Consider the following 57,671-nt stretch of genomic DNA (forward strand, 5'->3'; position numbering starts at 1 on the left):
GGAAGGGAACCGGGACAAAACATAAAGTCAGACGCAGGAGGCTGCGCACGGTAATCGGAAACATGATCATGATGGCAGGCCACGTTACAGAGCATGCCCGTCAGTTAGGTTATACGCCCTCCGGCGTAAACCGCATGGTCAACGCATTAGAAAACGAGCTGGGCGTAAGAGGGTTTGCCCGGAGCCGAAAGGGCGTCAGCCTGACGCCTGACGTAGAGAGGTTGTCGCCGTTGATCCGCCAGCTTGTAAATTGCAGCGAACAAATTTTCCAAACATGCGCTGAGTTAAACGGGCTGATTTATGGCAAGCTGAAGATTGGATCTTATTACAGTGTAGCCTTTCATAAGCTGCCTCCATTGATCGGACAATTCAATACACTCTATCCCGAAATTCAGATTGATCTGGTGGAGCATGGGTTAAGAAACCTGCTTGCCATGTTGAAAGAACATCGTCTTGACTGCTGTTTTGTTGGAGATCCTCTGGATGCGGAGATTGATTTTTTGCCGCTGATGGAAGACAAAATCGTGGCGTGGCTGCCCCCGGATCATCCTATGGCCTGGGAGACTGCCTTTCCAATCAGGGAGCTGCAATGCCAAAAGACAACCGGCCATCCCCGGCTGTTGTCCGTCTGGTGGATTTTATGAAGGAACACTGGGATAAATAATCCGCTTTGTTTTTGGCAAAGGGTTTAATACCGGTTCAATATTGAAAGCCCCATACTTTAATGATATACTAAAGACAGAAAAGGAAGGTGGATTCCCCAATGCCAAAGAAGAAACAGGATTTAAAACCGGACACAGTGCTGAAAAATTACTGGAATAATAAGGAGCAGTTTGCAGATCTCTTTAACGCGGCCCTGTTTGACGGAAGGCCCGTGATCCGCCCGGAGGAGCTTGAGGATGTGGATACGGAAGAATCTTCCATATTGGAACACAGGGAATACGCGGAGAGCATCCGGGCCTCCAGGGACAGTATAAAAATCCGCAAGAAATCAACCGCGCATGGAGTAGAGCTTGTCATGCTGGCCAATGAGGGTCAGGAGCATATCCATTACGCGATGCCGATGCGTGTGATGGGTTATGATTACGGCACATACAAAAAGCAGTACGACAGCAATGCGGGAAAATACAAGACAGAAAAGGGCCTGGAACGTGACGAGTATCTGTCACGGATGAAGAAAACCGATAAATTGATCCCAGTTATCACAGTGGTGGTTTATTATGGGGACAAGCCCTGGGACGGGGCGACCAGCCTTCATGAAATGCTGGAGATAGGGGACGAGTTTTCGGAATATGTCAATGATTACAAAATACGGCTGGTGGAGGCGAGGGAGAATAATCTTAAGCTGCACAATATAAACAATGTGGATCTGTTTAACCTGCTGGAGATCCTCCTGGACAGGAGCATGGACAGGAACGAGGCAAAAGAGAAGGCCATACGATACAGCGAGGAACACAAAACAGATAAAACCGTGATCATGACCATAGCGGGAGCGGCCAAATGTAAGATTGATTACAGCGCATTGGAAAAAGGAGGCGGCGGTATGTGTATATTATTTGATGAAATTGCAAAAGAGCATGAAGCGCGTGGGGAGGCCCGCGGAGAAGCGCGTGGAGAAGCGCGGGGAATTATTGAGACAGGACATGATTTTGGTCTTCCGGAAGATGCCATTTTGGGCCAGTTGCAGAAAAAGCTGAATATTCCGCTGCAAAAGGCGCAGGAGTATTTTCATATGTTCGGGAAGCCGGTATGATAATGCGGTGTAACAGTTCATACTTAATCTGAAGTGTTATAATGCAGTAAAAGCAAACCGGCGCCAAACCGGCGCTGGGTTTCGGACGCGCCTTTTCCTGAAAGCGAGGAGAAAAACGTGAAGCTTACTGATGATAAAACGATCCAACAGGTCATCCGGAGGATTTACCGGGATATGTTCTGTGATTTTCATGAGCAGTATATTGTGGTGTTTTTGTGCGGCGGCGCGAGCAGGAAGGGGGCTTTGTCCCTGCGGGACCGGGTGAGGCCGCTTCTGGAGAATTCGAGGAAATACCATTATCAGATGCCGATCAAGGTGTTTTATCCCGAGGATCTGCTGATCGAGGAGATGAACCGGTCAAGGAATGCGGATCTGCTGACGTATGAGCAGCTTTTGGCGGATAACTCGCATATCATTGCGATCATCTGTGAGAGCGCGGGCTCTCTGGTGGAGCTGGGAGCTTTTACGAATAATGCGGTGACGGTGGACAAGGTGATCGCGGCGGTTGATAAGAGCGTGGAAAAGCATAAGAGCTTTATCATGCTGGGGCCGATCAAATATTTGAAGAAACGGGGTCCGGCCAATGTCCTGTCCTATGGGAAGGATGCAAAGGAGTTTGCCGCGGCCCTGACCAAGATGATACGCGCCAAGTATAAGGCGTCGAAGCATAAGGGCGATCTGGAGATCAATACGATTGTGGGCATGCATTATTATATCCAGCTCCTTCTGTATTTTTTTAAGGATTTGAGCCTGAAGCAGCTTTGGGAGACGGTTGATTTTACGGCCAGGGAGAATGGGATTACGTTTACCAATTTCCGGGTGGTGTGCGACGCGGCGCTGAGGCTTTTGCTGCAGGAGCGCTATGTGATGAAGGCGTTTGTGGACGGGATGGATAAATACCGCCTGTCGAAGAGCGGATTTTTAAGCATAGAAAAAATTTTAAGGAATTGCAGACATGGGTATACCTGTGATATAATAAGGATCGAAATCATGTATTCTAAATATTATAAAGCTTCTGGCGCTTAGAATTGTTAATGTGCGCTACATATTAACTGGGAGCAGTTCCTGCTTCGTTTGAAGAATCATGACCCGTATCCATCGTAGTTTCCTGAGCGAAAAATGGATGTTTCGATCAGGAAACTACGCCGGAAATATACTGAGTAAGCGCGAGGAGCTTTATATGAATACGAACAGCAATCTGATACTGAATACGCTGGGTGTGCCCATTATCTACGATCTGGAAAGCCTGTCGGAACAATTATCCATTACAAAGACCTATTTATATATGCTTTCGAGAAAACAGCATTTGTTTTATGAGACGGCGCAGATACCGAAAAAAGACGGGAGCATGCGTAAACTCCATGCGCCGGTCCGCTCGCTGAAGGTGGTGCAGAAGTGGATTCTGGTGGAAATTCTGGAAAAGGTGAAGGTTTCTCCCTATGCGATGGCGTTTGTCCCGGGGAAGAACGGGTTGAAGGAAAACGCCCTGCTCCACAAGGACAGGGTGTTTATCCTGGAGATGGATATTCATGATTTTTTCGGAAGCATCACCCAGCGGGATGTGTTTCATTTATTTACGAAAATTGGGTACAACTATACGATTTCCGCGATTCTGGCGAATCTGTGTACGTATGAGGGGGTTCTGCCGCAGGGCGCGGTTACGTCGCCGTATATTGCCAATCTGATCTGTTACAATCTGGACATGCGTCTGAGCGCGCTGTGCAATAAGCGGGATATTGTATACACGCGCTATGCGGATGATTTGAGCTTTTCGTCGGACAACCGGACGCGCCTGAACCGGATCGAGAGGCTTTTGAAGGAGATCGTGCGGGATGAGGGATTTGAGATCAACGACAAAAAGACGCGGTATTTTTCAAACGACAGGAAAAAGACCGTAACGGGCATTACGATCAATGACCGTGAGATCCATGCGGACAGGAAGCTGAAGCAGCGGATCCGTTCCAAGATATTTCATGCCGTGTCAGAGGCGGATTATTCGGAGGCGGCGCAGATCCGGGGGCTGATCGCATTTGTCGATTCCATTGAGGACGGGTACAGGGATCAGATGGCCTGTTATATGGAGGGGCTGGCCTTAAAGAAGGAGCTGAGACGGTCCGCCAAGGTTGTGAGGGCGTATAATGAGAATAAGCTTTTCAGGGATCTGGAGGATATGATTCCTCTGTGAGTGAAAGCGGGAGGCAGTTGTCCAGCAGGCAGCTTCGGCGTTTGCTGCGCCGGCTGTGCGGATGCGGGACACAATGAGGGAACAAAGAGAATAAAGCCGTGTATCCGGGACAGCGGCGGCGGATAGAAAGGACTCCGGACCGGGGCGGCAGGTAATGTGCCGTTTCCCGGTTCGGAGTATTTTATGCACAGGCATGTGCGGAGGAATATGCCTTTTCAGGCCGCGCGCGGGCGGTGCGGCGGGCAGAAGTTTCCCCTGCTTATTCCCGCGAGCAACGAGCCAAATGGGCATGCTTGCATGCACATTTGGCGACTGCCGCGTTTCAGTCACGAAACGACGGAAACGTGGTAATGGCGCATCCAGAAATCGATCTGGATGATATAGGCCATCATCTGCGGGGCCGCCATGAGCTGGCCATACCAGGGCTTTCCGTAGTCGGAGGGGCTTTGGAGGAAGCGCTCTGTTTTTTTGCGGTCAAGGAAGGGCAGCACAGGGGAGCTTGAATCATCGAGGATTTCCCTTACGCGCCCGGCGAGCATGGCCTCATAATTTCTGTCATACGTTTTGGGGTAGGGCGATTTTCTCCGGAAGAGGATTTCATCCGGAAGCAGGCCGCGCCCGGCTTCCCGCAGGAGCGCTTTGACCACGCCTCCCCGCGCTTTCATGTCCCAGGGCGTATTGAAGAGATATTCTGCGATGCGGTGATCCGCAAAGGGAACACGGGCCTCCAGGCCGCTGTACATGCTGGTGCGATCCATGCGGTTTAAGAGCGTCTGCATAAACCAGCGCAGATTCAGCCACGAGATTTCACGGCGGCGCGCTTCCTCCGGGTTTTCTCCGGAAAGCCTGGGAACCATGGCCAGCGATGTCTCATAGGTCTGTTTTACATATTCATCCATGTTCAGGTACTCCAGGAAGTCCTCGGATAAGAGAACCTTGCGCGCCTCCAGATCCATGGTCCAGGGGAAAGTATGCGCTTCAAAGCACTCCTTTTTGTGGAACCAGGGATAGCCGCCGAAGATTTCGTCCGCGCATTCCCCGGTCAGGGCGACCTTATGGCGGAACGCTACCTGGGAGCAGAAGTACAGGAGGGAGGAATCCACATCCGCCATGGCGGGCAGATCGTGGGCCTTCACGGATTCGGCCAGAAGCTCTGCCTGCCGCCTGGTCGAGCATTCCAGGAAGGTGTGGTCAGAATGGAGATATTCCACCATCTGCTCTACAAAGGGGCGGTCCTGGGAGGGCTGGAAGGCGCTGGCCTTAAAGTTTTCGGCGTTTCCGGCGAAATCAAAGGAGTAGGTGTGAAGCTGTTTGTTCTTCTTTTTCAGCTCCTCTGCGCAGATGGAGGACACGAGGGAGGAGTCTACGCCGCCTGATAAAAAGGTACACACAGGGACGTCGGAGACCATCTGCCTGCGGACGGCGTCCCGGATGAGAAAACCGGTTTTTTCTACTGTCTGCTCAAAGGTGTCCGTGTGCGGCCGGCTCTCCAGCTTCCAGTACGGTTCGTGCCGCACGCCGGAGGGGGAGACGCAGAGCATGTGTCCTGGCAGAACCTCGCGGACGCCGAGGAAGACGCCGCAGCCGCCGGTTCTGGCAGGGCCGATGCTGAAGATTTCATTTAAGCCCTCGCGGCCTACCTCGGGGCGGATCTGCGGGCAGGCGAGAAGGGCCTTTATTTCAGAGCCGAAGACAAGGGTTCCGGTCTGTTCGCAGAAGGCGTAAAACAGGGGCTTTACGCCCAGACGGTCGCGGTATAAAAGCAGGCGTTTCCCGGCCGTATCCATGATGGCCATGGCGAATATGCCGTTTGTTTTTTTGATGAAATCAGGCCCCCAGGTCAGATAAGCCATGAGGAGGACCTCTGTGTCGCTGGAGGTTTCAAAGGACACGCCCTCTGCCGCGAGCTCCTGTTTGAGCTCCTGCGTGTTATACAGTTCGCCGTTGTAGACGATCCCGGCCGTCTGTTCTCCAGCGCGGCGGATCATGGGCTGATGCCCGGTGACGAGATCAACGATGGACAGCCGCACCTGGGCCAGGCCGAAATGGGGGGACAGGAAGGTTCCCTCGTCGTCCGGGCCGCGCCGCTTCTGGGCGCGGTTCATATTTTCCAAAAGCCTCATAGAGGCGTCTCTTTCTTCCGTAAAATCCTTGTCTGGATTAAAAAATCCTGAGATGGCGCACATATGAATTCCTTTCTGTGTTGAGTTTTGGTTCAGTTATATTCACACTTGATATCCCTTTGGGACAGTTTCGCAGCAGTTCAGATAAGCATAGACTGTTACGAACCGTTCCCTATATTGCCAAATATTTCCGCCTGTGCTAATCCAACGCCCCGCCTGTATTGCCATAAATGGCATGCAGCCAGGTCATTGGATTGCAACCGCACAGGTGGAAATATTTTGTCGGTTAATACCTTTTCCATCCGTTACAGAAGCATAAAACAGGCGGCCAGGAACGCGGCGAAAAGGCCGGTGAGAACCGGGGCAAGGTTTTTGCGGGCCAGCTCCACGGGATTGACGTTGCAGATGGCCGCAACCGGGATCAGCCCCCAGGGGACGATGGTTCCGCCGCCGACAAAGATAGCGCCGATCTGTCCCAATGCCGCCAGGATCGGAACGGAAGCCTGGGTGGCTGCGCCAAAGGTCTGCGCCAGGGCGCCGGTCAGGGGCAGGCCGGAAAAACCCGAGCCGTCCAGGCCGGTCAGGCAGCCGATAAAGAGCTGGAAGGCGGCGGCAATATAGGGATTTAAGGGCGTTTTGGCAGCCAGCCAGAGCGCCCAGTCATTCAGGATCCCATTTCCGAAATCCCTGCCCAGGATCTGGGAGATCCCGCTTCCTCCAAGGAAGAAGAACGCGCCGATGACGATAACCGGGGCAAAGATCCGGATTGCGAAGAGAAAACCGTCCGTTAAATACTGCGTCACCTTTTCCGGCGACTGTTTCCCAAAACCTAAGACGGCTCCGAGACACATGAGCAGCACGGCCGTCCCGGAAACGACACTGGTAGCGTCTGTGCCGTTTAAATCCAGCGCGAGCATACTGATAATGTCCAAGAGAAAGGCGGCGGGGATGCAGACTGCCATGATCCGGGCGGCGCGGCGGCTCTCTGGGGCCTGCGCCGGTTCATCTGCATCATTTGGGCCTGATATGGGATGTTCTTTTATAGAGTCATCCTGCGTTGCAGCCGGATTGGATTCATCAAAGCGATCCTTTCCTGAAATCCGTGCATGTTCGGCAATGCGGACCGGTTCAGACATGGACGAGCGGTTCAGTATAAAGGCGGCCAGCACGGTCACAATGCCCATGGTCAGAAAGACCGGGCCCGCCTGGGACAGGATGTCAGCCGCAGAAATCCCGGCGGCCGCGGCGGAGATGGCGGGCGCTCCCTGGATCACCACATCGTAGCTGAGCGCAAAACCGTGGCCAAAGAGGTTCATGGCCATGGCGGCTGCCAGGGGAGACAGGCCGGCACGGATGGCAAAGGGGATCATGATGGCCCCTACCAGCGCTACGGAAGGGGAGGGCCATAAAAAGAGTGAAAAGAGAAACATGGTAATACCCAGAAGCCACCAGGTCCGGGCCGGCGTTTTCATGATTTTCGACATGGGCTCCATCAGAAGCCGGTCGCTTCCCAGCTCGCCCATGCATTTCGACAGGGCGGTGACAAGGGCAATGGTGGCGATGATTTCCATGAATTCCCTGGCCGCATAGAGCGAGGCGCAGAACACGGTCTGGATTCCGCCCACAAAAGAACGGAGGCCGACGGCGCCGATGAGGAACAGAAACAGGACACAGACGATCGGAGTGTCCCGCCGCAGTACCATCACAGCCAGAACCGTGAGAACACCGATCAGATACAGTATATGGAGTGGCGTGAGAACCACAGCAGCAGATGCTGGCATAGCGTATATCTCCTGAAGAAAGAATTATACGATCAGGATATGTGGAAATGGTGGGGCGGGTGAAACGGATTTGGGGGAGGTTGTGGAAAAAAGGCTTTGGGGGGCGGATGGGATTAGGGGTGAGAGGGAGGGAAGCGCCGGGGAAGGAAAACAGGGTTATGGACGCATGGATCTGTTTTGCGGCCATAGCCCTGTTTTTGGGAAATGCATGTATGTCATTCTTTTATTTTGTCAATGTCTGTGAGATTTACGCCTGCCACATTCAGGATTGCTTTTATAATCATTTTGTGGTTTCCCGTACTAGAGCGTGTTTGAAAATTCATTCCTGGCATCTGCACGCCCCACTTCGCGGTATATTTGTGCCAAATTCACTTAACGTAGCCCACTACGCCGCGTTCATTTGGCACAAATCTCCCACAAAGTGGCACGCACAGCTACCAGAAAGCAATTTTCAAACACGCTCTAAGGAACTGTCTCGAAATAACTTCCCATATTCCTTGTCTTTTTCTCCGATAGCACTGCTCAAAAATCAGTTACATAGCCCGCTATGCGCCTGATTTTTGAGCAGTGCTCCCGAAGAAAAATCCTGCGGACTAATGGGAAGTTATTTCGAGACAGTTCCTAAGTGATTATCAATAATGACAGTATTTATATTTTACCTGAATCCGTGAAGTTCAATTGCATAATTAGGCATAGAAAATCAAGATTTATGCTGTATTCCAGCTTTTCGAGATGCTAAAATTCTATCACCCAATGGGTGAAGAAATTTTGGTACTTCTAAATCCCAAGAGACCTTGTAAAATATGGTTCTAAAGGAAATAGTACCGACTTAAATTTCACGGATTCAGGTTTTATTTTATTTTATCAGCTATGAACAGGGATGCAAAGCTTATACGGGATTCGTTTTGTCAGTTTACTGTTTTTTCATGGGGTGGGGAAATAAGACACGATAACAAGAGGCTCTCATGATCCCCTCTTCCTGCCTTTTACGTAGGCAGTGCCGTATTAGAAAGTTCTATATTTTCTGATTTTGGCTTGGCCGGCATTGGCCTTTTGAAGATTTCCTTATATGGACTGACAAAGGTTGTTCCTATCATCCGTTGCCAGATGGTCGATCACGCTCAGGCATTCGCAGAAATATTCCAGATGCCGGAAGCTCCTCAGTGAGACTGCCTGGTTTATCGTCCCTTTCAGTACCCGGCATGGGGAATGCAACGTGCATTTGCTGGGATATCTCCGGAAAAATACAGAAGAAAGCCAAAACAGGCGGTCGAAGGAGATGTCAGGATGTAACAGTTCAGATAACCCTGAACTGTTACGGCATACGGCCATTCGGAATTGCCTGCGGCGATAGGGCCGTATGCCCGTAACCACTACGTTTTCGTACGGTCAGTGCGGTGAACGCGCTGACCTGTCTGAACTGTTACGTCAGGATTGCTGAGCCGGATGAACCGTGAGCGTAAGGAAGCCATACGCCAGGGGATTCCAACCGGATTTGGAAAATAGAAAAGCGGCTGTATCGATTATGCTTTCCCCACCCCATGAAAAGTAACCGCTTTTCTTCCGTAAGCTGGAATGGGTTCCTGCAGGAGCTGCCAATTATGCGAATCTCTGTTATAATTTCCCTATGGAAGAGTACCCATGACAGGGTGGCAGCCTCCCGAGCCAATGAAACCGGCTTGCCGGAATACAATGTACTCTCGGAATCTCGCTGCGCCTGATTTTGTGAGATGATTTTTTGTCAGATGTGCACAAATTTATGAGGCGTACGTGGAGCGTACGTTGATTAAATTTGGGTGCATCTGGCGGAAAATCATCTCACAAAATCAGGCGCAGCGAGATTCCGAGAGTACATTTTAGTAAAAGAGAGAATGGGAGGGCAGGATTTTTTGATTTTTTATGAGGAAGCTTTAGGTATTAATATAAAAAATCTCTATGACAGCACAGTGGATGATGAAAGGGGATATGAGGCATGGTTTGAGGAAAATTTTGAGAATAGAAGCGGACAATGATAAAAAGACGCATGATTTGGGAAAAGAGAATGCAAAGGAGATTTACAGATGGAGTATTTCTGGCTGAAACAGGATAAGCGGTATGTGGATGTCCCGCATATTCACAGATTCGCCGGAACCTATAGAAGAAGCGATTTTACGGTGGAGCATGCATATAAAATTGCGGATCGCAACGTGGTTTTTGTGAATTCTGAGCATCGGCTGGACTATACGGATGTGATTGACCGGCAGATCTTTTTGGTCAGTGAGGATGTGAAAAGCGTATTTAAAATGTATGATCCGTCCATAACCTTTAAAACCTTTTGCCTGCTGGACAATGTGCATATGGATTTGAAATTGTATTATGCCCCGATCATCCCGCTTATTGACGGAACCGATGAACCGGAGCGGTTTTCCCGGGAGGGACGCCGGGATAGGGAGCCTGTTATCAGGCGCGCGTACCTGAAGAGCCGCCCGATTGTCAGGCTGCGAGAGCTTCCTCCGGACGGGGTTGTGATCCGGCTCGATGTGGCGGAGAGCCTGCTGAGAAGAGGACTGTTCAGGGCGGATATGGCCAGGCTGGTTCTGACGTGTGTTTGAAAAAGCAGGGGGAGGAGAATGCTATATGGTAAAAATTTTTTTAATACTCATGTTTCTGGTGATATTATTTGGAGCGCCCAAATTCGGAGGATCCCAAAGGGGGGTGGTTTTAACAATACCGAATGGTTTATCCCAGACAAAGCGGTACACGGAGTCCGTGGACGAGCTTGTGGAACGGTATTACAGAGAGCGCGATTTTGAAAAAGCCCTTACATACGAGGAACAGGCGATCCTGGAAATGAAGTATGGTTCCATGGATACGGATACATTCTGCCGGCTAAATGCCATGCTGGGAGGCTGTTATGTGAGCCTTGGGGAATGTGAAAAGGGAAAGCCCTATATCGATACCGCGCTGAAGGAATATGAGGAGTCCGGTGAGACAGGAAAGAGTGTTTATATTGTCCGTCATATTGAGGGAATATATGCTCTTAAAACCGGCGAATACAGGACGGCGATCGATTCCTTTGAGGAGGCGCTCCGGCAGGCTGAAGCTGTGGAAGCTCCGGACGGGGGAGTTGAGCTTGAAGTGGATATCGCGGGGATCTTCTGCGATATGGGCAGAGCCTTTCTGGAGCTGGAGGATATGGATTCGGCGCTGGAGATGCTGGGAAAGTCATATGAGATTGCAGGCAGCTTAAGGCTGGAAAGCGAGGTTGCTTATGATTATTATGAGGATGTACTGGAGCCGGTTATAAAGGAATGCTTTGAAACGATATCAGACACATCGGATGAGGAAATGGGATATGACGAATGGTTTTCAGCGCAGTTCGGAGAGCAGGTATGAGGCGGGTAAACGGGAGCGGGCCGCAGCATTCCTGGAGGAAATACAGGTGCTTATCCTGCAGGTGAGTAACCGGTACGGGGGAAAGCGAAGCGGGACGCCAATGGGGCTTTATTGAGCGGTAAAGGAGCGCGCCATGGGATTGGGCTGCGGTCTGTGAGACGAATTGCGGAAAAGTATCATGGGCAGATGGAGGTTGTGGAGAAGGGCGATGTTTTTTTTGTGGAAGTGATGGCGTATTGCTGAGAGCCGCCCGTTTACGCTTGGCCTTGGGTATCCCGCCATACATGTTTGGCCAGGCTGTGTATAGCAGCAGTATTTGCACGTAACAGTTCATTTCGCTTAAAAGAATCAAAGAAACACATAAAAAATTCCAGGAAATTCCCCCATAAACTTGACACAACCACCAAATTATGATAGGATGGAGAATGCACTATTGTGGAGACTTGGGCATTTATGGTATCTCTATGCCCAAAAACAAAACATAGAAAGAAAACAGGGGTGAAACGTCGAATGGAGAAAAGCAGGATGCGTCCGGCAAAAGCCGGTAAAGGTGTAAGAATGACCTTCTCAAGACAAAAAGAAGTTCTGGAAATGCCGAATTTAATTGAGATTCAGAAGAATTCCTACCAGTGGTTCTTAGATGAGGGACTGCGGGAGGTGTTCGCCGATATCTCTCCGATTGCGGATTTTGCGGGGCATTTGAGTCTGGAATTTGTGGATTTTGCACTGTGTAAGGATGACATCAAATATACGATCGAAGAGTGTAAGGAACGCGACGCGACTTACGCTGCTCCTTTAAAGGTAAGGGTAAGGCTTTGCAATAAGGATAAAGACGAGATCAATGAACATGAGATATTTATGGGCGATCTTCCGCTTATGACCGACACCGGCTCTTTCGTAATTAACGGCGCTGAACGTGTAATCGTCAGCCAATTGGTACGTTCCCCTGGCATCTACTATGGAATTGCGCACGATAAGGTTGGTACGGAGTTATACAGTTGTACGGTGATCCCGAACCGGGGCGCGTGGCTGGAATATGAGACGGATTCCAATGATATTTTCTATGTACGCGTGGACCGGACAAGGAAGGTGCCGGTGACGGTGCTGATCCGCGCGCTGGGGTATGGGACCAATGCGGAGATCGTGGATCTGTTCGGCGATGAGCTGAAGCTGGAAAAGAGCTTTGAGAAGGATCCGTCCACATGCTATCAGGACGGGCTTCTGGAGCTGTATAAGAAGATCCGGCCCGGCGAGCCGCTTTCGGTGGACAGCGCGGAGAGTCTTTTAAACAGCATGTTTTTTGACCCCAGAAGATATGATCTGGCAAAGGTTGGCCGTTATAAATTTAACAAGAAGCTTCATTTTAAGAACCGTATCGCGGGCCAGACGCTGGCGGAGGATGTGGTTGACACCTCCACAGGCGAGATCCTGGCAAGTAAGGGCGATGTGGTTGACAAGCAGCTCGCTGAGGATATCCAGAACGCGGGCGTTCCCTTTGTGTGGATCCAGGGGGAGAAGAAGAACCACAAGGTTCTGTCCAATATGATGGTGGATCTGGCCGCTTACGTGGACTTTGATCCGGAGGAAGCCGGGGTGACGGAGTTAGTATTCTACCCGGCTCTTCAGAATATTCTGGCAGAAGTTTCCGGGGGAGAGGAGCTCAAGGATGCGGTTAAGAGGGGCATCCATGATCTCATTCCCAAGCATATTACAAAGGAGGATATCCTGGCCTCCATTAACTATAACATGCATCTGGAGGGCGGCATCGGCACGCCGGATGATATCGACCATCTTGGAAACCGCAGGATCCGCGCGGTCGGGGAGCTTTTGCAGAACCAGTACCGCATCGGCCTTTCGAGGATGGAGCGCGTGGTGCGCGAGAGGATGACGACACAGGACATGGAGGGCATTTCCGCCCAGTCTTTAATCAATATCAAGCCCGTAACAGCGGCTGTGAAGGAGTTCTTCGGAAGCTCCCAGCTCTCCCAGTTTATGGATCAGAACAACCCGCTGGCGGAGCTGACGCATAAGAGGCGTCTGTCAGCCCTGGGCCCGGGCGGTCTGTCGAGGGATCGCGCGGGATTTGAGGTGCGCGACGTACACTATACCCACTATGGGCGCATGTGTCCGATTGAGACGCCTGAGGGACCGAATATCGGGCTGATCAACTCCCTGGCCACCTATGCGAGGGTGAACCAGTACGGCTTTGTGGAAGCGCCGTACCGCGTGGTGGATAAGACGGATCCGGCGAACCCGGTTGTGACGGACGAGGTGGTTTACTTAACGGCCGACGAAGAGGATAATTTCGTGGTGGCGCAGGCGAACGAGCCGTTGGACGAGAACGGCCATTTTGTCCACAACAACGTATCCGGGCGTTTCCGCGAGGAGACGTCGGAATTCCAGAGAAAGAGAATTGATCTGATGGACGTTTCCCCGAAGATGGTATTCTCTGTGGCGACCTCCATGATTCCGTTCCTGGAAAATGACGATGCGAACCGCGCGCTGATGGGTTCCAACATGCAGCGTCAGGCCGTGCCGCTCCTGACCACCGAGGCCGCCGTTGTCGGAACCGGTATCGAGGGCAAGGCGGCCGTGGACTCCGGCGTGTGCGTGCTGGCTAAGAATGCGGGCGTGATCGAGCGCTCGGCGTCGAATGAGATTGTGGTCAAGAGGGATGCGGACGGGAACCGGGACGTGTACCGTCTTACGAAATTTAAGAGAAGCAACCAGTCTAACTGCTATAACCAGAAGCCGATCGTCTTTAAGGGGGATCATGTGGAAGCCGGCGAGGTGATCGCTGACGGCCCGTCCACGGACAACGGCGAGATTGCCCTGGGCAAGAACCCGCTGATTGGCTTTATGACTTGGGAGGGCTACAACTACGAGGACGCTGTCCTGCTCTCGGAGCGTCTGGTGCAGGAGGATGTCTATACCTCGGTTCACATCGAGGAATATGAGGCGGAGGCGCGCGATACGAAGCTGGGGCCTGAGGAGATCACGAGGGATGTGCCCGGCGTCGGCGAGGACGCCTTAAAGGATCTGGATGAGCGCGGGATTATCCGCATCGGCGCGGAGGTGCGCGCCGGCGATATCCTGGTCGGCAAGGTTACGCCCAAGGGCGAGACGGAGCTGACGGCGGAGGAACGCCTTCTGCGCGCGATTTTCGGCGAAAAGGCGAGAGAGGTCCGCGACACCTCCCTGAAGGTGCCGCACGGCGCGTACGGTATCATTGTGGACGCCAAGGTCTTTACAAGGGAGAACGGCGACGAGCTGTCCCCGGGCGTGAATGAGACGGTCCGCATCTATATTGCGCAGAAGCGTAAGATCTCTGTGGGCGATAAGATGGCCGGACGTCACGGAAACAAGGGCGTGGTTTCCCGCGTGCTGCCGGTGGAGGATATGCCGTTTCTGCCGAACGGCCGCCCGCTCGACATTGTGTTAAACCCGCTGGGCGTGCCGTCGCGTATGAATATCGGGCAGGTGCTGGAGATTCACTTAAGCCTTGCGGCAAGGGCGCTTGGGTTTAATGTGTCCACCCCGATCTTTGACGGCGCAAACGAGATTGATATTCAGGATACCCTGGAGCTGGCGAACGATTACGTAAACCTCTCCTGGGAGGAATTTGAGGAGAGATATAAGGATAAGGTGGATCCAAAGGTGATGGAGTACCTGGGAAGCCACTTAGAGCACAGGAAGCTCTGGAAGGGCGTGCCCTTAGGCCGCGACGGAAAGGTGAGGCTGCGCGACGGCCGTACCGGCGAATATTTTGACAGCCCGGTCACGATTGGGCACATGCATTATCTGAAGCTGCATCATCTGGTTGATGATAAGATCCATGCGCGTTCCACGGGTCCATACTCCCTTGTGACCCAGCAGCCCCTTGGCGGCAAGGCGCAGTTCGGAGGACAGCGTTTCGGCGAGATGGAGGTGTGGGCTCTGGAGGCGTACGGCGCGTCCTACACCCTTCAGGAGATTCTGACCGTTAAATCGGATGACGTGGCGGGCCGTGTGAAGACGTATGAGGCCATTATCAAGGGTGAAAATATCCCTGAGCCCGGCATTCCGGAATCCTTCAAGGTTCTTTTAAAGGAGCTGCAGTCCTTAAGCCTGGATGTGAGAGTGCTCAATGAGGACGGCTCTGAGGTGGAGCTGGCGGAGAATATTGACTACGGCGATACGGATATCCGTTCGATCCTGGAAAGCGACAGCAAGCAGTATTCCCAGAATGAATCCTTTGGGAATTACGGCTATCAGGAGCAGGAGTTTAAGGACGGAGAGCTGGCTTCTGTGGACGGCGGGGCAGAGGACATGGAAGAGGAATACAGCGATGATTATTCGGAAGAACAGGACGATTACGAGGACAGCATTCCGGAAGACGACTATTCGGACGGCGATATGGAGTGATCGTGATGCTGCGCGTTACGGCTTTCTGCTGTGAGGCGCAGCCTGTAACAGTTCAGGTGATCATATGATTATAGAAGGGAGTACCGCTCATGCCAGAGACAAATGAAACTTACCAACCACTGACGTTTGACGCGATTAAGATCGGTTTGGCATCTCCTGAGAAGATTCTGGAATGGTCTCACGGCGAGGTGAGAAAGCCGGAGACGATCAACTACCGGACGCTGAAGCCGGAGAAGGACGGTTTATTCTGCGAGCGCATCTTCGGGCCGAGCAAGGACTGGGAGTGCCATTGCGGAAAATATAAGAAAATCAGGTATAAGGGCGTTATCTGCGACCGGTGCGGCGTGGAGGTGACGAAGGCCAGCGTCCGCAGGGAGCGCGTGGGGCATATCGCCCTCGCGGCCCCGGTGTCCCATATCTGGTATTTTAAGGGGATTCCCAGCCGGATGGGCCTGATCCTGGACATTTCCCCGAGAACGCTGGAGAAGGTGCTTTATTTCGCCTCCTATATCGTTCTGGATCAGGGACAGACCAGCCTCCAGTATAAGCAGGTGCTGTCCGAGAAGGAGTACCGCGACGAGCTGGAGAAATACGGCTACGGCAATTTCCGCGTGGGGATGGGCGCGGAGGCGATACAGGAGCTTTTGCAGGCCATTGATCTGGAGCGCGATTCCGCGGATCTGCGCAAGCAGCTTAAGGATGCCACGGGCCAGAAGCGCGCGCGTATCATCAAGAGGCTGGAGGTCGTGGAGGCGTTCCGGAGTTCCGGAAATAAGCCGGAGTGGATGATCATGACCGTGATTCCGGTGATCCCGCCGGATATCCGTCCCATGGTGCAGCTCGACGGCGGCCGTTTCGCCACCTCTGACTTAAATGACCTGTACAGGAGAATTATCAACCGCAATAACCGTCTGGCAAGGCTTTTGGAGCTGGGCGCGCCGGATATCATCGTCCGCAACGAGAAGCGTATGCTGCAGGAAGCGGTGGACGCCCTGATCGACAACGGCAGGCGCGGAAGGCCGGTTACAGGCCCCGGAAACCGCGCGTTAAAATCCCTGTCCGATATGCTGAAGGGAAAGCAGGGCCGTTTCCGCCAGAACCTTCTGGGCAAGCGCGTGGACTATTCCGGCCGTTCCGTTATCGTGGTGGGGCCGGAGCTCAAGATCTACCAGTGCGGCCTTCCCAAGGAGATGGCGATTGAGCTTTTCAAGCCCTTTGTTATGAAGGAGCTGGTGTCAAACGGCACGGCTCATAATATAAAAAATGCGAAGAAGATGGTGGAGCGCCTGCAGCCCGAGGTATGGGATGTGCTGGAGGACGTAATCAAAGAGCACCCGGTGATGCTGAACCGCGCTCCTACGCTGCACAGGCTGGGCATCCAGGCGTTTGAGCCCATACTGGTAGAGGGTAAGGCGATCAAGCTGCATCCGCTGGTTTGTACGGCCTTCAACGCGGACTTTGACGGGGATCAGATGGCGGTTCATCTCCCCTTATCCGTAGAGGCGCAGGCCGAGTGCCGTTTCCTTCTGCTGTCTCCGAATAACTTATTAAAGCCCTCCGACGGCGGCCCTGTGGCGGTTCCCTCCCAGGATATGGTGCTTGGCATCTACTACCTGACCCAGGAGCGGCCGGGCGCAAAGGGAGAGGGCATGGCCTTTAAGAGCGTGAATGAGGCGATTCTGGCGTATGAGAACGGCGTCGTGACGCTGCATACGAGGGTAAAGGTGCGCGTGCAGAAGGAAGTGGATGAAAATACGGTGAAAACCGGCGTGATTGAGTCCACGGTGGGCCGCTTTATTTTCAATGAGATCATCCCGCAGGATCTGGGCTTTGTGGACAGGAGCCAGGATGAGAATGTGCTGAAGCTTGAGGTGGATTTCCATGTGGGCAAGAAGCAGTTAAAGCAGATCCTTGAAAAGGTTATCAATATCCACGGCGCGACCCAGACAGCGGTGACTCTGGATGATATTAAGGCCATTGGCTATAAATATTCCACCAGGGCGGCCATGACGGTTTCGATCTCGGATATGACGGTTCCGGCCAGCAAGCCGAAGCTGATCGCGGACGCGCAGGCCACGGTTGACCACATTGCCAAGAACTTCCGGCGCGGCCTGATCACAGAGGAAGAGCGCTATAAAGAAGTAATTGAGACCTGGAAGGCGACGGACGATCAGCTTACGCACGACCTTCTGACCGGTCTTGACAAATACAACAACATTTATATGATGGCCGATTCCGGCGCCCGTGGTTCGGATAAGCAGATTAAACAGCTTGCCGGCATGCGCGGCCTGATGGCGGATACGACAGGCCATACGATTGAACTGCCGATCAAGTCCAATTTCCGTGAGGGGCTGGACGTACTGGAATACTTTATCTCCGCGCACGGCGCGAGAAAGGGACTGTCCGATACGGCGCTTCGTACCGCGGACTCGGGTTATCTGACGCGGCGTCTGGTCGATGTCTCGCAGGATCTGATTGTCCGCGAGGACGACTGCTGCGAGGGGAAGGGCGAGATTCCGTTCATGGAGATCAAAGCCTTTATGGACGGCCAGGAGACGATCGAGACTCTCCAGGAGCGCATCACAGGACGCTTTATTGCCGAGACGATCACAGATCCCGAAACAGGGGAGGTTGTGATTCAGGAAAATCATATGTGTACCCCCAAGCGGGCGGCCATTGTCATGGACGCTCTGAGAAAAGCGGGCAGAAATACGGTCAAGATCCGCACTGTGCTGACGTGTAAATCCCATATCGGCGTGTGCGCGAAGTGTTACGGCGCAAACATGGCGACCGGACAGCCGGTGCAGGTGGGCGAGGCAGTCGGAATCATCGCGGCCCAGTCCATCGGAGAGCCCGGAACGCAGCTTACGATGCGTACCTTCCACACAGGCGGCGTGGCCGGCGGCGATATCACACAGGGTCTTCCGCGTGTCGAGGAGCTTTTCGAGGCGCGTAAGCCCAAGGGACTTGCGATTATCACGGAGTTCGGCGGCATTGCGACGATCAAGGACACAAAGAAGAAGCGCGAGATCGTTGTCACAGACAATGAATCAGGGAATTCAAAGGCATACTTAATCCCTTATGGGTCGCGTATCAAGATTCAGGACGGCGCTCTTCTGGATGCCGGCGACGAGCTGACGGAAGGGAGCGTGAACCCGCATGACATCCTGAAAATTAAAGGCGTCCGCGCCGTACAGGATTACATGATCCAGGAAGTGCAGCGCGTGTACCGCTTACAGGGCGTGGAGATCAATGACAAGCACATTGAGATGATCGTGCGCCAGATGCTGAAAAAGATTAAGGTGGAGGAGAGCGGGGATTCTGACGTGCTTCCGGGAACCTCCATGGATGTGCTCGATTTCAATGATATGAATGACAGCCTGATCGCAGAGGGCAAAGAGCCGGCAGTGGGCCGGCAGGTGATGCTGGGCATCACAAAGGCGTCCCTGGCCACGAACTCGTTCCTGTCCGCGGCTTCCTTCCAGGAGACGACCAAGGTTCTGACCGAGGCCGCCATCAACGGAAAGGTGGATAAACTGATAGGGCTTAAGGAAAATGTGCTGATCGGTAAGCTCATTCCGGCCGGAACAGGTATGAGGCGGTACCGGTCGATCAAGCTTGACACAGAGCTTGAGGAGGACGAGGCGATCACGCTGAGCGATGAGGAAGATTTAGATGAGGCGGCTCTGGACGAGGTGGATAAGATTATCCTGAATGAGGATGAGCTGCAGGAGGAATAGCAGATTTGAGCGCCTTTGCGCGGCCCTGAGGGGGCGTAAGGCGGTGGTGAAGACCCTGGGGGAGCTTTGACGGCTTTCCCGGGGTTTTTGCTGCGGGGGGAGGAACGGAGAAACGTTTCTTTTGATGCCTGACCTGTTTCCGGCGGCCTTATCACAACTGTCTTTGACTGGCATAAAGCTCAGGAACAGTCAGAAAATTGTAAGATATTTGTCAGGTGCTTTGTCTTGAAACCGGAAGAAAGATGTTTTATGCTAAAAACCACACAAAACCAGAATTGGAAAAGGAGCTGAAACAATGATATTTAATAAAACAGATAAGAACAGCATGTGTAAAATGAAGAGGCGCATGGGAGGCCGCCTGGCTTCTGCCGTGCTGGCGATATGCCTTTTTGCCGGAAATGCGCAGGCAGTATTTGCAGGCGATACGGTTTATGTGAACTGCGACGTGCTGCGCTGCCGTTCTACGGCGGAGATAAAGGACGGAAATATCGTGAAAAATGTCTACTTTGGCGATAAGCTGGAGCGGGTGGAATCAAAGGGCGAGTGGACGGTGGTCATGGTGAATGGAAAGAAGTGCTATGTTTCCTCGCAATATCTGTCAACGTCGAATCCGAAGGGAACATCGGCTTCTGCAGCGGGTTCCGGCAATTCAGGAGCGGCTTCGGCAGGCGGGGGAAGCGCCTCTATAGGGGGGACTCAGATAGGCGTGTCTTCTGACTGGAAATACGCGGATTTCTCCAAGATTAAGAGCGGGAGCGCGGTTCTTTATAAGACGGCTTCTTCCTCGAGAAAGAATAAGACCGTGTGCGTGAATGCAGGCCACGGGACGAGCGGGGGCGGGAGCGTGAAGACACAGTGCCATCCGGACGGGACGCCGAAGGTGACAGGCGGGACGACCGGGGCCGGGGCGACGGAGGCTGTCGCGGTGTCGTCAGGGATGACGTTTAACGACGGGACATCGGAGGCGAATGTGACGCTGGCGCTGGCGAGAATCCTCAAGGAGAAGCTCCTGGCCGAGGGATATGATGTGCTGATGATCCGTGAGAGCGAGGATGTGCAGCTCGATAATATCGCCAGGACGGTGCTGGCAAATAATAAGGCCGACTGCCATATTGCGCTTCACTGGGATTCGACAGCCAATGACAAGGGCGCGTTTTACATGAGCGTTCCGAATGTGGCCTCCTACCGGGCCATGGAACCGGTCGCCTCCCACTGGGAGCAGCATAACCGTTTGGGAGAGGCCCTGGTGCAGGGGCTTAAGGGCGCCGGAGTCAAGATTTTTTCAGGCGGAAGCATGGAAATGGATCTGACCCAGACCTCTTATTCCACGGTTCCCAGCATTGATATCGAGCTGGGGGACAAGGCGTCGGATCATTCGGCGGGCACGCTGAATACGCTTGCCAACGGGCTTACGTCCGGGGTAAATGCCTTTTTCAGTAATTAAGACGCAGAGCAGCCTGTTTCAGGCTGCCGGGCTTGTTACGGCGGCGGGGCATTCTGAAGCGGCAGCGCCCGCTGTCTGCGCCAGGGATATACCTGACGCAGACAGCGGGCGTTTTTTCATTGACTGTAATTCGGCTGTCCGGCCGTTTATCGCAGCCGTTCAGAGGTTATCTGGCCTGTTACGGTTTATCATCCTTTTTCATATAGGATTTGGCGTCCTTTAAGAAGGATGCGATGATCAGAAGGATGATAAAGGCAACCGGAAAGGCTGCGATGATGGATACGGTCTGCAGATTTTCCATGGAGTTATCGCTGAATACCAGCACGATGGGCAGGAGAATCAGCATGACGGACCAGAATACTTTAATGCCTATGTGCGGCTCCTCATCGTTTTTCAGCTCCCGGTAGGAGTAGGAGGACGCGACGAGGGCGATGGCGTCAAAGCTGGTGGCGTAAAAGGCGATCATGGTCAGGGCCAGAAGGATGAGCACCATGGGCGCAAGGGGCAGTGTACGGATAACGGCAATGATAGTGGCGTACAGGCTGCTGGCAGAGTAAATCCCCATGACGTCAAGTTTCCCGAATACCTGAAGCCCAAGGCTGTAGTTGCCGAGGATGATAAAGCTTATGAAGGTTCCGCCAAGGCCGAAGATGTAGCCGCCAAGGACGGTCTGCCTGACCGTTCTTCCCCTGGAGATATTTCCGATAAAGAAGGGCGAGGCCACGCACCACACCATCCAGTAAGCCCAGTAAAAGATCGTCCAGTTCTGCGGGAAGGATGTCTCCCGGAGGGGATCTGTAAAGGTAGAGAGCCCGATGAAATTCTGGATGAGGTTTCCGATGGAGGAAAAGCCTGTTTCTATAATATATCTTGTTTCCCCTCCGAACAGCAGCACATAGGCCAGCAGGGCAAAGAAGAGGTACACGCAGGAGGAGGCCAGCTTCATCACGCCGTGCATGCCCCGCACAACGGATACGGTGTATACGATGCAGGTGACAACCAGGATGGTAATGGTGATGAAGTGAGAGTTCTCGATGCCGATCAGATCAGCCGCGATCTGGCTCATCAGAGGCGTTGCCAGGCTGAAGGTGGTGGCGGTTCCGGCTAACAGTGCCACGACCGCCAGAAGATCAATAATGCGCCCCGGCAGCTTATCGGTCCACGCGCCCAGGATGGGGCGGCAGGCTTCGGAATACTTCTGCTTGCGCCCTCCGCGCACATGGAGCATAAAGCCAAAGGCGACTGCCAGAACCAGATAAAAGCTCCAGGGAATGGGACCCCAGTGAAAGAGCGGATAAGTCCCGGACCAGTCCTGAATCGAGCCCATGCTCTCCAGATGGGGATCCTGCGCATAGAGGATCCATTCGCACAGGGAATAGAAGAGGATGTCAGCGGCCAGGCCGGAGGTAAACATCATCGATCCCCAGGCGAAATCGGAGTAGAGCGGCTTTTCTCCCGGCTTGCCCAGACGGATGGAGCCGTACTTAGAAAAGGCGAGGTAGATGGAGAAAAGGAAAATACCGAGGCCCGCGGCCAGATAAAGCGTCCCGAATTCTTCTCCCAGAAAGGTCCGGATTCCGGACAGAACCTGCTTTGAGGCGTCAGGAAGAAACAGAAAACCGAGGCAGAGGAAGAAAATAATGGCAAACGGAACGGCGGTGGTAATCCAGTCCAGCCGCTTTTTTAATGACATGTTCGGAGGATCCTGGTGATTTTGCTGTGTATGATTCATAGGTACTCCTTTCTGTAACCGATCTTATGTTCAAAAATCGATTAATAAATAAAATATTGAACATATTATAACACCGAATGGGAGAAAATACAAGTGTTTTAAGGAAAGTTGCTGATTACGGCCCTTCCACAACAAACAACGCTCCGCAATCATTTGCCTGAGTGCCAATAAGATGCTTGCAGCAAGCCATAGGACATGTTATAGTTGGATCAAGAGAAGATGCGTGGCATAGATTTTGTCGAATTATGCGGTGGCTATACATAATTTTGCGATGAAATCGTGTTGAAAGAGGATCTGATTCGAGTCTATAATCATGAGTGCCCGTTTTATTCTTGATAAGGAGGAGAGAAGATGGCTGAACTGAATATTGCGATTGCGGATGATAACAGGCAGGCTTTGGAAATGCTTGGCGAAATACTGGAGGGAGAGAAAGATTATCGTGTCGTCGGAAAGGCGGAAAATGGTGATGAAGCATACAAAATGATATTGAGGACAAAGCCGGATGTGGTTTTGATGGACATTGTGATGCCGGGGATGGACGGGATTACGGTGATGGAAAAGGTCAAAAATAATCCGGAGTTCAAGGAAAATCCGGCGTTTATCATGGTAACAGCAGCCAGCAGTGAAAATCTGACGCAGGATGCGTTTAATCTCGGGGCCAGCTATTATATTATGAAACCGTTCAGTAAAGACATCATTCTTGATAAACTCAAACGGCTGAACGGGTACAGGAACCGCACATCGACGCTGGCGGGGAGCAGAAAGGTGAAGCCTTTTGTCAGCAAACCGGATTATATGGAGCAGAATCTGGAGAATGATGTGACACAGATGCTGCATGAAATCGGGATTCCCGCGCATATTAAGGGGTATCAGTATCTGAGGGACGCGATTATTATGTCGGTTAATGATAAAGAAATGCTGGCTTCGGTCACAAAAATTTTGTATCCGACGATTGCAAAAAAGCATCAGACGACGCCGAGCCGTGTCGAGCGGGCCATCCGCCACGCGATTGAGGTAGCGTGGAGCAGGGGGAAGATGGATACGATCAATGATCTGTTTGGATATACGGTCAGCACCGGAAAGGGAAAGCCGACCAATTCGGAGTTTATCGCGCTGATTGTTGATAAAATCAGACTGGATTACAGAAGGGTGGGCGGAAATACGCTCTAACAAAAAAATCAGATACTACTTCCTTATTTCTGAATTATATTGTATAATATAGTTATCTTCGCGTGATGTGGATCGTGGGGTTCATTTAGCGGGAGGGGCGTGAAGTGCTGTAGCGTTGCAGCGTTTTAATACAGGCATTGGGAGGTAGCAGTAATGAAGAATATCCTTTTTGTTGCATCAGAAGCGGTTCCCTTTATCAAGACAGGGGGTCTGGCAGATGTTGTGGGTTCTCTGCCCAAGTGTTTTGATAAGCAGTATTTTGATGTCCGTGTCATGATTCCCAAGTATCTCTGCATTAAAGAGGAATTCCGGAATGAGATGAAGTATATCAGCCATTTCTATGTGGATTATCTGGGGCAGAGCCGTTATGTGGGAATTCTGGAATATGTTTATGATGGAATCACCTTTTATTTCATTGACAATGAGGGGTATTTCTGGGGCTCAAAGCCTTATGGCGACTGGTATTATGATTTGGAGAAGTTTTCATTCTTCAGCAAGGCTGCTTTGTGCGCCCTGCCGGTGATAGGCTTTAAACCGGATATCATCCACTGCCACGACTGGCAGACCGGGCTGATTCCGGTTCATTTGAAGGATAAATTCCACGGAGGAGATTTCTTCCGTGACATTAAGTCGGTTATGACCATACATAACCTGAAGTTCCAGGGCGTATGGGATGTGAAGACGATCAAGCGCTTTTCCGAGCTTCCGGACTATTATTTCTCGCCGGATAAGCTGGAGGCGTATAAGGACGGCAATCTGCTCAAGGGCGGGCTGGTGTACGCGGACGCGATCACCACGGTCAGCAATACGTATGCGGAGGAGATTAAGACACCGTTCTTTGGCGAAGGCTTAGACGGCCTGATGCGGGCCAGGGCCAACAGCCTGAGAGGCATTTTAAACGGAATTGATTACGATGAATTCAACCCGGAGACGGATACCCGGATTGTGCAGAATTACAGCGCGAAGAATTTCCGCAAGGAAAAGGTAAAGAATAAGAAGGAGCTTCAGGCGCAGCTTGGGCTTGCGCAGGATGACAGGAAGTTCCTGATTGGTATTGTTTCCCGCCTGACGGACCAGAAGGGATTTGATCTGATCCAGTGTGTGATGGACGAGATCTGCAGCGACGATGTGCAGCTTGTGGTTCTGGGAACCGGCGATGAGAAGTATGAGAATATGTTCCGCCATTTTGACTGGAAATATAATGACCGCGTATCGGCCAATATCTACTATTCCGAGGATCTGTCACACCGGATCTATGCGGGCTGCGACGCGTTCCTGATGCCGTCTCTGTTCGAGCCCTGCGGTTTAAGCCAGCTTATGGCCCTGCGCTACGGCACAGTGCCGATCGTGCGCGAGACAGGCGGCTTAAAGGATACGGTATGGCCGTACAATGAGTACGAGGGAACCGGAACGGGCTTTTCATTCGCAAACTACAATGCGCATGAGATGCTGGACTGCATCCGTTATGCGAAATATGTATTTTACAATAAAAAGCGTGAGTGGAACAAGATTGTGGATCGCGCGATGGCGGCTGATTTCTCCTGGAATGCGTCGGCGATGAAGTACCAGGAACTCTATGACTGGCTGATTGGATATTAAGGAGGCCGGGTTTCATGGAGCGGACAGGACTGAAACCGGAGGAGCGGGAAGCGGTTAAGGAGTGGGCCGGTGATGAGAGATGGGTGAAGCGGGAGGCATGGAAGGCGGACGAGGCGTATATGGCGTGCGTCCGGGACATTATGGAGCATCCTGTGTTTCTGTCCATGGACGGGTATTACCAGCATGGCCGGACGACCTGCCGGGAGCACTGCATCCGGGTTTCGTATTTGAGCTACCGGCTTTGCCGCAAATATGGCTGGGATTACCGCTCGGTCGCCCGGGCAGCTCTTTTGCATGATCTGTTTCTGTATGACTGGCATACGCATGCAAGAGAAACCGGAGATCATTTTCATGGGTTCACCCATCCCAGAGTTGCGATGGAGAATGCAGAGCGTTATTTTCAGGCGACGGAAAAGGAGCGGAACATGATTCTCTGCCATATGTGGCCCCTGACGCTGATTCCTCCCCGGTATAAGGAGGGATACGCCATTGTGTGGGCCGACAAATTCTGCAGCCTGGCAGAAGTCGGATCCGGGGTCAGGGAATGGTTTATCAATAATCTGCGTCCGGCATTGACCGGACGCTGACAGCAAGCCCGTGTGTTTTCAATGAATTTGGGAACATACGGGCTGAAATTGTCGTAATGGCGCAACAGTTCAGCCTTTGGGGGGCGTTTTTGGGAGAGCACTACGGGAGATAAATATGACATTTTTTCAGCAGTTGACACGTAATCAGACTTTGATGAGCGCCGTGACGGGCTGGGTGGTGGCCCAGGTACTGAAGACTCTGCTTGACATCAGCCTCAACCGTTCCTTTAATCCGGAGCGGCTGGTCGGCTCCGGCGGGATGCCGAGCTCGCATTCGGCCACGGTATGCGGCCTGGCCACAGCGGCCGGTCTGCGCTATGGGACGGGGAGCTTTGAGTTTGCGATTTGCTTTATTCTGGCCGCTGTGGTGATGTATGACGCTATCGGCGTGCGGCAGGAGACGGGGAAGCAGGCGAAGGTGCTGAACCGGCTTCTTTTTGAGGATCTGCTGAAGCTGGACAGCGTTGTTTTGCAGGAAAAGCTGAAGGAGTATGTGGGGCATACGCCGATACAGGTGCTGGCGGGGGCGATTTTGGGGATTGTGATTGCAGTGGCGATGGATCCGCTTTTTGGATAGGCGCGGGGAAGCTGTTCAGGAGGCTGCGTTACTGGCCGGGGCATACCCCGATGTTAGAAGTTCTCATGTTACTGTTCACACACCAGCCAATTCGAGGTGTTTTTTGTGAGTGCAGCGCAGCGAAAGTCACAGAAAACCCGAGAGCAGCAGCGCTAAACCGCATTTTTTGCGGTTTGTGTGCATCGCGAAGCGTGTTACTGGGGACAACCCGGCAGGGGTGTGAACAGTAAGTAACAGTTCAAATAACCTGAACTGTTACGGCATCTGCCAATGAAAATCGCTTCGCGATGGGGCAGATGCCTGCTGCCGCCACGTTTTCGTACGGTCAGCGCAGCAGGTGCGCAGACCTATCTGAACTGTTACAACAGTAACGTTCTTATGTTAAAATTATGTTAAAAGAGCTTGATTTCCATACGATTCTATACTATACTGAATAGCATTACAGCGCCAGCCTGTTTTTTGCCCTGCGGCGGGGCGGACAGGCGGCTTAAGAATAGCGGCTGCAGTTTTCAGGCCGGCGGGCATGAGGGCTGGGGCGGGACAGAGAGGGTGAGAAACGATGTTTGCAGAAATAGATATATATTTCTGGATCAATTGCTTTTTTGGCTTTAGTCTGATCGGGTATGTATTGGAATGTGTGGTGCTGAGCCTGGAAAACAGGAAGTTTATTTATAACCGCGGCTTTGGGCATGGTCCGTTTTGTATTATTTACGGGTTTGGGGCGATCGGGGCCGCCCTGATACTGAGGCCCGTGGCGAATAATATGGTCAGGCTGTATTTTTGCAGTATGCTGATGGCCACCACGATGGAGCTGGTGACGGCGAGGATTATGATCTGGCTGTTTGGGGCTTTCTGGTGGGATTACAGCAAGAAGAGATATAATTACAAAGGAATTATCTGTCTGGAGAGCAGCCTTGGATGGGGACTCCTGGGTATTGTGTTTTTCCGCCTCCTGAATGTTTGGGTGCAGGGCGCGGTGAGCAGGATACCGGCAGGCATAGGAAAGTATGTCGCCCTGTCGCTCCTGATGTTTTATGCGGCTGATTTTCTGTATAGCTTCCATCTGGAGCGGCGTGAGAAGGACGGGGCGGGCGACGAGCCGGTGATTGGGCGCATGCGGGTCAATTAATATTGAGAAGCGTAGGGATATTTGTCCGCGGCAGCCAGATAGATGGTATGCGGGCATTGGCAGCCATTTTTCCAAAAGGATCTGTCAGAGCAGGGGCGGGGGCTTCTGTTCTGGCAGTTTTTTCATATATTAGAGCTCTCTGAGCAGGATTTTGCCGGATATAAAACCTGTCACGGGCGGCCCTTTCGCAGCGGTCCCTGCGGGCGCGGATTCTAACATTTTTCGCAATCCCCCCATACGCCCTTGTACTCTAACCGCCTTTTGTGGTATAAAATAGGGAGACAATTATTTGTTTAAAATATGAATGGAAGAGGAATCATACACAATGGAGACAAAACATAAAGCGGACGCTATCCGCGTGGTTTTGGCGTCTGCCTCGCCCAGGCGGCGGGATCTTCTGCGCCAGATTGGTCTTGATCCTGAAATCATTCCCAGTGAGGTTGACGAGAATATCCTGGCAGAACGCCCGGATGAGATGGTGATGGAGCTGTCGCGGCGAAAGGCGTCGGATGTGGCGGAGCGGCTGCGCCGGGAGCAGGCGGCGTCCGGGCGCGGAGAGGGGCTCTGCAATACGGTTGTGATCGGCGCTGATACGGTGGTCAGCGCAGGCGGAAGGATTCTCGGAAAGCCGCATGACCGCGGGGAGGCGTTTTGTATGTTAAAGAGCCTTCAGGGAAACTGCCATGCGGTATATACCGGGGTGACCGTGATATATGGCAAAACGGTTAAGACGTTTGCAGAGGAGACGCGGGTTAGGGCATATCCCATGACGGATGAGGAGATAAACGGCTATATTGACTGCGGGGAATCGATGGATAAGGCGGGCGCTTACGGGATTCAGGGACGGTTTGCGGCCTTTATCCGGGGAATAGAGGGCTCTTATACAAATGTGATGGGGCTGCCGGCCGGAAGGCTTTATCAGGAGCTTAAGGAACTTATGCGCGGAGGTCAGGATGATTAAATTAGTTGTGACAGACATTGACGGAACGTTGGTGGCGGACGGGGAGAACCAAGTGAACCCCAGGCTGTTTGAGCTGATCGCGGATCTGAAGGAGAAAAAGGGGATCCATTTTGCAGCGGCCAGCGGGAGGCAGGCGGCGAGTATTGAGTACACCTTCCGCCCGATTAAGGAGAAGATTTTTTATGTGGCTGAAAACGGCGCGTATATGGGATGCTATGGCCGGAATCTGTTTCTGTATCCCATGGAGAGAGGGCTGGCGGTGTCGCTGGCTGAGCGCATCCGGCAGGATCCGAACCTGGAGGTGATGGTCGGCGGGGCCAAGGGAACGTATCTGGAGACAGGGGATCAGGAGTTTATTGACTGGATGGTGAACGGGTATCATTTTCATATTATCCGCACAGAGGATGTGACAGCGGTCCAAGATGAGATTATTAAGGTATCCGCGTACCGCAAAAGCGATATTCAGGGGGCGACGAAGGCGCTTTTTGAGGAGTATTCGGACCGTGTGAAGATGACGATTTCCGGCGATATGTGGCTGGACTGCATGGCTCCCGGGATCAATAAGGGCGAGGCGGTGCGTACGCTGCAGGAGAGTTTGGGGATAAGCCCGGAGGAAACCATGGCCTTTGGGGATCAGATGAATGATATTGAGATGCTGGGCCGGGCGTATTACAGCTTTGCAGTAGGAAACGCCAGGGAAGAGGTAAAGCGGGCGGCCCGCTTTGAGGCTGATACGAACCGGAATAACGGCGTGATGAAGATTTTGCAGTTGCTTCAGTGAGGGGAGGCGTAGGGTGATTATCAGGAGGAAAGCCGGGGAAAGATGCGCAGGGCGAAAGGGCGTTTTTCTGGCAGCCGTTTTTCTGTCGGCGTGTCTGGCTGGCTGTAAGGCAGCGCTCCCTGTTCCGGGGGACGGGCAGAACGTGGAGGGATATTCACGGGCTGATATTATGGTGATTGCCACGACGGAAAAGAACCGCTATGAGGCAGTGTGTACGGATCAGATCTGGCAGGTTTCTCTGGAGGAGAGAGGGGAAACGTTTGATGATTATTTAACGGAGCAGATCCGATGCTTTATGGACGAGCTTAAGGTGATGAACCTGCTGGCCGAAGAAAGGGAGGTTGCCCTGACGGCTGAGGAGCGGGCCGCGATGGCCGAGGCTTCGCAGGTATATTATGAGCGTTTGACGGATGCGGATATTTCTTATATGGGTGTGACGAGGGAGTCGGTTAAGAGCCTGTTTGAGGATTACCGGCTGGCGGAGAAGCTTGTGGAGGATGTGACGGCAGGGATTGATCTGGAGGTCAGCGACAGCGAGGCCAAGATGATTTCTATCCAGCAGGTGAAATGTGCTGATTTCCAGGAGGCGCAGGCATTTGCGGCCAGGGTTTCGGAGGAGAATGCTGATTTTGAGGCGTGCGCCCTGGAAGCGGATCTTCCGGTTACGGCGCGCCGGCTGGGGCACGGGGAGGAGACGCCTGTGTTTGAGGAGGCGGCTTTTGCGCTGGCGGGCGGCCAGACAAGCGGGCCGATCGAGTCAGAGGGCTCGTTTTATGTGCTCAAATGCGTCAGCGATTACGATGAGGAGGCCACGGACGCCAGGAAGAAGCTGATTTTTGAGGAGAGGAAGCGCAGGGCGTTTCAGGCGATCTATGACAGCTTCCGCGAAACGGTGGCGCTGTCGTACCCGGAGAATGTGTGGGAGGAGTTGTCCCTGGGAGAGGGAAGCTACAGCGCGGGAGCGGATTTTTTTGAGATTTACAGGGAATATGCGAAATAACCGTTTTGGTTGTCTGTACGGTTACCGGAATGAACAGAAAAGGAAAGAAATGATATGAGAGAAGATCGGGATGGCAGAGGCAGGCGCCAGAACCAGGGGCAGAGCCGGAGAAGAGACAGCGGCCGGAAAGAGCGCAAAGGCATGGGAGGCGTGGGATTTCTGTCCCTTGTGCTGGCGGCGCTGGTGGTGACGGCCGGATGGCTTTACTGGCATAGAATGATAAGGGGAGAGAGCAGGAAGGCGGATGAGCGGGATCAGATGGCGGAGGTGGAGACAGAGTTTTTTCCGGATGATCCGTCGGCCAGCCGTGTTCTTTTAGAGAGCAGCCAGGTGAAGGAAGCGCCGGGGGAGAGCGAAGCGGGGGACGCGGTGCGGCATGAGACGGCGGGAGAGACGCCAGGCTCCGGGAAGACGGCGCGGACACCGGAGGAGCAGATGGAGCAGATGACGCTTGAGGAAAAGGTTCTGCAGCTTTTTATTATCACGCCGGAGGCGCTGACCGGGGTGAACGAGGTGTATGCGGCCGGGGCGGCGACCAGGGAGGCGATCGGCGCGTATCCTGTGGGCGGGCTTGTCTATTTCCGGCAGAATTTGAAAAGTCCGGAACAGGTCAGGGACATGCTTTCTAAGTCAAAGGGGTATTTTGTGGATCGGATCGGCGTGATCCCGTTTCTGAGCGTGGACGAGGAAGGCGGGCAGGTGGCAAGGATCAGCGGCCGCGAGGAGTTTGGGGAAGCGTCTTTTCCTGATATGAGCGAGATCGGCGCGGGCGGGGATCCGAAGGAGGCTTACCGGGTCGGAACCGTAATCGGGGAGTATTTGGCCGGATACGGATTTAATGTAGATTTCGCGCCTGTGGCGGATGTGATAACGAATCCGGAGAACACGGTGGTGGCGAGGCGTTCCTTTGGGAGCAGAGGCGCGTCGGCGGCTGCCTTTACGAATGAGGTGATCCGCGGGCTTAAGGAGAAGGGCGTGGAGGCGGTTGTAAAGCATTTTCCGGGTCACGGGGGGACGGCTGAGGACAGCCATAAGGGGTATGCGCAGACGCTCCGGACGCTTGAGGAGATGCGGGAGGAGGAGTTTGTCCCCTTCCGGGAAGGCATAAAGGCCGGGTGCCGTTTCGTGATGGTCGGTCATATCGCAGCGCCAAAGGTGACGGGCGACGAGACGCCTGCTGTATTTTCAAAGAAAATGGTGACGGATATTCTGCGGGGAGAACTGGGGTTTGACGGGATTGTTGTGACAGACGCGCTGAATATGGGCGCCGTGACAGATTCCTACGGGTCGGCGGAGGCGGCGGTACTGGCCCTTGAGGCTGGAGTCGATATGCTTCTGATGCCCGCTGATTTCAAAGGGGCCTATAACGGGGTGCTGCAGGCTGTGAAAAGCGGGACGCTTTCCGAGGCGCGGATCGAGGAGTCGGTCCGGCGGATTCTGGCAGTGAAAATGGGGATGGAGTAGACGGTTATGGTAGCGTTAAGGATACAGGATTTAAAAGAATTTACAAAGAAGCTGTTTATTGGGGAGACGTTTGATAAATGGATGGTCAGAGAGGCGTCGGTTGTTACGTATAATCGGTTTGCTATTGACGGCGCGGTCCGGAGGGGATATTATTCCGAGGAGGAGAGGCAGGAGCAGGGGATCGGGGAATACTCTTTCTGGAAGATAATCCGGCCGTTCTGCTTTTCTCTGATTAAGGGGAAACGTCTGCCGGAGAGCTTTGCCATTGTGTTTAAGCTGCCGCCCGCGCAGACGGCCCGTTTTCTGGAAGCGCACGGCCTGTCCTGGAAGCCGGAGGAGACAGGGCTTTATATCAATGTGCGCTATGAGGATCAGGCGCTGTATTGTGTGAGCGGGCTGTCTGTGAACCAGTTTACTATGGATAAGAGCCTGGAACATGAGTGGGATGAAGCTGTGAAGGGATTTTTGAAGAAAGAGGGGATTGCCGCAGAGACGGGCTGACTGGAACAGTCCGTCTCTGCGGCAATCACAGTTTGGCGTGTGGTATTTATCAGTGTGTTAAAATGTACTGCAGGAACAGGCATGGTATCCCTTTATTCTGTTCCCAGATCGCGGGATATTCGGAAAATGCGACCGGGCAGGCGGAGCGCCCCACCTCAAGGGTGATCCCGGCGATCGGGGAGGTTTCGCGCTGTAGCCAGTCTTTGAGGCCGCCGACGCCCTTGGAGCCCATGATCTGGTATCCGGTCACTCCGGAGGCGGCCGTTGCCATGTCATACGATTCGGCCGCTTTTTTGTTGTCGTTCGTATCCCAGTAAATCACCTGTCCCATGGCGTGGTAGTTGATGACAGCAGAGAAGCCGTTCTGCGCAATCACGTTTGCCAGGGCCTGTGATTCCGGCTCGGAGAGCGGGGCGCTTCCCTTGAAATCTGAGGATGAGCCGTGGTTTAAAGTGGGATTTAAGGACTCCCAGTCAGCGTTGAAATTGTGGTTTAAATCAACGCCGCGCGCGTTGCTTTTCCAGCGGACGAGATATTGTTCATAGGGGAGCGCAGTGCGTTCCTCAGCCACATCGGCGGCATACATGGCCCGTATGCCTTCCAGAAGCTCCGGGGAACGGATGGCGCTTTCTCCGAGCTGGCTGAGCGCGACTCCGTCCGGGTTGGACATGGGGATAAAGTGGATGGCAGTCTGACCCATCAGGGCGTTTAGCGGCTGGCCAAGGTAGCTGCCGGAATCCTGGAAGGCCAGCATGTATTCAATCTGCTGCATCATCAGGGGAACGACGATATATTCCCTTCCGTGGATGGCGCCCTGAAAGAGGATCTTTTTCTGGGCGCCCGGGTTGCCGATGACGATATCGTAGATATACCTGCCGTCCAGGGTCTGGCCGATCGTCTGATAACTGATGCGGCCCGGATAGCGGGCGGCCAGGGCAAGGATGTCCTGCTCCATCTGTTCGTAGCTATATTTGTCAACGGGATGCACGATGGGATCCGTAATCGCCTGATTGTAAAAGGAATCATCCGCAGCGGGCGGAGTATCGGGGATCGTGACGGATCCTCCGCCTCCCGGGCCGGCAGGGCCGGAACCGGTCCCGGAGTCAGGAACCGTAACTGCAGGCGGTATATCGCCGGCGGGGCCTGCCCATGCAGAAAGCGGAGCTGCCGCCAGAAAGGCAAGCGACAGGCACAGACAGCCTGCGACAGTCTTTTTTGTTATATGTTTACGAGAGTTATGGGTAAAATTCATGAAGCTTATCCTCCTTTTTCTTACGTAAATTATAAAAGCGGGGAGGATAAATGTCAACGTGGTGGAAAAAATTGAAAGAAAAAAGAAAAAAGTGTTACAGTTCACGGGGCGGGGAAAACAGACGTCAAGCTTGCTTGTAAGGCGGTTTTCCGCCTGTTTTCCCCATCGGGCGGACGCCCGATGCTTCTTGTCTGGCTATGCCGGACAAGAAGATGAGTCCCAAGAATAGTAACAAAAAAGTGACTGTGGCTTAAATACATGGCAGAGGTGTGAATGGGATCAGGGGCAATGGCCTGAAAACGGAACATATTTGCAGGCCGCATCGCATAATCTGTAAAAATAAGATTTTGCGGGGGATTTTCCGTGAAAGAATATATCGAGGAGCGTGCGGTAGCGATAGCCAATTACATTATAGACTACAATGCGACGGTGAGGCAGACGGCGAAGAAATTTGGGATTTCCAAATCTACGGTGCATAAGGATGTGACGGATCGCTTAGAGCACATCAATCCGTCTCTTGCGGCGCGGGCCAGGGTGATTCTGGATATCAACAAGGCAGAGCGGCACATCCGCGGCGGGATGGCGACAAGGGAGAAATACCAGCACCAGCTCCAGGCGTGCAGCAGGGATCGGGATTAGCGGACGCCTGTAAATGCAAAAGTTTTTCTGTTCCAGGTCATAAAGCGCTGCGGGCTCCAATAAAATGGTAGTAATTAAACCAAGCAGGGAGTTGTTATGAAAATCCTAAAAAAAGGAAAACAGTGTTTCGCGCTTTTTGTACTGTCGCTTCTGATGCTGGCCGCGTGCCTGGCCGGGTGCGGCAAGAAGGAGGAAGCGGAGGATAAGATCCAGGATCTGGAGTTTACGGTTGTGGGGCAGAATGAGATTCCCCAGGAGCTGCAGGAGATCATTGAGCAAAAGAAGCGGGAGCCGTTCCGTCTGACGTATACGAGCGGCCAGGATCTGTACATAGCGGCCGGATATGGGGAACAAAAAACAGGGGGGTACAGTATTACAGTGCCGGAGCTTTATCTGACGGAGAATTCCATCACGATCCGGACCGAGCTTGAGGGACCGGAGCAGGGAGAGCAGACCGGTTCTGAGCCGTCGTATCCATATGTCGTTGTGAGGATGGAGTTTATGGAGAAGCCGGTCGTGTTTAAATAGCAGGTATGTAACAGAATAATGGAATTGCGGATTCCCGGCTATTCACATGCTGCCGTTCACGGGGCGGGGAAAACCGGCAGAAAACAGACGTCAAGCTCGCTTGCAAGGCGGTTTTCTGCCGGTTTTCCCCGCCCTGTGAACGGCCGGGAATAATTTATGAAGTTTTTATTTGTATATCCGCCTTGTTTGAGGTATAATACAATCAATACAGACAGTGTGTTCGATGCCGTTCATTCAGGAAAGCCCGTTCGGGCCGGGCATCGGCGGGTTCATATGGTTCGATGCTTTCATTTGATGTGTATCGCATAGCAAATCCGGAATAATGTGTTAAAAATCAGAATAGAATGTTATTGTTCGCTGCAATCACAGCGGCCGTTCCTTTTTTGTATACAGGTTTTTGCCGGGATCAGGTGCAGATCACGGTGAATGTCAGCGATGTTTTATCAGGCCGCCGGAAAGGAAATCAGACGGGAGATGAGAGGAGAATACAGGGGATTACACAAGGCTTACAGCGAGATTTTGTTCTGCTGGCAGGAGGCTTCGCCTGGGCGCTGTCAGAGGGAGCCGTACCAGAGCGTAAAGAAGAAGGAGAGGATGTACGATGAATATGGAGTATGCGCGGCGCGGGATGCGCGCAGGCGGGAGGCGGATTTTTAAACATACGCGCGCGGACGCCCGGACAGCGTGGGGAAGGCTGTGCCTGGCCTTTATGCTCTGTCTGTCCGCGGCGCCGGATATGGGCGCTTTTTGGGGGATGGGCTCTGGTTTTGTCTATGCGCGCGAGGAGAGGCAGGATGGAGACTGGGCGCGCTATTCGGAGATCTATGATTCGCCGGAGATGATTCCGGAGCCCCCGGAGGAGTTCACAGATGAAGGCGGGGAGCGCTTTAGGCTTGTATCAAAGACGCTTCTGGAGGTTCCGGCCACAGGACGGAGACGGCAGTTGTCCGGGGAGGTGATCTACCGGGAGGTGAGCCGGGATATGGAAGCGCCGCAGACCGCGCAGATGGAGGTTTGGGACGAGGAGAGCGGGAAGACATTTGAAGCAGCGCTTCCTTTTCAGAGCGCGTCCTTTGAAGAGGAGCGCTGGAGCGGGGATTTTGCGTTTACCGTGACCTTTCACACGTATGGGGCGGATTATTACCGTCTGGGGGAGCTTACAATTCCGCATGATCCAAAGGGACCTTCCCTGTGGACATACCGGGCCGAACTTTTGGAGGCGCTGGGGAAAAGGGAAGAGGATTATCGGATTGAGTCGATTGGATGGGACGGGGAGGCGTACAGGGATGAAAACGGGATTCTCTGCCGCGACGCCCGAGCGTCGGGAAGCCGGAGAGTGTGGGATTGCCGGGCGGTTTATGCCGGAGAGACGGCGCTTCCGGATTACACGAGATACCGGCTTTTGACGGAGTATGAGAGGGCGGGGCCGGAGGATGGGGAAACGGCTTACCGCGGGATGCCGGGAGGCGAGCCGGCCAGGGATGCCGGGCGGATCGCGCGTCCCGGGGCGATACCGCGCGGGGCGTCCCGGGAGGAGATCCCGGCATGGCTTGTGTGGTTGAGGAGAAGCGTCGGTGTGTCATTCAGCCTTCTGTTTGCAGCGGCGGCGATATGGGGCTTTCGGCGGCTCCTTAAGCTGGCCGGCCGGATCCGGGAGGAGAGGGAGTCATAAAAAGATACTGTAATGAAGCGTTGTTGACTATTCCCGCGGACGGGCTTATACTTTATGGAGACAGATGTACTCCCGGAATCCTGCTGCGCCTGATTCCGGGAGTACATTTAAAGCGCAGGAGGGATGAACTTATGTCCAGGGAGGTTGTATTTAAGATGGAGCGGCCGAATCTGGTAGAGATCGGCCAGACCGTGGAGGTTACGGAGTCGGTCACGCCGTTTAATGTAAACTATATGATCGAGCCGGCTGTGGCCATGTCCGGCCTGTTTAAGCTGAATGACAGGTTAAAGGCGGATCATGGAGTGGTGAAGAATATTGAGGAGAATGACAGGGGATTCTATGTAACAGTAGAGTTTGAGGAACAGGAGGAGAAATGATGAAAAAGATTCCGCAGGATCCGGCTATGTGCGTGAGTTTTGTGAATACGCAGCTTCGGGATGGCTTTTCTGATTTGGATGAGTTCTGCCGGGAATTTGAGATAGAGCGGGCCGGGCTGGAGGATAAGCTATCAGAGGCCGGCTATGCGTATGACAGGGCGGTGAATCGTTTTAAGTAGGGCCGGAAGGCCGGGGTGATGCAGGATGGAGATGTTGGCGTGTGTGTTTGACGAGGCGGCCGGGCTGTGGCAGTGGATTCTGCTCCATATCTGGGCAATTAATCTGGCGCTTTGCGTGGTGATTGTCTTTTTCCGCCGCCATGATCCAAGGGCGGTCTGGACCTGGCTTCTTGCGCTTTATTTTATTCCCGTTTTCGGGTTTTTGTTTTATCTTTTGCTGGAGCAGGATTTCAGGAAGAGCAAGATGTTCCGGGTCAAGGAGGTTGAGGACCGGCTGAAGTATTCGGCGCGCAACCAGGAGGAGTTTATTAAAAGCCGCGATATGGCGCTTTTGGGGACGCTGGCAGGCTATTACTCGGATCTGGTGGTGTATAACCTGGAGACGTCCGGCGCGGTGCTGACGATGAATAACCGGGTGGATCTGCTGACCGACGGCGTGGAGAAGTTCGCGGATTTGAGAGCAGAGCTTGAGAAGGCCAGCCGCTATATCCATATCCAGTATTACATTATTAAAAATGACGAGGTATTTGGCTCCCTGCTTCCGATCCTTCTTAAAAAGGCCGCGCAGGGCGTGGAGATCCGGATCCTGTATGACGGCATGGGCGGGCGGTTTATGCCTAAGAGGGCCTGGGAACGCCTTAGAAAGGCCGGCGTGAAGACAGCAGTATTCTTCCCCCCCTTTTTAGGCCGTCTGAACCTGCGTGTCAATTACCGGAACCACCGCAAGATTGTGGTGATTGACGGGCGGGTCGGCTATGTGGGCGGATTTAATATCGGAAAGGAATATATTTCAAAGGATCCGAAGTTTGGCTATTGGCGCGACACGCATTTAAAGCTGCGCGGCGAGGCTGTTTTAGGGCTTCAGCTCCGCTTTGCGCAGGACTGGAACTATGCGTCCGGTGAGAACCTGTTCCGGGATATGTCTTATTTTAAGGAAGAGGGCCTTCCCCTGCCTGCGGACAGTCTCCTGGAGGGAGTGGGAATCCAGATCATATCCAGCGGGCCGGATACGCAGACGCGCCAGATCCGCGATAATTATCTGGAGCTGTTTCACAAGGCCCGCCATCACATTTACATCCAGACGCCGTACTTTATTCCGGATGACGCCGTTTTATCCGCCCTGCAGATCGCGGCGCGCTCCGGCGTGGATGTGCGCCTGATGATCCCCTGCAAGCCGGATCACCCCTTTGTGTACTGGGCGACGTATTCCTACGCCGGCGATCTGTTAAAAGCAGGGGCCCGATGCTATACGTATGAGAACGGCTTTCTGCACGCCAAGGGTGTGACAGTGGACGGGTGCGTGAGCTGTTACGGGACAGCCAATATGGATATACGCAGCTTTCAGCTCAATTTTGAGGTCAATGCCGTGATCTATGACGAGCGGACGACAGAACGGCTGGAGGACGTATTCCTTAAGGATCTGCCGCGCTGCCGTGAAATCACGCTGGATGATTATAATGAGCGCGGGCTCCTGATCCGCTTTAAGGAGCAGTGCTGCCGCCTTTTGTCGCCGCTTTTATAGATGTGGGAAGCGAAACTGACTCTTGTAAAACGCGCCTTCTTTTTATATAATAGACACGATAAAAAGAGGAGGAGACGTTATGCTTCGGTTTATAGTAGTGGCAGTGATTTTATTTGGATTCCTGGGAGGCTCGGTTGGCAAACTGCACAGGCTTAAGGAGCTGGCAAAGTCGAATCCCAATCAGATGGAGGAGGAGAGCCTGCGGATTGTGAGGAAGATGTTCCGTCTGATCCTGCATGTCGTGGGCGTGTCCGTGACGGTTAAGGGCATGGAGAATATCCCCAAGGGGCAGCCGGTGCTCTATGTGGGGAACCACAGGAGCTATTTTGACATTCTGGTGGGCTATACCACGGTTCCGGGAAAACTGGGATTTGTGGCGAAAAAGGAGATGCTGCGGTATCCGTTCCTGTCGGACTGGATGGTGAATGTCAACTGCCTGTTCTTAGACCGGAAGAACATCAAGGAGGGCTTAAAGGCAATTCTGGAGGGGATTGAGAAGGTGAAGCGCGGCGTGTCTATCTGGATCTTCCCGGAGGGGACCCGCAACCGGAGCGAAGACATCCTTGAGCTTCTTCCGTTTAAGGAGGGGAGCTTAAAGATCGCGGAAAAATCGGGATGCCCGGTGATCCCTGTGGCGATCTCAGGCACAGCGGATGTCTTTGAAAAGCATATTCCGTTCATGCGTCCGTCGCGTGTGACGATCGAATTCGGGACGCCGTTTTATATTAAGAAGCTGCCTCCTGAAGAGAGGAAATTTGCCGGTACTTATACGAGAAAAATTATTATTGAGATGCTGGAGAAGGAGATCAGTAGCCATGGATCTGAAGGAAATCAGAATAAAGCTGGATGAAATCGATACGCAGATGGAGTCCCTTTTTGAGGAGCGCATGCGCCTGTGCGGGGAGGTGGCAGAGTATAAGCTTGCCACTGGAAAGGCTGTTTACGATCCGGAGCGGGAGGCGGAAAAGATAAAAGCCCTGACCGGTATGGCAAACGGGGCGTTTAATAAGCAGGCCGTGGGGGAGCTGTTCCTCCAGATGATGACGTTAAGCCGCCGGTATCAGTACCAGACGATGGCGGAGCGGACGAAACGGCCTGATTTGGGCTTTCGGCCGGTAAAAGAGCTGGATATAAAGGGCAAGAGGGTTGCTTTCCAGGGGCTTTTTGGGGCTTACGGGCATGCGGCTGCCATGGGATTTTTCGGCGGGGACGCAGATATCTATCATGTGAAGCGTTTTGAGGATCTGATGGAGGAGGTGCAGGAAGGCCGGGCCGATTTTGGAGTCCTTCCCATTGAAAATTCGTCCGCGGGGGCGGTGACGGATAATTATGATCTGCTGGTCAGATACCCGAATTTTATTGTGGCAGAGATTTTCATTCCTGTGAACCATTTCCTGCTGGGGACGCAGGATGCGGAGCTTCAGGATGTGGAGACGGTGTATGCGCATCCGCAGGCGCTGATGCAGAGCTCGGAGTATTTAAACGCCAGGAGAAGCTGGCGGCAGGTGAGCATGGAGAATAATGCGGTGGCGGCGAAAAAGGTGCAGGAGGACGGGGATAAGAGACAGGCGGCTGTTGCCAGCGAGACAGCGGGCGCGCTGTACGGCTTAAAGCCCCTGGCCGGGCCGATCAATAACAGCAGGGACAATACCACGCGTTTTCTGATCCTCTCAAAAGAACCCGTCTACCGGGAGGGGGCGGAGAAGCTGAGCCTGTGCTTTGAGCTGCCGCATACGAGCGGAAGCCTTTACAATATCCTGGGCAATTTTATTTTTAATCATGTCAATATGAGGATGATCGAGTCGCGTCCCATCCCGGGGCGGAGCTGGGAGTACCGGTTTTTTGTGGATATTGAGGGAAATCTGGAGGATGCGGGCGTGATGAACGCGTTGTTTGGCATTATGAGAGAGGCAAAGAATGTGAAGATCCTGGGGAATTATTAAGGGACAGGGAAAGGCACAAACGAAAAAGGAGCGGTATGGGAGAGAAGAAGACGGGCGGTGCAAACCGTATGATTTTGTACCGGAATTTGCAGTATCAGGAATTATTTGACGATATGTGCGGCCTTTTGTCGGGCGGCGCGGGGGATGCCTGCGCCTGCGCCGGGCGGCTGATTGATATGGCAGTGGCTTATGGGTTCAGCGGGAATCTGTGGCGCTGCTTTTTGGCTTTTTGTATGGCGTCCCATGAGAACGCCTACAGCGTAGCCTGCGAGATTTCCGGCTCTCCGGGGGGGAGCCTGGAGCGCCTGGCGGCCCTTGATTTTGCGCGGATGAGGGAGGTGTTTTCCTGCGACATCGGCGCTCTGGACGCGGACGGGGAAAACTTGTTCGGACAGCTTGCGGATTTTGAGAATCCGGCGGGGAACAGCCGCGTGCTGAACAGGCGGATCCGGGATCGGATCATGGAGCTTGCCGCGGCCCTTTCCGGGGCAGAGGACACACAGGCATTCCAGGCCGCGGTGACAGAGTTTTACCGGGAATATGGCGTGGGGCGGTTTGGCCTGAATCAGGCGTTTCACGTGCGTCCGGACGGGAGCGGGGCTGTTTCGATTGAGCCGGTAACGCGTGTGGAATGTATCCGTCTTGAGGATCTGGTGGGGTATGAGCGGCAGAAGGAGAAGCTGATCGGGAATACGGAGGCATTTATTGAGGGCCGGGCGGCGAATAACGTTCTGTTATTCGGGGACAGCGGCACAGGGAAGTCGTCGAGCATTAAGGCAGTCCTGAACCGGTACTATGACAGGGGGCTGCGGATGATTGAGGTCTATAAGCATCAGTTCGGCTGCCTTTTTGACGTGCTGGAGCAAATCAAGGACCGCAATTACCGCTTTATTATTTATATGGATGATCTGTCATTTGAGGAGCATGAGACAGAATATAAATATTTAAAGGCGCTGATCGAGGGCGGGCTGGGGATCAAGCCGGAAAATGTGCTGATTTACGCCACCTCGAACCGCCGTCATCTGATTCGGGAGAAGTTCAGCGATAAGCGGGAGCTGGACGACGAGCTGCACAGCAGCGACACGGTGCAGGAAAAGCTGTCTCTGGCGTCCCGCTTTGGCGTGACGATATACTATGGCTCCCCGGACAAGAAGGAGTTCCAGCGGATTGTGAGGACGCTGGCGAAGCGGCATCATATTTCGATGCCGGAGGATGAGCTTTACCTGGAGGCGAACCGGTGGGAGTTAAGCCACGGGGGCTTATCCGGCCGCACGGCGGCCCAGTTTATCACATATTTACTGGGAAAATGAGGCAGGAGGTAATGGAGTATGGCAATGAAAACCTTTGCTGCGATTGATGTAGGCTCATTTGATCTGGAGATGGGGATCTATGAGATTTCGACCAAATTCGGGATCCGGGAGATCGATCACCTGCGCCATACGCTGGTGCTTGGCAAGGAAACCTACAATGACGGCAGGCTGAGCTACGCGCTGGTGGAGGAGATGTGCGGGGTTCTTAAGAAGTTTACGGAGGTGATGAAGTCCTATCGGGTGGATGATTACCGCGCCTGCGCGGCCAGCGCGCTGCGCGAGGCAAAGAACAGCCAGATTGTCCTTGACCAGATCAGCGTGCGCACCGGGCTGAATGTAAAGACTTTAAGCAATTCAGAGCTTCGGTTTTTAAGCTATAAGGCGGTCGCGTCCCGCAATACGGAATTCCAGAAAACCGTCCAGACGGGAACCGCGATTATGGACGTGGGCTTTGGCAGCTCCCAGATTTCCCTGTTCGACAAGGATACGCTGGTTTCGACACAGAACTTAAAGCTGGGCGTTTTGCGGATCAGCGAGATGGCGGCGCACTGGCGGGTGAATTACCGCATGGTGCCGGAGATCATCGAGGAGATGGTGGAGAGCGAGCTGTATACATTTAAAAAGATGTACCTGAAGGATCGTCAGATCCGAAATCTGATTGTGACCGGGGAGAGCATTATCTATATGGTGCGGCGCGGGATGAAGGAAAAGACGAGGGAGCGCTTTACGGCCGGCCAGTTTAAGGAATTCTGCACAAAGCTGATTCACATGACGCTGGATGAGATTGAGGACGCTTATGAGCTGGAGCACGATTACGCGGCGATTCTGGTCCCGAGCGCGATTATCTATAAAACGCTTCTGGATATGACCGGGGCGGAGAATGTATGGACGCCGGGCATCCGCCTGTGCGACGGCATTGCCGCGGAATACGGCCAGGAGAACAAGCTCGTCAAGTTCCATCACGATTTTACAGGCGATATCCTGTCCGCAGCGCGCAATATGGCAAAGCGCTATAAGTGCCACGGCGCGCATGCGCAGGAGGTGGAGCGCGCGGCGGTGGCGATTTTCAACGCCACAAAGAAATACCACGGCCTGGGCGAGCGGGAGAGGCTGCTTTTGCAGATAGCCGCCATTCTTCATGCCTGCGGGAAGTTTATCAGCATCACCGGCTGCTCGGAGAGTTCGTATCAGATTGTGATGGCCACGGAGATCATCGGCCTGTCTCACTTAGAGCAGGAGATTGTCGCGAACGTGGTGTGCTATAATATCCAGGAATATGCCTATGATGATGTGGAGCTGAGCTCGGATCCCTCGCAGTCAGAGGGTTCGGCAAAATCCGGCCGGGAGATTAAGAACGTCATTGCCAAGCTGACGGCGATCCTGCGCCTGGCCAATTCCATGGATCGGGGGCACAGGCAGAAGCTGGCCGACTGCCGCCTGTCGGTCCGGGACAATGAGCTGGTGGTGACGACCGCCTATGCGGGGAATATGATGTCAGAGGTGTATTCCTTTAACCAGAAGGCGGACTTTTTTGAGGAAATATTTGGAATACGGCCTGTAATCAGGCAGAAACGGAGGTCGTAGACGTGGCGGAAGCAGAAGTGAGATACATGGAACCGGAGAATTATGTGAATCGTGAGCTTAGCTGGCTGGAGTTTAATTACCGGGTGCTGGGCGAGGCAAGAGATAAGACGACGCCGCTTTTTGACAGGCTGAAATTTTTAAGCATCACGGCCTCCAATCTGGACGAATTCTTTATGGTGCGCGTCGCTTCATTAAAGGATATGGTGCATGCGGGCTACAATAAGCCGGACATTGCCGGGATGACAGCGCAGCAGCAGCTCGACGCGATCGGCGTAAAGACGCATGCGCTGGTTGAGGATCAGTATAAGACGTACTCCAGGGCGCTTCTTCCCCTGCTCCATGATAACGGCCTGCGGGTGGTCGCGGGCCATGAGGAGCTAAACGAGGCGGAGGGCGCGTATGTGGATCGGTATTTTGAGGAAATGGTGTACCCGGTCCTGACGCCCATGGCGGTGGATTCGTCGCGCCCGTTTCCCCTGATCCGCAACAAATCGCTGAATATCGCGGCTCTGGTTAAGAAGAAAAAGGGCGACGAGGAGCTGGAGTTTGCCATGGTGCAGGTTCCGTCTGTGCTTCCGCGCGTGCTGGTTCTGCCGGATTCGCGGCCGGCCGCGATCATTTATCTGGAGGAGATTATTGAGCGAAACATTGACAAGCTGTTTTTGAATTATGATATTATCTCCTGCCATCCCTTCCGCGTTATGCGGAATGCGGATTTAAGCATTGATGAGGACGAGGCGGAGGATCTGTTAAAGGAGATCGAGAAAAAGCTGAAAAAACGCCAGTGGGGCGAGGTGATCCGGCTGGATATTGAGGCGAACGCGGATAAGCGGCTTTTGCGCATCCTGAAAAAGGAGCTTTCCGTGGGGAATGAGTCCATCTATGAGATCGACGGCCCTCTTGATCTGACGGTGCTGATGAAGGTTTACGGTCTTCCGGGCTTTGAGGGCTTCAAGGCGCCGCCCTATACGCCCCAGCCTGTCCCGGCGCTGATGAATGAGGATGATATTTTCACAAATATCCGCAAGGGGGATATCCTTGTCACACATCCCTTTGAGACCTTCCAGCCGGTGGTGGATTTCATCAAACGGGCCGCAAGGGATCCCGAGGTGCTGGCGATCAAGCAGACGCTGTACCGCGTGAGCGGAAACTCGCCGATCATTTCGGCGCTGGCGGAGGCGGCGGATAACGGTAAACAGGTTTCAGTCCTGGTGGAGCTGAAGGCGCGGTTTGACGAGGAAAACAATATTCTGTGGGCCAAGATGCTGGAAAAGGCGGGCTGCCATGTCATCTACGGCCTGCTGGGTTTAAAGACCCACAGCAAGATCACCCTGATCGTGCGCAAGGAAGAGGACGGAATCCGGCGCTATGTGCATCTGGGAACCGGGAATTACAATGACTCCACGGCGAAGCTCTATACGGACTGCGGCTTATTTACGTGTGATCCGCAGATTGGGGAGGACGCCACGGCTGTCTTCAATATGCTGTCCGGGTATTCGGAGCCGCTTGGATGGAATAAGCTGTCTGTTGCGCCTCTGTGGCTGCGCGGGAGGTTTAAGAGGCTGATCATGCGGGAAATCAGGAATGCGCAGGAGGGGAAGCCGGCCCGTATTGTGGCCAAGATGAATTCGCTGTGCGATAAGGAGATGATTGCAAACCTCTATGAAGCGTCGTGCGCGGGCGTGCAGATTGAGCTCATCGTGCGCGGGATATGCTGCCTGAAGGCGGGCATACCGGGCCTCAGCGAGCACATTACGGTGCGGTCCATCGTGGGGAATTTCCTGGAGCACAGCCGGATCTTCCTGTTTGAGAACGGGGGAGATAAAAGGGTGTTTATGGGAAGCGCGGACTGGATGCCGAGAAACTTAGACCGCCGTGTGGAGATCCTGTTCCCGGTTGAGGACGGGGAGCTTAAGGAGCGGCTGCTCCATATTCTCGATGTGCAGCTTGCGGATAATGTGAAAGCCCAGTACCTGCGCCCGGACGGGAGCTATGGGAAGCGCGACCGCCGCGGCCGGGCCCCGATCAATTCACAGGAGGTGTTCTGTGAGGAGGCGGTGAGGGCGGCTAAGGCGGAGGAAACGATGAAGGATCCCATGAGAGCAAGGGTGTTTGTCCCTCTGGAGCAGGAGAGCTTACTGGACAGCTAAGGCGTCCGGGTATAGCGTGCCGACGGGAGAGAGGGGAAATTGTATCCGGAACACTGGCAGCCTTCCCACGATAAACAACATTCCGCAATAGTCCGCTGTACTAGAGCGTGTTTGAAAAATGCTTTCTGCCAGATGTGCGTTCCGCTTTGTGGGAGATTTGGGCCAAATGAACGCGGCGCAGTGGGCTGCGTTAAGTGAATTTGGCACAAATATGCCGCAAAGTGGGGCGTGCAGATGGCGGGAATGATTTTTCAAACACGCTCTAGGCGCTATTGGTTCAGGCCGTCTGAACGGTTGAGTGTAACTGCTGACCATTCAGATTGCCTAAAATGTTACTGGACATTGTCCCCATAACGGTCAGAGTTTATAAAAAAATGTATAAAACTTTATATGATTTTAATATTTCCTTGACTTTTCATGTAGGAATTGCTAAAATAGACTAAAGTTTAAAACCTGGTTTAAACCAGTGTCTGCGCGCGGCACAATCATGAAAAAAGGGGGAACTTATTTTATGCTTGATGGACTTAATAATCTGGTCGGTATCCTGAACGGTCCTATCTGGGGCGTTGGAATGCTGGTACTGATTTTCGGCAGCGGCCTGTTTTTTACAATACGTTTAGGCTTTTTCCAGTTCGTGCATTTTAAGGATATGTGGAGCCGTATTATTGACAAGAGCAATTCCGAATCCGGTATTTCCTCATTCGCATCTTTCTGTACCACCATGGCCATGCGTGTGGGCACCGGTAACGTTGCAGGCGTTGCGGTTGCTCTTTACATGGGCGGCCCGGGCGCTCTGTTCTGGATGATTTTAGCCGGTATGACGAACTCGGCGGTGTGCTTTACAGAGTGTACGCTGGCTGTTCTTTATAAGACAAAGATAGACGGCCAGTACCGCGGCGGCGGCGCTTACTGTGCGGAGAGAGGTCTTGGATGGAAAGCCTACGGCGCGTTTTTCGCGGCTTTCTTCGGTATCGGCGTGGCCTGCTTTATGCCGGCGGCGGCGACCTACACGATCTGCGACGGCTTTAAGAACGCGATCGGTATCCCGATGTGGATTTCCGCTCTCGTTGTAGCCCTTATCATGGCAGTTGTAGTTATCGGCGGCGTTAAGAGAATCAGCGCGGTTGCGTCCCTGATCGTTCCGCCTATGGTAACGATTTATCTGATTGTAACGGTTATTATTTTACTGATGAATATCGGCCAGCTTCCTTCCCTGCTCGGCACGGTTGTAAAGTGCGCGTTTGGAAGCACGGAAGCGCTTTTAGGCGGCGGCGTCGGCATCGCGATCCAGCAGGGTGTTAAGAGAGGCACCTTCTCGTCCGCATCCGGTATGGGCGAGTCCTCCCCGACCGCGGCAGCGGCAGAGACGAGCCACCCGGTGAAACAGGGTATGGCAAACGCGGCCGGCGTATGGCTGGATACGGTTATTGTCTGTACCGCATCCGGTCTGATGATGCTTCTTACCGGCTGCTACAACACACAGTTCGGTTATGTTGGAACCGGCGCTCCGGAGCTGGCAGATCTGGCGGCGTCAGGGACAAACGGCGTTATCTTCGTTCAGCTTGGCTGCCGTACCGTGCTTGGCGGTATCGCTCCTCTGTTCATCGCTGTGATGCTCGCGCTGTTCTCCTTTACCTGTCTGATCAGCTATTACTATGAGGCTGAGACAGCGACCCTGTATCTGTTCCAGGGCAAGGATAAGGAGAAGACCCGTAAGACGGTTATCCGCATCATGCAGATTGCCATGCCGATCCTGATCTTTATCTGGGGCAATATTGACTCCGGCCTTGCATGGAACTTATCAGACCTTGCGCTGGGCGGCTCGACCTGGATCAACATGCTGATCGTGCTTGCGCTGTCTCCGAAGGCTTTTGCCCTCTACAAGGACTATGAGGAGCAGATGAAGGCCAAGAAGGATCCGTACTACAACCCGGATAAGTTATCCTGGAAGGGTGTGGATGTGGAGATGTGGAAGGAAATCAACAAGGATCGCATCGCGGCTGATAAATAAGCGGGCGGTTTACGATAATGCTGATGAAGTTTGTTTACATAAAGTGATTTTATGAGAAAGAGGGTGTTCCCGGGGCGGGAGCGCCCTCTTTTGATGCACAGGCCCGCAAAGGGGGAGTTTGCTGACAAAGCAGCATGCGGGCTGCGCGGCGGGTAGGGGAAGAACTTTTCCAATCCCCTGCTTGATGCCAGTTTCGGCTGAACAGCTTGCATATGGGAGGGGTGTACCCCTGTTTTTCGGTGAAAGCTTACCGAAACAGCCCCTGCAGAGGGCCGGAAGCGCCGGACAGCCTGCTTATATGCGTTTCTCCAGCCAGGCCACTGCCTGATAGAGCAGGGCGGATACGATGCAGAGGATAACGATGCTCATGACCACCATATCCATTTTGAAGAGGCGTGGGTACGGAGTGACACGATTGCGTATCGGTTTCCGTCTTTAGACAACCGCCTCCACAAGGGTCTTTTTATTTAGTTTGAGCACCTTCACTCCAGGTTCTTTCTTTTTATTGAAATTAAAGCTGATCATATATCCCTTTTCCTGGCGGAAATAGTTCAGATAGTCTGTGAGCTGTTCTTCTCCTCTTTCGTTATATTCATTCCCATGTCATATTCTCTGTCTGCTGTCACTTCTTCTAAAACGGATATCTCTTGGCTCAGTGTGTCTGCACAGCTTTTTCCATCTTTTATACATTGTACAAAATATCCGGCAAATGCAGTTGCAAACTGATGTTCACTTTCAAAGCTGGACGTACTGAGCAGTTGAAAATCCATGGAAATCACAAAATAATTCTCATTAAGATATTGGGCCAGAGCTTTCAGCGCCGTGGCCTTCCCATATTGCCTGCCCCGGTTTATGACGAAATATTTTCCCTGGTCCACAACCCCCGTTTTGATCCTGCTCAATCTGTCATCAAGTTTTACCATATAATGAATGGAAGGGTTGCATGTTGCATACGTCTTCTGTATTGAAATAACGAGCCATACTGCTTTCATTCTTCTTTTATATCATGTACTCCCGGAGTCTCTCCGCATCTGCCTTTGCGGCTGATTTTCCAAGCGTACATTATCCTTTGGCAGCCGTCCGCTTTCGTTATACTGCTCTCCCCATATTTTGTAAAGGAAACAAAATCCGGGCAGGCAGATCTCTATAATCCGCCGGCCCGGATACTTTCCTCTTTATCAGGAAGCTCCCTTAAAATCTCCCATGTCCCGCGCCCTCCCCGACCGTTAAACCGGATGTATCCCCCGGTTGTCAATTCCTTCATACGATTCCTCACCATATATGCGGATCGCCCCATCTGCTCTGCCAGTTTTCCCGCAGTCATGGAAGGCGCGTTTCTCAGCAATTCCATGATTCTTCTGCGGTCTAAATATCGTCCTCTCACAGTTTCCGGGGCAAAAGGATAATTAAACCACAGGGTAAAATCTCCGGGCATCCATTCCCCCGTATATCCTGTAAGTTCTCCGGCATCCGTGGAAAGTTTCTTCATCCTCAGGGGGTCAAAGCATAGTTCAAGCTGCCATTCATGGACGCGGATCTCACGGATGTCCTCAAGCATTGCGGCGGCGGCCGCTTTCTCGAATCCCCCGTTTTCCAGCCGGTTCTGAATCGCTTCTATCCTGTGTTCCGGGCTGCGGCTTTGCCATTCAAGCTGCTTTAAGTTATCTTTCTGCGCCTGAAGCCCGGCGAGCTCCTTTTCTAATGCGCCATTCTTTTTCCGGTAATCCCTGTCGGAGATCACACCGTTCAGAAGCTTTGTCAGAAGAACATCCTTCTGCGCCTCCAGGCGTTTTTCTTCTTTTTTAACTTTCCCGTATGCCTGCCGGGCAGGCATACCGCCAAGTATGTCCCTGAGAATCCGCACAGTGTGTCCCGCAATCCGCTCTTTGTCCAGTCCTTTGACAGCACAGTAACCGCTGCTTATCTGCCTCAGCAAATCCAATACTGTGTTTTCATTTAAGTGAATGTTGTCACATCCACTGGTAAAGCCCGGGGCCTCTTTTCGGATTTCGGCGCGTCCGGCCGCATCGCTTCTTCCTTTTTCAAGATACGTGCTGCATTTCCATTCGATCACCGGATGCTCTCTGTCTGCATAACGATGTCTCCATGTGCGGTAATAGGGTTTCCCGCACTGGCAGCAGACGATTTTGCCGGACAAGGCATATTGGCCTGTGCGGCCGTCCTTTTGGAAAATTTCATGACGATGAAAATATGCCGCCCGATCCGTCATGGCCTGGTTTGCCTGTGCCCATAAATCCTCGTCTACAATGGCAGGCGCGGCCTTATTCCTGTAAATCCATTGTTCTTTTGGGATCTTCACTGTTTTTTTCGTCTCAAAATCATAGTGACGCCGGTTCATAATCATGGTTCCTTTGTACAGGGGATTGCGGATGATCCTTGCCACACAGGCGGCTGTCAGGGGATTTCCGGTTCTTTTTACATACCCCTGCTCTAAAAACATGCTGGAAATGGCGCGGCTTCCATATCCGGCGGCGCTGTATGCATATATTTTGCGGATGATCGCCGCCTCCTCTTCGATTACCTCCACAGAACCGTCCGCCCGCTTGAGAAAGCCAAATGTCCTGGAAGTCAGCATGGCCTTTCCGCCGTTTTTCTGGCGGCTGCGGTGGGCGTTGTTTATTTTCTTACTCAGTTCCCGGCTGTACTCTTCTGCCAAAATTGCTTTGATTCCGGTAATCAGGGCGTCATCTGTTGTATAAAATTTCTGCTCTATGTACATGAACAGACGTTTTTCATGGCTCAACATCCGGTCAAGAAAGAGATACCAGTCTTTTACATTGCGCATTAAGCGATCCTGGCTTTTGATGACAATGATATCAAATTTATCAGACAGCAGATCCTCAAACAGCCGGTTATATTCGTCCCGTCCTCTTGTTGTTGTGCCGCTTTTGAGTTCCACATACCGGTCAGACAACACCCACCCCTGCTCTCTGACACAGTTCTCGCTTTCCGCAACCTGCTTGCGCAGCGCGTCGGTCTGGCTTTCTTCTTCTGTGCTGCAGCGGCAATAGATGACAGCGCGGGGCAATGCCAATCAATCTCCCTCCTTTAAAAGCGCAAGGAAGCGGACCTGCTCTTCGGGCGTTATCCATTTTTCGCTGGCAAGCAGCCGGGCAATCTGGCTTAAGACGGCTTTTTCATCCCGGGTGAATATTATATGGGATGTTTCTTTTTCCGGTTTGATGCGTATATGATCCATGCTCTGCGAACCCGTTTTTTATAAGAATATGGGCGGCGGCCTGTCTGCTTGCGCGATTTTTTATTTTCTTTTTCATCCTCCTAATTTTTGTTATTCTATCAAAGTTTGGGAAATTAAGCCGATATATCTTAATAAGAACACGTTTTCCAGTACAGCATTGCTTTAGTTTACGAGTAAAAAACGCCTGATATTTGTGTCATCTGTGCGTCTGCGAAGGGACGGCGTAGTGGGGTTTACGGCCAGCTTCTCAGGCGTACAGAGGGCGTGGATAGCGAGTGCTGTTTGCCCGCAAACTAATGCAATGCTGTACTGGCACAGGGAAGGAAAAAAGGTATGTCAAAGATAAAAGCGGACCGTACAGCTTCGGATGTATCTGCCAGAGCGGATAAAGAATTTCTGCTTGCCAGGCAGCAGGCGGAAATAAAGAGCGGTGAGGCGCTGCTTCGGGAGATTTCCCGCACAGAGATGGAACAGCATGATAAAGCGCAGTCATCCGATAAAGATGAAGATCAGGAGGATCCGAAGGACACGGCCGAGATTTCCGAAGCGCGCAGGTGGACGCCCCCGGACGGGGCAGATTCTGTGCGCGGGGTTCTCCGGTGGATACTGGAGATGGAGGAAGCCTGGGATATTCTCCTGGGATGGAAGCCGGATCCCGGCCTTGATCTTCCGGCGCAGCTTCAGCAACTGTCAAAACTGTATCTCACGCTTCTGGAAGCCGCTTTAAAATATGCGGAAGGGGAAAATCTGACAGAGCAGTTGGAACGTCTCGACGGCATGATGGCTCAGAAATTGGATTTGGTGATGGAGATAAAGCTTAGGCAGCTCATTTCCCTTTTAGAAAATACCGGGCAGGCGGGAACCCTGGACAGCGTCCGCTCCGGCCTTTACAGGCAGACCGCCGGACGGACGCTGTCCCCGCAGGCGGCGCACACGCTGTTTGTTCAGGGAAGGCAGTCGGGCGGAAGAAACGCCGGGCGTTCTGGCGCGGCCGCCTCTTTTCGCGGGGAAGGCATGGTTTACCAGTCGTCCGGGAAAGTAAATACCCGGTTTCAGCAGACGTATCGTACACAGCAAAATTCGTGGAAAGAGCAGATCCGGCAGAGAAATGAAACCATCAGCAATGCCAGGAACGGTATTGCTGAAAACACTCTTCAACGGGGCGGATGCTCTTTTTGCTCCGGCAGAGAGCTGGAGAGGGCAAACCGGTTTGCCGAACATATAGATTTAAACGGTAATCTGCTCAAAAATCCCGGCATCAGCGCCAGAAACGAAGAGGTAACGGGACTGCTGGCCGCGGTGATGTCCATCAAGGGACAGGTTTACGCCGCGAAAAGCCGGGAGAGCGCGTCGATTGGCTTTCCCCTTCAGCGCGCCATTGAAAAAATCATAGATCCGTACCTGAACCGGAAGGGGGCCTTGAACGTATATTACCACATCTTAACCGCGTACAGGCAGACACAGGATCCGCAGAAGGCCATTGAGGACGGGCGGGAGTATGCCTTCCGGCGGTTTCAGGAAAAACAGAAGGATCCCGCAAACCAGAGCTCCCCTCACTATTCCAGGGAGTCCGGTTTTTTCCGGACCCTGTTGAAGGGCTTAAGCCCGGAACGGGAGCTGGCCGCGGGGATGGCTATTCTGCAAAAGGACTGGCAAAATTTTCTGTTCGTCATCGGAAACAGACCGGGCGCTTCTTATTTACCGGGAATGGAAATCCGCAGTCCCTGGGGCGTCCTGGCCGATACGGCGGCATATCGGCCAGGCGGCGGCGGAAAGGCCGGGAAGCTCTTACTGGGCGCTGCTGTGCTCGTCCTTATGGCCGTTCTGGCTGTCATAGGTTTTAGGTTTATGTGAGTAGCTGTCAGGAAATAACCTGTAATATGGCCTGTCCTTTCCGCGGCAGCATGGTTTACAGGTTCTTTCCCAACAATTCCCGGGGATACTGAACACGGTTGTTTTTCCTATCAGAAGGCGCTCACAGCGAAATACCTGCGATCCGTAGATGATCAGGTATCCCAGCCCGGAGCGGGCCGCCAGGAATTCTCCGATGATCACGCCCACCAGGCAGAGGCCGATGTTGACCTTCATGTTGCTGATGATGAGCGGGATCGAGCCGGGAAGCAGTACCTTAAAAAGCACGTCACGCCGTTTCCCGCCCAGTGAATAGATGAGCTTGATCTGTTCCGGATCTGTGCCGCAAAATCCGTTGTGCAGGGTCATGACCGCGCCGAATACGGCGACAGATACGGCTGCCACGATGATGGTTTTGACATTGTTGCCCAGCCAGACGATGAGGATAGGGGCCAGGGCCGATTTGGGCAGGCTGTTGAGCATGACCAGATACGGCTCCAGAATGTCGGAAAGCGTGCGGCTGGACCAGAGAAGGAGGGCCCCCGCGAGGCCCGCGGCGATGACCAGAAAAAAGCTCGCGAGCGTTTCCAGGATCGTCACGCCTGTGTGAAGGAAAATGCTCCCGTCCCTGGCCATGCTGATAAAGCAGAGGGCTGTGCGCGACGGCGAGCTGAATATAAAATCATTGATGAGTCCCAGTCTGGCCCCCAGCTCCCAGAGGGCCAGGAGCAGGGCGAGAAGCAGGATACGGCAGGCTGTGACCAGCCTGCGCCGCCTGTTCTGCCTGGCAACGTATTCCTGCTGGGCCAGGGTTTCATGTAATCCCATGCGATACCTCCGTTGATTTATTCTGTAATATGGTCCATACTTCATTAAAGCAGGAAGAAAAGGCGGGGTCATTGCGCCGCTTTAAAGGCGTCATGTCCGGATCCGGAAATGGAGTTTTAAGTATAGCCTTGATCCGGGCCGGCCTGTCTGACAGAATCATGATCCGATCCGCCACGCTGACGGCCTCTGACAGATCGTGCGTGATGAGGACAGCCGTTTTGTGCTGTTTGCGGATGATGGCGCTGATATCATCACAGACAGAGAGGCGGGTCTGGTAGTCCAGGGCGGAAAAAGGTTCATCCAAAAGAAGGATATCCGGTTCCAGGGCCAGTGTCCGGATCAGCGCTGCCCTCTGGCGCATGCCGCCCGAGAGCTCGGAGGGGCGCGCGTTCATAAAATGGGCCAGGCCATAGTCGGCCATCATCTCTTTCAGCCGTTTTTGATGGGCTTCGTCGTTTTTTTTGCGGATTTCCAGGCCGAGCGAGGCGTTGGCCAGGATGGTTCTCCATTCAAACAGGTGATCCCTCTGGAGCATGTAGCCGATCTCTTCGGCATGCCCTGTTTCCGGACGGCCGTCGATGCGGATTTCTCCGGAATCCGGAGGCAGGAGGCCGCAAAGGAGGGAGAGGAGCGTCGATTTGCCGCAGCCGGAAGGCCCGACGATGGCAAGAAATTCTCCTGTATTTACTGAAAAGGATATATTGTAAAGCGCCTGTGTCTCCCCTTCCATGGTGTGATAGGAATAACACAGGCCGGAAACCTCCAGTTTTGGTATCATGTTCACCTCATAAAATAGGGGCTTTAGTTTAGGATATGCGTGATCGGCGGGCTGTGAATCGTATTTCAGAGGAATTGGAGGCGTTTTTTGTTACTGTTCACACACAATGTCAGTTAGTTAAGTGAAATGTCCGCTTAACTAACTGACATTGTGTGTGAACAGTAACCGTTTTTTAACCTCAGGTCTGACCGAAATGATAACGGCTTGACCGGGGGGAAAAAAGGTGTGATAATAAGAGCAGAAACGCCGCATGGAGATCTGAATACCGGAATTCGGGCTGGAGATAGCAGCACTGGATGCCAAAGCGGCTGCGATGAAGGGGAACGTATGGGCAGTTTTTCAGAAAATCATATTGACAGCTACGAGAGAAAAGTGCCGGTTTATCAGATACATCGGCTGTGTCAGGAAGGGCGGATTGTATTTCCCTCTGTCCCTTTAGCGGGAAAGCAAAAAAGAACCGAGAGGATTTCTGAGACAGTGGAAGCGATTCTTTTGGGAATCACATTGAAAAGTGGAGCTTTGCCAGAGAGCAGGGGATTCGCAACGGCTTGTACGGAGAGGAGGCGGAGCGGTTTCTGAGTCTTTTGGTATGGAATCTCAGAGGGACAGCCGATTTTTTAAGCCGGTGGAAATTGAACCGGCAATATATGATGCTCAGGATTCTCATGTGCCGGTTCGTATTTGAGGGGGTACTCCGGGGGATGCGGGAAAAACACACAGGACTCCAGTTTTTGCTTGAGCAGACGACGGAGTATACAGGGAGACAGAATACTTTCTCAAAGATGCAGCTTGTGTCTGACATCAGGGCCGCAACGGAAGAGCTCATGCGATGGGCAGGGGAGAGAGGCTTTGATCTGTCAGGGGAAAAGGGGAAGGAATGGCAGGCGAGGACGCTTGGGTATTTATACAATGTAATCTGGATGTGCAGGGAGAAAGGCTTTTTGGTACAGCGCGGGCTGGATCAGATTGCCGCGGATGAGCAGCTTTGGAACGAGATCAGCACAGATAAAGTGAGCTTTGCGAATATCCGAAGGCACGGCTGCGAGATAGAAAGGAGGTTGGGACAGGGTGCTGAACTGCATAAAAATACAGGGCTTTAAATGTTTTCGGGAGGCTGAGATTCATTTTTCCAATTTTACACTGCTTGCCGGGAAAAATTCCACAGGGAAGTCTACGGTTATAGAAGTAATAAAGGATAGGCAGGCTGCGATTACCGGTCTGACCGGAATCCTGATTTGACGGATTATGGAAGGAGAAAAACGAATGCAAAAACAGACGTCTGTTACAAGAAACTATACAATTGCCCTGATGCAGATGGACACGCAGAATAATAAGGAGGAAAACCTTAACACAGCCTGCGCGTGGATTGACGAGGCGGCCGCCAACGGCGCGCGGCTGGTCTGCTTTCCGGAGGTGATGAACCTGATTGGGAAGAATGTGGGCGAGGGCGGCGGCCGCGAGCGGATTCCCGGATATACCACAGAAATCCTCTGCGCAAAGGCCAGGGAGCACGGGATCTATATCCATGCCGGCAGCCTGACCGAGGAGACAGGGAAGAAGCGCTCAGCGAATACAAGCGTTCTGATCGGCCCTGACGGGGCAATCCTTGCTTCCTACCGAAAGCTTCATATGTTTGATATCACCCTGGCGGACGGCGCGTCTTTTTGCGAATCCGACAGGGTTTCTCCCGGGAATGAGGCGGTAACCGTTCAGACGGGGCTGGGGATATTTGGAATGTCCATCTGCTATGACGTGCGCTTTCCGGAGCTCTACCGGCTGATGGCGCTTAAAGGGGCGCAGGTGATCTTTGTCCCCGCGAGCTTTACCATGCCCACCGGAAAGGATCACTGGGAACCGCTTCTGAGAGCCAGGGCGATCGAGAATGGCTGCTATATCGTGGCCACAGGCCAGATCGGGACAAAGCCCGCCTATACGGCCTATGGCAACAGCCTGGTCGTGGATCCGTGGGGAACCGTGACGGCCAGGGCCAGCGATATGCCGGGCATCACGTATGCGAGGATCGATTTGGATTTCCTTGACCGCATCAGAAAGCAGATCCCCTCGCTGGAAAACAGGAGGTCGGATCTGTATGAGGTGGTATGGAAAGGGAGTGCTGGCCCGAAATAACTTCCCATCAGTCCGCGGCGGCTTTTGCCAGTCCGGGCGCGCGGGCCCTGGGTAGTGATTTTGAACGGCTTTTATATACTCCCTCTGGGATATTCCTACGGCCTGCTGCTGGGCTATTTTCTGGAGGAGCTTTATCGGTACGACGGTAAGCCGATGGAGGAAGCGGACATCCGCCGGATCATGGACCGGGCTGTGGGGCAGACGAAGAAAATCTATTATATGACGTCAAAAGAGAAGATGCGCCGGGATCTGGAGGAAATCCTGCAGGCGCTGTTTGATGTGGCGTACGGCAGAGAGCCCTCGGTGGAGATAGGGGCCATGTCTTTAAAGGAATACGCCCCGAATATGACGGCCCCGCACCGGATGGATCTCATGGTCAGCGCCATGACAGACGCAGGGGGCCGCTGGAACTGTAATCTGAAATGCCGCAACTGTTACGCCGCGGGACAGCCGCAGGCGGGCGGGACAGAGCTTTCCTGCGCGGAGTGGAAGCAGGTCATTGACCGCTGCCGAAAGGCCGGGATTCCGCAGCTTACCTTTACGGGCGGGGAGCTGACGATGCGGCCGGATCTGCCGGAAATGATCGGCTATGCCCGCTGGTTTGTGACGCGGGTCAATACAAACGGGGTTCTTCTGACAAAGGAGCTGTGCCGGAAGCTTAAGGAGGCCAGCCTGGACAGCCTCCAGATCACACTGTATTCCCGGGATGAGGCCATCCACAATCATCTGGTAGGCGCGGATCTCCCGGGCAGCTCCGGCAATTTCCAAAAGACGCTTCAGGGCCTGCGAAACGCCCTGGAAGCCGGACTCGATGTGAGTGTAAACACGCCAATCTGCCGCGAAAATGCGGACTATACGGACACAGTAAGATTTCTGGAACAGGAGGGCGTGGGCTTTGTATCCTGCTCCGGGCTCATTGAGACAGGAAAAGCGTCGCAGGATGCGGCCCTTAAGGGACAGTTATCAGTTGAGGAGCTGTCGGACATTGTGGGCGCCGCGGCCGCGTATTGCGGCGAACATGAAATGGAGTTAAGCTTTACATCCCCCGGGCGCGCCGATCCCAAGCGCCTGTGCCGTGCGGGCTTAACGATCCCGGCCTGCGGCGCCTGCCTCTCAAACATGGCCGTCGCGCCGGACGGCACGGTCGTTCCATGCCAGAGCTGGCTGGGCGGCGTATCGCTGGGCAATATCCTGACAGACGAATGGAAAATGATCTGGAATCACCCGTTCTGCCGCAAAATCCGCGGGCTGACGGAGGAGGAAACCCTGAAATGCCCGCTGCGCACAGGGAAAACGGCCCCGTAAAAGGCCGAAGGAAAGACAAGTGAAACAGCTTAAGGACAGGTTAAAGCGATGGAGAAGATAAAGCAGTTATGGAAAAAGATACCCAAAGC

General features: G+C 53.2%; 52 protein-coding genes and 2 pseudogenes (1 of these 54 running past the window's edge). 43 read left to right on the top strand and 11 right to left on the bottom strand.

Annotated features, from left to right (window positions below):
• From NFS31_RS28340 to NFS31_RS13235, 4 genes are all read left to right on the top strand, one after another.
• On the top strand, positions 1-644 hold a 644-nt coding region (locus NFS31_RS28340; protein ID WP_416389463.1), incomplete at its 5' end, for a LysR family transcriptional regulator.
• Positions 645-763: 119 nt separating this feature from the next.
• Positions 764-1,753 carry an Rpn family recombination-promoting nuclease/putative transposase gene (locus NFS31_RS13225; RefSeq protein WP_251495753.1) on the top strand — a complete coding sequence of 330 codons (990 nt, stop codon included), beginning with the start codon at positions 764-766 and terminating at the stop codon, positions 1,751-1,753.
• Between the two features lie 117 nt (positions 1,754-1,870).
• Positions 1,871-2,779 carry a retron St85 family effector protein gene (locus tag NFS31_RS13230; RefSeq protein ID WP_251495756.1) on the top strand — a complete coding sequence of 303 codons (909 nt, stop codon included), beginning with the start codon at positions 1,871-1,873 and terminating at the stop codon, positions 2,777-2,779.
• 154 nt (positions 2,780-2,933) lie between these two features.
• Positions 2,934-3,938: a retron St85 family RNA-directed DNA polymerase gene (locus NFS31_RS13235; RefSeq protein ID WP_251495758.1), complete on the top strand. Its 1,005-nt coding sequence runs from the start codon at positions 2,934-2,936 to the stop codon at positions 3,936-3,938.
• Between the two features lie 326 nt (positions 3,939-4,264).
• Here the strand turns inward: NFS31_RS13235 and asnB are convergent, their stop codons facing one another.
• From asnB to NFS31_RS27725, 3 genes are all read right to left on the bottom strand, one after another.
• Positions 4,265-6,124 (bottom strand): asparagine synthase (glutamine-hydrolyzing), encoded by a 1,860-nt coding sequence (gene asnB / locus NFS31_RS13240; RefSeq protein ID WP_251495761.1) that lies wholly within the window; start codon positions 6,122-6,124, stop codon positions 4,265-4,267.
• A 242-nt stretch (positions 6,125-6,366) separates the two neighbouring features.
• Positions 6,367-7,842 carry a citrate transporter gene (locus NFS31_RS13245; RefSeq protein ID WP_251495763.1) on the bottom strand — a complete coding sequence of 492 codons (1,476 nt, stop codon included), beginning with the start codon at positions 7,840-7,842 and terminating at the stop codon, positions 6,367-6,369.
• A gap of 215 nt (positions 7,843-8,057) precedes the next feature.
• On the bottom strand, positions 8,058-8,210 hold the full coding sequence (locus NFS31_RS27725; protein WP_334303088.1) for a DUF6783 domain-containing protein: 153 nt from the start codon (positions 8,208-8,210) through the stop codon (positions 8,058-8,060).
• Between NFS31_RS27725 and NFS31_RS27730 the strand changes: the two genes are divergently transcribed.
• From NFS31_RS27730 to NFS31_RS13280, 9 genes are all read left to right on the top strand, one after another.
• A complete protein-coding gene (locus tag NFS31_RS27730; protein WP_416389466.1) occupies positions 8,154-8,399 on the top strand; it encodes a DUF6783 domain-containing protein in 246 nt (81 codons plus the stop codon). The two genes, NFS31_RS27725 and NFS31_RS27730, sit on opposite strands and share 57 nt — an antisense overlap.
• A 1,332-nt stretch (positions 8,400-9,731) precedes the next feature.
• A complete protein-coding gene (locus NFS31_RS26880; RefSeq protein WP_275563889.1) occupies positions 9,732-9,854 on the top strand; it encodes a hypothetical protein in 123 nt (40 codons plus the stop codon).
• A gap of 48 nt (positions 9,855-9,902) precedes the next feature.
• Positions 9,903-10,433 (top strand): hypothetical protein, encoded by a 531-nt coding sequence (locus NFS31_RS13250; protein WP_251495766.1) that lies wholly within the window; start codon positions 9,903-9,905, stop codon positions 10,431-10,433.
• Between the two features lie 25 nt (positions 10,434-10,458).
• The gene (locus tag NFS31_RS13255; protein WP_251495769.1) at positions 10,459-11,217 is read left to right on the top strand and encodes a tetratricopeptide repeat protein; all 759 of its coding nucleotides are present in this window, start codon (positions 10,459-10,461) and stop codon (positions 11,215-11,217) included.
• Positions 11,177-11,332, top strand: coding sequence for a hypothetical protein (locus NFS31_RS13260; RefSeq protein ID WP_251495772.1), 156 nt, complete (start codon positions 11,177-11,179; stop codon positions 11,330-11,332). Before NFS31_RS13255 ends, NFS31_RS13260 begins: the two co-directional genes overlap by 41 nt.
• A 38-nt stretch (positions 11,333-11,370) precedes the next feature.
• On the top strand, positions 11,371-11,460 hold the full coding sequence (locus NFS31_RS27735) for a hypothetical protein (RefSeq protein WP_251495909.1): 90 nt from the start codon (positions 11,371-11,373) through the stop codon (positions 11,458-11,460).
• Between the two features lie 267 nt (positions 11,461-11,727).
• Positions 11,728-15,621 (top strand): DNA-directed RNA polymerase subunit beta, encoded by a 3,894-nt coding sequence (gene rpoB / locus NFS31_RS13270; protein WP_251495775.1) that lies wholly within the window; start codon positions 11,728-11,730, stop codon positions 15,619-15,621.
• 89 nt (positions 15,622-15,710) lie between these two features.
• On the top strand, positions 15,711-19,361 hold the full coding sequence (gene rpoC / locus NFS31_RS13275; RefSeq protein ID WP_251495778.1) for a DNA-directed RNA polymerase subunit beta': 3,651 nt from the start codon (positions 15,711-15,713) through the stop codon (positions 19,359-19,361).
• A gap of 346 nt (positions 19,362-19,707) precedes the next feature.
• A complete protein-coding gene (locus NFS31_RS13280; protein ID WP_251495912.1) occupies positions 19,708-20,805 on the top strand; it encodes an N-acetylmuramoyl-L-alanine amidase in 1,098 nt (365 codons plus the stop codon).
• Between the two features lie 178 nt (positions 20,806-20,983).
• On the opposite strand, the gene NFS31_RS13285 is transcribed toward NFS31_RS13280, so the two are convergent.
• The gene (locus NFS31_RS13285) at positions 20,984-22,537 is read right to left on the bottom strand and encodes a BCCT family transporter (RefSeq protein ID WP_416389464.1); all 1,554 of its coding nucleotides are present in this window, start codon (positions 22,535-22,537) and stop codon (positions 20,984-20,986) included.
• Positions 22,538-22,888: 351 nt separating this feature from the next.
• Here NFS31_RS13285 and spo0A point away from each other — a divergent pair, with 351 nt between their 5' ends.
• The 10 genes from spo0A (at position 22,889) to NFS31_RS13335 (ending at position 32,306) form a co-directional block, all read left to right on the top strand.
• Complete coding sequence (gene spo0A, locus NFS31_RS13290; protein WP_251495782.1) at positions 22,889-23,707, top strand: sporulation transcription factor Spo0A; 819 nt, start codon at positions 22,889-22,891, stop codon at positions 23,705-23,707.
• 153 nt (positions 23,708-23,860) lie between these two features.
• Entirely contained in the window at positions 23,861-25,306 is a 1,446-nt protein-coding gene (gene glgA, locus NFS31_RS13295; RefSeq protein WP_251495784.1) for a glycogen synthase GlgA, read from the top strand.
• Positions 25,307-25,320: 14 nt separating this feature from the next.
• On the top strand, positions 25,321-25,893 hold the full coding sequence (locus NFS31_RS13300) for an HD domain-containing protein (RefSeq protein WP_331482635.1): 573 nt from the start codon (positions 25,321-25,323) through the stop codon (positions 25,891-25,893).
• Positions 25,894-26,008: 115 nt separating this feature from the next.
• Positions 26,009-26,470 carry a divergent PAP2 family protein gene (locus NFS31_RS13305; protein WP_251495785.1) on the top strand — a complete coding sequence of 154 codons (462 nt, stop codon included), beginning with the start codon at positions 26,009-26,011 and terminating at the stop codon, positions 26,468-26,470.
• 571 nt (positions 26,471-27,041) lie between these two features.
• Positions 27,042-27,599, top strand: a complete 558-nt coding sequence (locus tag NFS31_RS13310; RefSeq protein WP_251495918.1) for a putative ABC transporter permease — start codon at positions 27,042-27,044, stop codon at positions 27,597-27,599.
• A gap of 325 nt (positions 27,600-27,924) precedes the next feature.
• Complete coding sequence (locus tag NFS31_RS13315) at positions 27,925-28,560, top strand: Maf family protein (RefSeq protein ID WP_251495787.1); 636 nt, start codon at positions 27,925-27,927, stop codon at positions 28,558-28,560.
• Positions 28,553-29,341: an HAD family hydrolase gene (locus NFS31_RS13320; protein ID WP_251495788.1), complete on the top strand. Its 789-nt coding sequence runs from the start codon at positions 28,553-28,555 to the stop codon at positions 29,339-29,341. The genes NFS31_RS13315 and NFS31_RS13320 overlap by 8 nt, the downstream gene beginning before the upstream one ends.
• 13 nt (positions 29,342-29,354) lie before the next feature.
• Positions 29,355-30,341, top strand: coding sequence for a peptidylprolyl isomerase (locus NFS31_RS13325; protein WP_251495790.1), 987 nt, complete (start codon positions 29,355-29,357; stop codon positions 30,339-30,341).
• A gap of 54 nt (positions 30,342-30,395) precedes the next feature.
• A complete protein-coding gene (locus NFS31_RS13330) occupies positions 30,396-31,805 on the top strand; it encodes a glycoside hydrolase family 3 protein (protein WP_251495792.1) in 1,410 nt (469 codons plus the stop codon).
• A 6-nt stretch (positions 31,806-31,811) separates the two neighbouring features.
• Positions 31,812-32,306: a DUF5721 family protein gene (locus NFS31_RS13335; RefSeq protein ID WP_251495795.1), complete on the top strand. Its 495-nt coding sequence runs from the start codon at positions 31,812-31,814 to the stop codon at positions 32,304-32,306.
• A gap of 49 nt (positions 32,307-32,355) precedes the next feature.
• Here NFS31_RS13335 and NFS31_RS13340 read toward each other — a convergent pair whose 3' ends face one another.
• The gene (locus NFS31_RS13340) at positions 32,356-33,558 is read right to left on the bottom strand and encodes a M14 family zinc carboxypeptidase (protein WP_251495797.1); all 1,203 of its coding nucleotides are present in this window, start codon (positions 33,556-33,558) and stop codon (positions 32,356-32,358) included.
• A 363-nt stretch (positions 33,559-33,921) separates the two neighbouring features.
• Here NFS31_RS13340 and spoIIID point away from each other — a divergent pair, with 363 nt between their 5' ends.
• The 12 genes from spoIIID to NFS31_RS13400 all read left to right on the top strand — a co-directional run bounded on the left by spoIIID (position 33,922) and on the right by NFS31_RS13400 (position 45,462).
• Positions 33,922-34,197 carry a sporulation transcriptional regulator SpoIIID gene (gene spoIIID, locus NFS31_RS13345; protein WP_251495800.1) on the top strand — a complete coding sequence of 92 codons (276 nt, stop codon included), beginning with the start codon at positions 33,922-33,924 and terminating at the stop codon, positions 34,195-34,197.
• A 96-nt stretch (positions 34,198-34,293) separates the two neighbouring features.
• On the top strand, positions 34,294-34,725 hold the full coding sequence (locus NFS31_RS13350) for a protease complex subunit PrcB family protein (protein WP_251495803.1): 432 nt from the start codon (positions 34,294-34,296) through the stop codon (positions 34,723-34,725).
• Positions 34,726-35,151: 426 nt separating this feature from the next.
• Positions 35,152-35,382, top strand: a complete 231-nt coding sequence (locus NFS31_RS13355; RefSeq protein ID WP_251495805.1) for a hypothetical protein — start codon at positions 35,152-35,154, stop codon at positions 35,380-35,382.
• Complete coding sequence (locus tag NFS31_RS13360) at positions 35,327-36,397, top strand: hypothetical protein (protein ID WP_251495807.1); 1,071 nt, start codon at positions 35,327-35,329, stop codon at positions 36,395-36,397. The genes NFS31_RS13355 and NFS31_RS13360 overlap by 56 nt, the downstream gene beginning before the upstream one ends.
• Positions 36,398-36,528: 131 nt before the next feature.
• Entirely contained in the window at positions 36,529-36,774 is a 246-nt protein-coding gene (locus NFS31_RS13365; RefSeq protein WP_251495809.1) for a hypothetical protein, read from the top strand.
• Positions 36,771-36,953 carry a DUF4250 domain-containing protein gene (locus NFS31_RS13370; RefSeq protein WP_251495811.1) on the top strand — a complete coding sequence of 61 codons (183 nt, stop codon included), beginning with the start codon at positions 36,771-36,773 and terminating at the stop codon, positions 36,951-36,953. The genes NFS31_RS13365 and NFS31_RS13370 overlap by 4 nt, the downstream gene beginning before the upstream one ends.
• 31 nt (positions 36,954-36,984) lie before the next feature.
• Entirely contained in the window at positions 36,985-38,475 is a 1,491-nt protein-coding gene (gene cls / locus NFS31_RS13375; RefSeq protein ID WP_251495921.1) for a cardiolipin synthase, read from the top strand.
• Between the two features lie 79 nt (positions 38,476-38,554).
• A complete protein-coding gene (locus tag NFS31_RS13380; RefSeq protein WP_251495813.1) occupies positions 38,555-39,325 on the top strand; it encodes a lysophospholipid acyltransferase family protein in 771 nt (256 codons plus the stop codon).
• A complete protein-coding gene (locus tag NFS31_RS13385) occupies positions 39,291-40,418 on the top strand; it encodes a bifunctional chorismate mutase/prephenate dehydratase (RefSeq protein WP_251495815.1) in 1,128 nt (375 codons plus the stop codon). Before NFS31_RS13380 ends, NFS31_RS13385 begins: the two co-directional genes overlap by 35 nt.
• Positions 40,419-40,453: 35 nt before the next feature.
• Positions 40,454-41,728, top strand: coding sequence for an ATP-binding protein (locus NFS31_RS13390; RefSeq protein WP_251495817.1), 1,275 nt, complete (start codon positions 40,454-40,456; stop codon positions 41,726-41,728).
• A gap of 18 nt (positions 41,729-41,746) precedes the next feature.
• Positions 41,747-43,312, top strand: a complete 1,566-nt coding sequence (locus NFS31_RS13395; protein WP_251495820.1) for a Ppx/GppA phosphatase family protein — start codon at positions 41,747-41,749, stop codon at positions 43,310-43,312.
• Positions 43,313-43,338: 26 nt separating this feature from the next.
• Positions 43,339-45,462, top strand: coding sequence for an RNA degradosome polyphosphate kinase (locus NFS31_RS13400; RefSeq protein WP_251495924.1), 2,124 nt, complete (start codon positions 43,339-43,341; stop codon positions 45,460-45,462).
• Here NFS31_RS13400 and NFS31_RS27740 read toward each other — a convergent pair.
• Positions 45,448-45,657 (bottom strand): annotated as a pseudogene (locus NFS31_RS27740) (DUF6783 domain-containing protein); the annotation flags it as partial. The gene NFS31_RS13400 and the pseudogene NFS31_RS27740 sit on opposite strands and share 15 nt — an antisense overlap.
• Between NFS31_RS27740 and NFS31_RS27745 the strand changes: the two are divergent.
• Both NFS31_RS27745 and NFS31_RS13405 read left to right on the top strand, forming a co-directional pair.
• A pseudogene (locus NFS31_RS27745) lies at positions 45,595-45,816 on the top strand (DUF6783 domain-containing protein). The pseudogenes NFS31_RS27740 and NFS31_RS27745 overlap by 63 nt on opposite strands.
• 157 nt (positions 45,817-45,973) lie before the next feature.
• Positions 45,974-47,473: an alanine/glycine:cation symporter family protein gene (locus tag NFS31_RS13405; protein ID WP_251495823.1), complete on the top strand. Its 1,500-nt coding sequence runs from the start codon at positions 45,974-45,976 to the stop codon at positions 47,471-47,473.
• A 551-nt stretch (positions 47,474-48,024) separates the two neighbouring features.
• On the opposite strand, the gene NFS31_RS13415 is transcribed toward NFS31_RS13405, so the two are convergent.
• From NFS31_RS13415 to NFS31_RS13425, 3 genes are all read right to left on the bottom strand, one after another.
• A complete protein-coding gene (locus NFS31_RS13415) occupies positions 48,025-48,465 on the bottom strand; it encodes a hypothetical protein (RefSeq protein WP_251495825.1) in 441 nt (146 codons plus the stop codon).
• 152 nt (positions 48,466-48,617) lie between these two features.
• Positions 48,618-50,528, bottom strand: coding sequence for a recombinase family protein (locus NFS31_RS13420; protein WP_251495828.1), 1,911 nt, complete (start codon positions 50,526-50,528; stop codon positions 48,618-48,620).
• Complete coding sequence (locus NFS31_RS13425; RefSeq protein ID WP_251495831.1) at positions 50,529-50,693, bottom strand: hypothetical protein; 165 nt, start codon at positions 50,691-50,693, stop codon at positions 50,529-50,531.
• Positions 50,694-51,026: 333 nt separating this feature from the next.
• Between NFS31_RS13425 and NFS31_RS13430 the strand changes: the two genes are divergently transcribed.
• The gene (locus tag NFS31_RS13430) at positions 51,027-52,547 is read left to right on the top strand and encodes a hypothetical protein (RefSeq protein WP_251495834.1); all 1,521 of its coding nucleotides are present in this window, start codon (positions 51,027-51,029) and stop codon (positions 52,545-52,547) included.
• Here NFS31_RS13430 and NFS31_RS13435 read toward each other — a convergent pair.
• Both NFS31_RS13435 and NFS31_RS13440 read right to left on the bottom strand, forming a co-directional pair.
• On the bottom strand, positions 52,482-53,372 hold the full coding sequence (locus tag NFS31_RS13435) for an ABC transporter permease (RefSeq protein WP_251495837.1): 891 nt from the start codon (positions 53,370-53,372) through the stop codon (positions 52,482-52,484). The genes NFS31_RS13430 and NFS31_RS13435 overlap by 66 nt on opposite strands.
• On the bottom strand, positions 53,359-54,150 hold the full coding sequence (locus NFS31_RS13440; protein WP_251495840.1) for an ABC transporter ATP-binding protein: 792 nt from the start codon (positions 54,148-54,150) through the stop codon (positions 53,359-53,361). The genes NFS31_RS13435 and NFS31_RS13440 overlap by 14 nt, the downstream gene beginning before the upstream one ends.
• A gap of 548 nt (positions 54,151-54,698) precedes the next feature.
• On the opposite strand from NFS31_RS13440, the gene NFS31_RS13445 reads away from it, so the two are divergent.
• The 5 genes in view from NFS31_RS13445 to NFS31_RS13460 are tightly spaced (at most 60 nt apart) and all read left to right on the top strand, a layout consistent with a single transcriptional unit that may run on beyond the window.
• Positions 54,699-55,250, top strand: coding sequence for a hypothetical protein (locus NFS31_RS13445; protein ID WP_251495843.1), 552 nt, complete (start codon positions 54,699-54,701; stop codon positions 55,248-55,250).
• Complete coding sequence (locus NFS31_RS28345; RefSeq protein ID WP_416389465.1) at positions 55,219-55,389, top strand: AAA family ATPase; 171 nt, start codon at positions 55,219-55,221, stop codon at positions 55,387-55,389. Before NFS31_RS13445 ends, NFS31_RS28345 begins: the two co-directional genes overlap by 32 nt.
• Before the next feature lie 24 nt (positions 55,390-55,413).
• Positions 55,414-56,277 (top strand): carbon-nitrogen hydrolase family protein, encoded by an 864-nt coding sequence (locus tag NFS31_RS13450; RefSeq protein WP_251495846.1) that lies wholly within the window; start codon positions 55,414-55,416, stop codon positions 56,275-56,277.
• A gap of 60 nt (positions 56,278-56,337) precedes the next feature.
• Complete coding sequence (locus tag NFS31_RS13455; protein ID WP_251495849.1) at positions 56,338-57,582, top strand: radical SAM protein; 1,245 nt, start codon at positions 56,338-56,340, stop codon at positions 57,580-57,582.
• A 48-nt stretch (positions 57,583-57,630) separates the two neighbouring features.
• On the top strand, positions 57,631-57,671 hold the start of the coding sequence (locus NFS31_RS13460) for a hypothetical protein (protein WP_251495852.1). 457 nt of this gene lie beyond the right edge of the window; 41 of the gene's 498 nt are visible here — the first part of the coding sequence; the start codon lies at positions 57,631-57,633; the stop codon falls past the right edge of the window.

It is taken from the genome of Otoolea muris (assembly GCF_943193115.1).
GTDB classification, from domain to species: Bacteria; Bacillota; Clostridia; order Lachnospirales; family Lachnospiraceae; genus Otoolea; species Otoolea muris.

Bases quoted from the DNA above. Each gene is read 5' to 3' on its own strand.
- NFS31_RS13355 (WP_251495805.1), top strand. From the start codon at position 35,152: ATGTCAGCGATGTTTTATCAGGCCGCCGGAAAGGAAATCAGACGGGAG.
- NFS31_RS13285 (WP_416389464.1), bottom strand. From the start codon at position 22,537: ATGAATCATACACAGCAAAATCACCAGGATCCTCCGAACATGTCATTA.
- NFS31_RS13450 (WP_251495846.1), top strand. From the start codon at position 55,414: ATGCAAAAACAGACGTCTGTTACAAGAAACTATACAATTGCCCTGATG.
- NFS31_RS13390 (WP_251495817.1), top strand. From the start codon at position 40,454: ATGGGAGAGAAGAAGACGGGCGGTGCAAACCGTATGATTTTGTACCGG.
- NFS31_RS13235 (WP_251495758.1), top strand. From the start codon at position 2,934: ATGAATACGAACAGCAATCTGATACTGAATACGCTGGGTGTGCCCATT.
- asnB (WP_251495761.1), bottom strand. From the start codon at position 6,124: ATGTGCGCCATCTCAGGATTTTTTAATCCAGACAAGGATTTTACGGAA.
- NFS31_RS13305 (WP_251495785.1), top strand. From the start codon at position 26,009: ATGACATTTTTTCAGCAGTTGACACGTAATCAGACTTTGATGAGCGCC.
- NFS31_RS13245 (WP_251495763.1), bottom strand. From the start codon at position 7,842: ATGCCAGCATCTGCTGCTGTGGTTCTCACGCCACTCCATATACTGTAT.
- NFS31_RS13380 (WP_251495813.1), top strand. From the start codon at position 38,555: ATGCTTCGGTTTATAGTAGTGGCAGTGATTTTATTTGGATTCCTGGGA.
- cls (WP_251495921.1), top strand. From the start codon at position 36,985: ATGTTGGCGTGTGTGTTTGACGAGGCGGCCGGGCTGTGGCAGTGGATT.
- NFS31_RS13405 (WP_251495823.1), top strand. From the start codon at position 45,974: ATGCTTGATGGACTTAATAATCTGGTCGGTATCCTGAACGGTCCTATC.
- NFS31_RS13400 (WP_251495924.1), top strand. From the start codon at position 43,339: ATGGAACCGGAGAATTATGTGAATCGTGAGCTTAGCTGGCTGGAGTTT.
- NFS31_RS13335 (WP_251495795.1), top strand. From the start codon at position 31,812: ATGGTAGCGTTAAGGATACAGGATTTAAAAGAATTTACAAAGAAGCTG.
- NFS31_RS13370 (WP_251495811.1), top strand. From the start codon at position 36,771: ATGATGAAAAAGATTCCGCAGGATCCGGCTATGTGCGTGAGTTTTGTG.
- NFS31_RS13440 (WP_251495840.1), bottom strand. From the start codon at position 54,150: ATGATACCAAAACTGGAGGTTTCCGGCCTGTGTTATTCCTATCACACC.
- NFS31_RS13280 (WP_251495912.1), top strand. From the start codon at position 19,708: ATGGGAGGCCGCCTGGCTTCTGCCGTGCTGGCGATATGCCTTTTTGCC.
- NFS31_RS13260 (WP_251495772.1), top strand. From the start codon at position 11,177: ATGACGAATGGTTTTCAGCGCAGTTCGGAGAGCAGGTATGAGGCGGGT.
- NFS31_RS13300 (WP_331482635.1), top strand. From the start codon at position 25,321: ATGGAGCGGACAGGACTGAAACCGGAGGAGCGGGAAGCGGTTAAGGAG.
- spo0A (WP_251495782.1), top strand. From the start codon at position 22,889: ATGGCTGAACTGAATATTGCGATTGCGGATGATAACAGGCAGGCTTTG.
- NFS31_RS13425 (WP_251495831.1), bottom strand. From the start codon at position 50,693: ATGGATCATATACGCATCAAACCGGAAAAAGAAACATCCCATATAATA.
- NFS31_RS13330 (WP_251495792.1), top strand. From the start codon at position 30,396: ATGAGAGAAGATCGGGATGGCAGAGGCAGGCGCCAGAACCAGGGGCAG.
- NFS31_RS13340 (WP_251495797.1), bottom strand. From the start codon at position 33,558: ATGAATTTTACCCATAACTCTCGTAAACATATAACAAAAAAGACTGTC.
- NFS31_RS13315 (WP_251495787.1), top strand. From the start codon at position 27,925: ATGGAGACAAAACATAAAGCGGACGCTATCCGCGTGGTTTTGGCGTCT.
- NFS31_RS13320 (WP_251495788.1), top strand. From the start codon at position 28,553: ATGATTAAATTAGTTGTGACAGACATTGACGGAACGTTGGTGGCGGAC.
- NFS31_RS13395 (WP_251495820.1), top strand. From the start codon at position 41,747: ATGGCAATGAAAACCTTTGCTGCGATTGATGTAGGCTCATTTGATCTG.
- glgA (WP_251495784.1), top strand. From the start codon at position 23,861: ATGAAGAATATCCTTTTTGTTGCATCAGAAGCGGTTCCCTTTATCAAG.
- NFS31_RS13435 (WP_251495837.1), bottom strand. From the start codon at position 53,372: ATGGGATTACATGAAACCCTGGCCCAGCAGGAATACGTTGCCAGGCAG.
- NFS31_RS13250 (WP_251495766.1), top strand. From the start codon at position 9,903: ATGGAGTATTTCTGGCTGAAACAGGATAAGCGGTATGTGGATGTCCCG.
- NFS31_RS13365 (WP_251495809.1), top strand. From the start codon at position 36,529: ATGTCCAGGGAGGTTGTATTTAAGATGGAGCGGCCGAATCTGGTAGAG.
- NFS31_RS13360 (WP_251495807.1), top strand. From the start codon at position 35,327: ATGAATATGGAGTATGCGCGGCGCGGGATGCGCGCAGGCGGGAGGCGG.
- NFS31_RS13225 (WP_251495753.1), top strand. From the start codon at position 764: ATGCCAAAGAAGAAACAGGATTTAAAACCGGACACAGTGCTGAAAAAT.
- NFS31_RS13350 (WP_251495803.1), top strand. From the start codon at position 34,294: ATGAAAATCCTAAAAAAAGGAAAACAGTGTTTCGCGCTTTTTGTACTG.
- NFS31_RS13385 (WP_251495815.1), top strand. From the start codon at position 39,291: ATGGATCTGAAGGAAATCAGAATAAAGCTGGATGAAATCGATACGCAG.
- rpoB (WP_251495775.1), top strand. From the start codon at position 11,728: ATGGAGAAAAGCAGGATGCGTCCGGCAAAAGCCGGTAAAGGTGTAAGA.
- NFS31_RS13255 (WP_251495769.1), top strand. From the start codon at position 10,459: ATGGTAAAAATTTTTTTAATACTCATGTTTCTGGTGATATTATTTGGA.
- NFS31_RS13415 (WP_251495825.1), bottom strand. From the start codon at position 48,465: ATGAAAGCAGTATGGCTCGTTATTTCAATACAGAAGACGTATGCAACA.
- NFS31_RS13430 (WP_251495834.1), top strand. From the start codon at position 51,027: ATGTCAAAGATAAAAGCGGACCGTACAGCTTCGGATGTATCTGCCAGA.
- rpoC (WP_251495778.1), top strand. From the start codon at position 15,711: ATGCCAGAGACAAATGAAACTTACCAACCACTGACGTTTGACGCGATT.